At 40.4% G+C, this 57,671-nt stretch carries 37 protein-coding genes, 1 pseudogene and 2 riboswitches; of the genes and pseudogenes, 29 read left to right on the top strand and 9 right to left on the bottom strand.

All coding sequences use genetic code 11. The annotated features are described in order from the left end of the window. Positions 1–228: 228 nt before the first annotated feature. Complete coding sequence (locus tag ACSR9O_RS24345) at positions 229–1,560, top strand: peptide MFS transporter (RefSeq protein ID WP_101225624.1); 1,332 nt, start codon at positions 229–231, stop codon at positions 1,558–1,560. Positions 1,561–1,898: 338 nt separating this feature from the next. Then, the gene (locus tag ACSR9O_RS24340; protein ID WP_101225625.1) at positions 1,899–2,606 is read left to right on the top strand and encodes an SH3 domain-containing protein; all 708 of its coding nucleotides are present in this window, start codon (positions 1,899–1,901) and stop codon (positions 2,604–2,606) included. Positions 2,607–4,459: 1,853 nt separating this feature from the next. On the opposite strand, the pseudogene ACSR9O_RS24335 reads toward ACSR9O_RS24340, so the two are convergent. Further along, positions 4,460–4,660: pseudogene (locus tag ACSR9O_RS24335) on the bottom strand (hypothetical protein); the annotation flags it as partial. Between the two features lie 548 nt (positions 4,661–5,208). On the opposite strand from ACSR9O_RS24335, the gene ACSR9O_RS24330 reads away from it, so the two are divergent. From ACSR9O_RS24330 to gnd, 4 genes are all read left to right on the top strand, one after another. Further along, a complete protein-coding gene (locus ACSR9O_RS24330) occupies positions 5,209–5,940 on the top strand; it encodes a GntR family transcriptional regulator (RefSeq protein ID WP_491725245.1) in 732 nt (243 codons plus the stop codon). After that, positions 5,933–7,477 (top strand): gluconokinase, encoded by a 1,545-nt coding sequence (gntK, locus tag ACSR9O_RS24325; protein WP_101225628.1) that lies wholly within the window; start codon positions 5,933–5,935, stop codon positions 7,475–7,477. The genes ACSR9O_RS24330 and gntK overlap by 8 nt, the downstream gene beginning before the upstream one ends. Positions 7,478–7,495: 18 nt before the next feature. Continuing rightward, positions 7,496–8,842 carry a GntP family permease gene (locus tag ACSR9O_RS24320; RefSeq protein ID WP_101225629.1) on the top strand — a complete coding sequence of 449 codons (1,347 nt, stop codon included), beginning with the start codon at positions 7,496–7,498 and terminating at the stop codon, positions 8,840–8,842. A 79-nt stretch (positions 8,843–8,921) separates the two neighbouring features. Then, positions 8,922–10,325 carry a decarboxylating NADP(+)-dependent phosphogluconate dehydrogenase gene (gene gnd, locus ACSR9O_RS24315; protein WP_427575342.1) on the top strand — a complete coding sequence of 468 codons (1,404 nt, stop codon included), beginning with the start codon at positions 8,922–8,924 and terminating at the stop codon, positions 10,323–10,325. A gap of 241 nt (positions 10,326–10,566) precedes the next feature. On the opposite strand, the gene ACSR9O_RS24310 is transcribed toward gnd, so the two are convergent. Next, positions 10,567–10,917 carry a hypothetical protein gene (locus tag ACSR9O_RS24310; protein ID WP_402945184.1) on the bottom strand — a complete coding sequence of 117 codons (351 nt, stop codon included), beginning with the start codon at positions 10,915–10,917 and terminating at the stop codon, positions 10,567–10,569. Between the two features lie 1,275 nt (positions 10,918–12,192). On the opposite strand from ACSR9O_RS24310, the gene ACSR9O_RS24305 reads away from it, so the two are divergent. Both ACSR9O_RS24305 and ACSR9O_RS24300 read left to right on the top strand, forming a co-directional pair. Beyond that, complete coding sequence (locus ACSR9O_RS24305) at positions 12,193–12,885, top strand: hypothetical protein (protein WP_491725244.1); 693 nt, start codon at positions 12,193–12,195, stop codon at positions 12,883–12,885. A gap of 37 nt (positions 12,886–12,922) precedes the next feature. Continuing rightward, positions 12,923–16,108, top strand: a complete 3,186-nt coding sequence (locus tag ACSR9O_RS24300; protein WP_491725243.1) for a biotin/lipoyl-containing protein — start codon at positions 12,923–12,925, stop codon at positions 16,106–16,108. 118 nt (positions 16,109–16,226) lie between these two features. On the opposite strand, the gene ACSR9O_RS24295 is transcribed toward ACSR9O_RS24300, so the two are convergent. From ACSR9O_RS24295 to ACSR9O_RS24285, 3 genes are read right to left on the bottom strand one after another with little or no spacing between them, the layout of a single operon-like run. Further along, a complete protein-coding gene (locus ACSR9O_RS24295; protein ID WP_491725242.1) occupies positions 16,227–17,441 on the bottom strand; it encodes a Ger(x)C family spore germination protein in 1,215 nt (404 codons plus the stop codon). Beyond that, a complete protein-coding gene (locus tag ACSR9O_RS24290; protein ID WP_101225635.1) occupies positions 17,425–18,531 on the bottom strand; it encodes a spore germination protein in 1,107 nt (368 codons plus the stop codon). The genes ACSR9O_RS24295 and ACSR9O_RS24290 overlap by 17 nt, the downstream gene beginning before the upstream one ends. Before the next feature lie 26 nt (positions 18,532–18,557). Then, a complete protein-coding gene (locus ACSR9O_RS24285; RefSeq protein WP_101225636.1) occupies positions 18,558–20,132 on the bottom strand; it encodes a spore germination protein in 1,575 nt (524 codons plus the stop codon). Between the two features lie 653 nt (positions 20,133–20,785). Here ACSR9O_RS24285 and pbp4b point away from each other — a divergent pair. The 5 genes from pbp4b (at position 20,786) to ACSR9O_RS24260 (ending at position 26,515) form a co-directional block, all read left to right on the top strand. Then, on the top strand, positions 20,786–22,159 hold the full coding sequence (gene pbp4b / locus ACSR9O_RS24280) for a penicillin binding protein PBP4B (RefSeq protein ID WP_260359250.1): 1,374 nt from the start codon (positions 20,786–20,788) through the stop codon (positions 22,157–22,159). Positions 22,160–22,385: 226 nt separating this feature from the next. Next, positions 22,386–22,463 (top strand): iron chelate uptake ABC transporter family permease subunit, encoded by a 78-nt coding sequence (locus tag ACSR9O_RS24275; protein ID WP_397316008.1) that lies wholly within the window; start codon positions 22,386–22,388, stop codon positions 22,461–22,463. Positions 22,464–22,712: 249 nt separating this feature from the next. Beyond that, entirely contained in the window at positions 22,713–23,162 is a 450-nt protein-coding gene (gene hutP, locus ACSR9O_RS24270) for a histidine utilization transcription antiterminator HutP (protein ID WP_101225638.1), read from the top strand. Positions 23,163–23,276: 114 nt separating this feature from the next. After that, positions 23,277–24,794, top strand: coding sequence for a histidine ammonia-lyase (gene hutH, locus ACSR9O_RS24265; protein ID WP_101225639.1), 1,518 nt, complete (start codon positions 23,277–23,279; stop codon positions 24,792–24,794). Between the two features lie 323 nt (positions 24,795–25,117). Beyond that, on the top strand, positions 25,118–26,515 hold the full coding sequence (locus ACSR9O_RS24260) for an amino acid permease (RefSeq protein WP_491725506.1): 1,398 nt from the start codon (positions 25,118–25,120) through the stop codon (positions 26,513–26,515). A gap of 675 nt (positions 26,516–27,190) precedes the next feature. Here ACSR9O_RS24260 and ACSR9O_RS24255 read toward each other — a convergent pair. Next, positions 27,191–28,144: an acetyl-CoA carboxylase carboxyltransferase subunit alpha gene (locus ACSR9O_RS24255; protein ID WP_491725241.1), complete on the bottom strand. Its 954-nt coding sequence runs from the start codon at positions 28,142–28,144 to the stop codon at positions 27,191–27,193. Beyond that, positions 28,141–28,998, bottom strand: coding sequence for an acetyl-CoA carboxylase, carboxyltransferase subunit beta (accD, locus tag ACSR9O_RS24250; protein WP_377400965.1), 858 nt, complete (start codon positions 28,996–28,998; stop codon positions 28,141–28,143). The genes ACSR9O_RS24255 and accD overlap by 4 nt, the downstream gene beginning before the upstream one ends. Positions 28,999–30,738: 1,740 nt before the next feature. Between accD and ACSR9O_RS24245 the strand changes: the two genes are divergently transcribed. Continuing rightward, the gene (locus ACSR9O_RS24245) at positions 30,739–31,944 is read left to right on the top strand and encodes a quaternary amine ABC transporter ATP-binding protein (RefSeq protein WP_491725240.1); all 1,206 of its coding nucleotides are present in this window, start codon (positions 30,739–30,741) and stop codon (positions 31,942–31,944) included. Between the two features lie 4 nt (positions 31,945–31,948). After that, positions 31,949–33,676: a glycine betaine ABC transporter substrate-binding protein gene (locus ACSR9O_RS24240; RefSeq protein ID WP_101225644.1), complete on the top strand. Its 1,728-nt coding sequence runs from the start codon at positions 31,949–31,951 to the stop codon at positions 33,674–33,676. A gap of 59 nt (positions 33,677–33,735) precedes the next feature. Here ACSR9O_RS24240 and ACSR9O_RS24235 read toward each other — a convergent pair whose 3' ends face one another. Continuing rightward, on the bottom strand, positions 33,736–33,918 hold the full coding sequence (locus tag ACSR9O_RS24235) for a hypothetical protein (protein WP_101225656.1): 183 nt from the start codon (positions 33,916–33,918) through the stop codon (positions 33,736–33,738). A gap of 334 nt (positions 33,919–34,252) precedes the next feature. On the opposite strand from ACSR9O_RS24235, the gene ACSR9O_RS24230 reads away from it, so the two are divergent. The 7 genes from ACSR9O_RS24230 to essA all read left to right on the top strand — a co-directional run bounded on the left by ACSR9O_RS24230 (position 34,253) and on the right by essA (position 45,554). Then, positions 34,253–35,167, top strand: a complete 915-nt coding sequence (locus tag ACSR9O_RS24230) for a nucleoside hydrolase (RefSeq protein WP_101225657.1) — start codon at positions 34,253–34,255, stop codon at positions 35,165–35,167. Positions 35,168–35,607: 440 nt separating this feature from the next. Then, the gene (locus ACSR9O_RS24225) at positions 35,608–35,898 is read left to right on the top strand and encodes a WXG100 family type VII secretion target (protein WP_034306171.1); all 291 of its coding nucleotides are present in this window, start codon (positions 35,608–35,610) and stop codon (positions 35,896–35,898) included. 95 nt (positions 35,899–35,993) lie between these two features. Continuing rightward, positions 35,994–36,233, top strand: a complete 240-nt coding sequence (gene yukD / locus ACSR9O_RS24220; RefSeq protein WP_053537134.1) for an ESX secretion system protein YukD — start codon at positions 35,994–35,996, stop codon at positions 36,231–36,233. 70 nt (positions 36,234–36,303) lie between these two features. Continuing rightward, positions 36,304–37,653: a type VII secretion protein EssB gene (gene essB, locus ACSR9O_RS24215; protein ID WP_491725239.1), complete on the top strand. Its 1,350-nt coding sequence runs from the start codon at positions 36,304–36,306 to the stop codon at positions 37,651–37,653. A gap of 30 nt (positions 37,654–37,683) precedes the next feature. Then, entirely contained in the window at positions 37,684–42,165 is a 4,482-nt protein-coding gene (gene essC / locus ACSR9O_RS24210) for a type VII secretion protein EssC (RefSeq protein ID WP_491725238.1), read from the top strand. Then, complete coding sequence (gene esaA, locus ACSR9O_RS24205; RefSeq protein WP_491725237.1) at positions 42,158–45,085, top strand: type VII secretion protein EsaA; 2,928 nt, start codon at positions 42,158–42,160, stop codon at positions 45,083–45,085. The genes essC and esaA overlap by 8 nt, the downstream gene beginning before the upstream one ends. Continuing rightward, on the top strand, positions 45,072–45,554 hold the full coding sequence (essA, locus tag ACSR9O_RS24200) for a type VII secretion protein EssA (RefSeq protein ID WP_491725236.1): 483 nt from the start codon (positions 45,072–45,074) through the stop codon (positions 45,552–45,554). Before esaA ends, essA begins: the two co-directional genes overlap by 14 nt. Positions 45,555–45,830: 276 nt before the next feature. On the opposite strand, the gene ACSR9O_RS24195 is transcribed toward essA, so the two are convergent. Next, positions 45,831–45,980 (bottom strand): hypothetical protein, encoded by a 150-nt coding sequence (locus ACSR9O_RS24195; RefSeq protein ID WP_491725235.1) that lies wholly within the window; start codon positions 45,978–45,980, stop codon positions 45,831–45,833. A gap of 177 nt (positions 45,981–46,157) precedes the next feature. Here ACSR9O_RS24195 and ACSR9O_RS24190 point away from each other — a divergent pair, with 177 nt between their 5' ends. The 7 genes from ACSR9O_RS24190 (at position 46,158) to ptsG (ending at position 57,383) form a co-directional block, all read left to right on the top strand. Beyond that, entirely contained in the window at positions 46,158–47,114 is a 957-nt protein-coding gene (locus tag ACSR9O_RS24190; RefSeq protein ID WP_101225649.1) for an AAA family ATPase, read from the top strand. Continuing rightward, a complete protein-coding gene (locus ACSR9O_RS24185) occupies positions 47,114–48,307 on the top strand; it encodes a DUF58 domain-containing protein (RefSeq protein WP_491725234.1) in 1,194 nt (397 codons plus the stop codon). The genes ACSR9O_RS24190 and ACSR9O_RS24185 overlap by 1 nt, the downstream gene beginning before the upstream one ends. After that, positions 48,304–50,508, top strand: a complete 2,205-nt coding sequence (locus tag ACSR9O_RS24180) for a DUF4129 domain-containing transglutaminase family protein (protein WP_491725233.1) — start codon at positions 48,304–48,306, stop codon at positions 50,506–50,508. The genes ACSR9O_RS24185 and ACSR9O_RS24180 overlap by 4 nt, the downstream gene beginning before the upstream one ends. Before the next feature lie 36 nt (positions 50,509–50,544). After that, positions 50,545–50,646: riboswitch (purine riboswitch) on the top strand. Positions 50,647–50,788: 142 nt separating this feature from the next. After that, positions 50,789–52,345, top strand: coding sequence for a glutamine-hydrolyzing GMP synthase (gene guaA / locus ACSR9O_RS24175; RefSeq protein ID WP_034306157.1), 1,557 nt, complete (start codon positions 50,789–50,791; stop codon positions 52,343–52,345). 226 nt (positions 52,346–52,571) lie between these two features. Next, positions 52,572–52,673, top strand: a riboswitch (purine riboswitch). Between the two features lie 100 nt (positions 52,674–52,773). Next, entirely contained in the window at positions 52,774–54,105 is a 1,332-nt protein-coding gene (locus ACSR9O_RS24170; protein WP_063235528.1) for an NCS2 family permease, read from the top strand. Positions 54,106–54,257: 152 nt separating this feature from the next. After that, the gene (gene glcT / locus ACSR9O_RS24165) at positions 54,258–55,100 is read left to right on the top strand and encodes a glucose PTS transporter transcription antiterminator GlcT (RefSeq protein ID WP_101225652.1); all 843 of its coding nucleotides are present in this window, start codon (positions 54,258–54,260) and stop codon (positions 55,098–55,100) included. Between the two features lie 213 nt (positions 55,101–55,313). After that, entirely contained in the window at positions 55,314–57,383 is a 2,070-nt protein-coding gene (gene ptsG / locus ACSR9O_RS24160) for a glucose-specific PTS transporter subunit IIBC (protein WP_491725232.1), read from the top strand. The last annotated feature ends 288 nt before the right edge of the window (positions 57,384–57,671 follow it).

The raw sequence follows: 57,671 nt of genomic DNA, 5'->3' as shown, positions 1-57,671 counted from the left end.
ATTTATAAGTAGATTTTGCTATCTGATTTCTTTTGCACCAGAGTCAAGATTAGAAATGTAAACGCTTACTGATGGTGGGTTGGATGGCATGCGTCGGCATCATCGTATTAGGCGTAGGTGGAACGAAATCAATAATTTATATATTAAAATAAAAACCATGCAATAATTTTGTGAAAGTAACGATTGGTGGATGGTTTAATATTTAACCATATTTAGGGGGACTTTATTATGCAAGCACTTTTAAAAGATGATGTTCAGCAGCCAAACCAGTCCAGGAAAAAGCATCCTCCAGGACTGTATATGCTGTTCGCGACTGAGGCATGGGAGCGCTTCAGCTATTACGGAATGAGAGCAATTCTTGTTCTTTACTTAACAGCAACTGTTGTAAATGGCGGGCTTGGAGTCGACAAATCTACGGCTATGGGCATATACGGATTCTTTACTGGTGCCGTTTATATTACGCCAATGATTGGCGGATACTTGACTGACCGTTTCATAGGCAGAAGATTGGCAATCACAATTGGCGGTATTTTAATGGCGCTTGGTAACTTTTCGCTATTCTCAAGTCAGAGTTTGACAGCGCTTTACATTGGTCTTGGTTTATTGATTATCGGTAATGGTTTCTTCAAGCCAAACATCTCGACAATTGTTGGTGATCTTTATGAAGACAACGATCCGCGTCGTGATGGAGCTTTCACCATCTTCTATATGGGTATTAATGTTGGGGCTTTCTTCGCACCATTAGTAGTTGGCCTGATGAGCTATAAATATGGGTTCTTGACAGCAGCAATTGGCATGATTGTAGGGCAGTTAGTTTTCAACTTATTAGGAAATCGCTATTTAGGCGATATCGGTAAAGAACCTACTGGCAAACCGGAAGTTACAGCTGGTCAAAAGTCAGCTGCACCGTTAACGAAAAGAGAACAAAAACGTACAGCGGCTATCGTTATTTTGGCAGTATTCGTTATTGCGTTCTGGGCCGCTTTCGAGCAGGCAGGAAGTTCATTGACATTGTATGCTAATGACCAAATTGATCGGAATGTATTTGGTTTTGAGGTTCCAACTGCCTGGTTCCAATCATTGAACCCATTATTCATCGTGATTTTAGCGCCAATTATGTCTGCATTATGGTACAAGCTTGGCAGCTCAAAACGAGGTGACTTAAAAACCCCAACGAAGATGGCTCTTGGTTTAGTCACTGTTGGTTTAGGTTTCTTAGTACTGCTTCCTGCTGTTATGTATACAGGAAATGATACAGCGCTGAAAGTAAACATCCTGTTTATGATTGTAACGTATTTCCTTCATACATTAGCCGAATTAATGATTTCACCAGTTGGTTTATCAATGGTAAGTAAAATTGCTCCAATCAAGCTTGCCTCTCTTCTAATGGGAGTATGGCTGGCAAGCTCCGCGGTAGCTAATATGGTAGCCGGACAATTAGCTGCATATACGCAGTCTTTAGGTTACCTGGAAATCTTCAGTGTAATTGGTTTTGTAACAATTGGCTTAGGTATTGTTTTATTGCTTCTTTCGAAGCCAGTAGCAAAGCTGATGAAATAATGAAAAAATGAGCTGACCCAAAAGGCATATAATGTGCCATTTGGGTCGAGCTTTTTTTAGTGTGAAAAAATAATAGAATCGGTCCAAACTGGTGTAAAGGAACGATTCTCTGAAGTTTTATTTCTTTTTGCTTAATCTTATTGTGTTTCAGCATTTTCACGAGTCTTTCATCAATTTGAATGGTATGGAATGCTAATGTAAGTAAACAAATCAGAAGAAAGGAAAAGGAAATCTTATCGCTATCCCTAACGACTTCTGGATAGGCTATACTTATCTAGACAGAAAATTTAAGGTCAGGTAGACTACAGATACAACTAGTTATAGAAAAGAGGTCCGATATGCGACGCGATATACAACTGAATGAACGAGCTTTCTCTTCCAAGGAAGTGGCAGAAGAAGTGGGGATTGCAACTCCCACTGTTCGAAAATATGGTCAAATCTTAGAGCGGAATGGATATGAGTTTTTGAAAGATGGAGATCGACGTATCTTTGTTAAATCTGACATCGGAGCGCTTATAGCGCTACGCGATACGGACAAGCCCCTAGACGATACAGCTAAAGACCTTGTATATCAACAAAAAGAAAGATTAGAAGGATCCAATGAAACACAGATAGCGATACCCGATACATATGAAAATTCACCCCACGACCCCAATCAATTAAACGAGGTCTTAATGTTTTTAGTCAATGAACTGGCAGCCACACGTGAAATGAATGTCCAACTGACAAACGATATGTCACAGCTTAAAACAAAGGTTTCCCGGCTCCAGCAAGATCATCATGTTATAAGTTCTAGTATTGGAAATTCAGCGCAAAGAACTAATTCTAAAATTGAACAATTAACAGAACAACAAAATACCCATTACGAAACATTGCTGGAACAAGAAAAACAAAAAAGTGAACTCTTACAAAAAGAAATACAAAATATGCGGGACGAACAGAAAAAGGAATGGAGTTCACAAAATGAATTTAATAAACGTTTAGAAGAGACTATACAAAAACGTTCCGAAAAATGGCGGGCGCTTTTCTCCATATTCAGAAAATAAGGTGACTGTTAAGGTTTTTTGCCTAGCTGTGTATTGATTTGTTATTGATGATGAAACATTTAATAAATATTTTTTAAATAAATAATGATGGATAAAAGCATAGAGATGCGAATCCTAAAAATTCATAGTGTCATATATGATTCGCGTAGCTGAAAAATAGAATTAAGAAAGAATCTTTCAACTTTACAGGATTTGGCACCTGTTATGTAAATGCTCGGCGATACCAATGTAGCGGACGTTCTACCAAAGGCTCAATTGAAATTCATTGGGGATTTGTTTAAGCGATATGCATCTAAAACAAAATACACCTTGCATTCAAAAATAGGAGTCATCCTTACTAGAGGTGCTCCAGACAGGGATTGATCGGCTCTTTTTTTGTGTGTTTCGTATCGCTGGGCGATATAACTTGCAAATAAATTCGAACCTTTAGGTTTAATAGAAAAGCGGCGTTTGATATGCAAACATGATATACCTCCGAATGAACGAGTATTCTTTTCTAAGGAAGTGGAAGAAGAAGAGGGGATGCACACCCACTGTTCAAAAGTATGGTCAAAACTTAGAACGAAACGGATATGAGGTTTTAAGATGGTGGTTGCCTATCTTTATTCAATCTGACATTGAAGCGCACATAGCGTTACGCGATACGGACAAGTCCCTAGAGGGTACAGCTAAAGGCCTGTGTATCTACAAAAAGATAGATTAGAAGGAACCAATGAAACAGAGATAGCGTTACCCGATATATGACAACTTAACCCATAATTCCAAACAAATAAATGAGATTTACCAATGAACTCGCAGCTACGCTTGAAATGAACGTCCACTGACAAACGATATGTCACAGCTTAAACCAACGGTTTCCCAGCTCCAGCAAGATCTATGTCCTCAATAGTGTTCCTCAAGAAAGGGGCCTATCTGTTCTTTTGTGTGTTTCGTATCGCTGGGCGATATAACATGAAAATAAATCCAAGGAACCTTCATCTTTAATAGAAAGGAAGGTCCGATATGCGACAGTATATACATCCGAATGAATGAGGATCCTCTTTCAAGGAAGTGGCAAAGAAGTGGAGATGCAAAATCAATGTTCGTAAGTATGTTTAAAACTTAGAGCGAAATGGATATCAATTGTTAAAATATGTAAATTCACATTCCTTCGTTCAATCCGACATCGAAACGCTTAAGTGTTACGCGATACGGGCAGCCCCCTAAACGATATAGCTAAAGACCCTTGTATCAAGAAAAAGTAAGATGAGAAGGAACCAATAAAACAGAGATAGCGATACCCGATACATATGACAATTTAACCCATGCTCTCATTCAATTAAAAGAGAGCTTAATCTTTTAACCAATGAACTCACAGCTACACGTGAAATGAACATCTAACTGACAAACGACATGTCACAGCTTAAAACTGAACAACAAAAAAACCATTACGAAGCATTACTTCAATAAGAAAAGGATTCATTACCTTTATTTTAGTCTCCTTTACGATATTCAGGTGTTAATTTCCGTTAATAACTATTTAAACCTAAGGCAAACAAATCAAAAGTAGAAATTCCTTTGTTCCAACTATTCGCAATCACTATTTTCAAATTTCAACAATTTCCCGAGAAATATCTACAAATTCTGAGTAGATATCGACAAAATAATACTCCTTATCGGCCTTTTGCAAAAAGCTTGTTTAAGCAATAATTACTGCATTTAGCTTCTATATTATTTAGCCTTACCAAGAGACAGGTCTCTAGAGTATAAGAAGTTTTCTTTCCTGCTCCTTTGAATTACAAACAACAAAGCAGTGATCCCAAATTTTCGGGATGCACTGCTTTGTTGTTTGTAGATATTCTACGCATTCATAATTAGCTCGATAACTTCTTACCATGCCGTAAATCAACATCAGCAAAATCCTGCCCCCTTTCGATTTTACCAACCAAGAAAATGTAGGACAGTGCTCCTGCGAAGGTTATACAAGCAATAGGGGTAAGTGCAGGAGCAAAATTACCGCCCTGGGCCAGGAAGCCAATCACAATCGGAATAATAATTGATGCAGTACCACCTACATTTCAGTACTAAAGAAATATACAGGGGTGAATGAGGGACAACCTACGATAGTACTGAAGGCAGCTAAATCGCCGCGAGTAGCGACCTGTGCTCGCTCGAACATCACAACAAGACCTAGAAGCAAGTCAAAGAGAACAAGGCAAGGCCGAAGACAAACGCAAGCAGGTTTATCAGTGATAGCTTTTTTTATAGGTGAATGAGGGCTATCTGGAAGGCAGCTAGATCCCCCGCAAGTAGCAACCTATACTAGCCGGACCAGTAACGTGCAATCTCTAATAGGGTACTAACCTCATCAACGGGCAAAGTCTGCCCAAAATGACGTTGGATTCATTCATAAGTTGTTCAGAGTAGCTGCTTAATCCCTTGATTAACAGATATTACCACCCTGTGGTTCGTCATTATTTTTGCCCCAGAACCTTCTAAACTCCCAATAAACTTGACTATATTAACGAGAATCCAATTGAATTTAAAAAACTTGCATTACTAATTATTTTAAGATTATAATACTTGTATACAAGTGTACTTGAACTCTAATAGAGGTGAATATATGGCTGAATCAAAGGAATTTCTTTATCCTGTAAAATGGCTTTCAAAAGCTTCAGCTGGTGATCGTGTTACATCCGAGCTTAGAATGCGTATTATTTCGGGGATGATTGAAAGCGGTGCCATCCTATCTGAAAATAAATTAGCTGCTGATTTTGGTGTAAGCCGCTCACCAGTTCGTGAAGCGTTAAAAATACTGGCCTCTGAAAATATCATCCGATTAGAAAGAATGGGTGCGGTCGTCATTGGTTTAACAGAAAAAAAGTATTCAGAAATTTATGATGTACGTATACTCATCGAAACGTTTGTATTTGAACGTTTAGTAAGGTTGAACACGAATGAATTGGTAATGGAACTTAGTAAAATATTGGAAATGATGAAAGTGTCCATAAAATACCTTGATGCGGATGAGTTTTCCTATCAGGATGTTCTGTTCCACGAAACGATCATTCGATCCATCGATCATTCCTACATCCTGATGATCTGGGATAATTTAAAACCTGTGATGGAAAGTTTGATTCTTCTATCCATGCGCAGTCGTTTTAAAGAAAAGTATGAAGACTTTACACGGATCATAAATAATCATCAACTTTATATTGATGCGATCAAAACAAAAGATCGAGACATCATGATTAAGTCGTTACATGAAAACTTTGATGATGTTCAAGAGAAAGTTGAAGACTTATGGATGGCCCAACAGATGCTTTCAAAAGGAGTCGAACAAGAAAATGACTAGCTATATGTTAGGTGTAGACATCGGTACAACAAGTACAAAAGCTGTACTATTCACGAAAAAAGGCGATGTCATCCAGCAAGAGAATATTGGCTATCCTCTTTACACACCGGATATGACAACGGCGGAACAAGACCCTGAGGAGATTTTCCAGGCTGTTCTGAAAGCCTTTTCAAATATAACGAAGCAGCATCCAGATAAAAAACCAACATTCATTTCATTTAGCAGTGCGATGCATAGTGTTATAGCTATGGATGAAAATGACCAGCCGCTAACCGCATGCATCACTTGGGCAGATAATCGCAGTGAAGCTTGGGCCCATAAAATAAAGGATGAATTAGATGGGCATGAAGTTTACAAACGAACCGGAACACCGATTCACCCGATGTCGCCATTATCCAAGATCACCTGGATCGTGAATGATCGCCCGGAGATCGCAACCAATGTTAAAAAATATATCGGGATTAAAGAATATATCTTTAAAAAGTTCTTTGATCAATATGTGGTCGATTATTCCCTTGCTTCATCGATGGGCATGTTGAATCTCAAAAATTTGGATTGGGATGAGGAAGCCCTAAGAATTGCTGGAATAACGCGTGATCAATTATCTGAACTCGTACCAACAACAAAAATCTTTAACAACTGTGACCCGGATTTAGCCAAACAGATCGGGATTGATCCAGAAACCTCTTTTGTCATTGGGGCAAGTGATGGTGTCCTTTCAAATCTAGGTGTAAACGCTATCCGTAAAGGTGAAATCGCTGTCACGATTGGGACGAGCGGTGCGATTCGGACGATTATTGACGAGCCGAAAACAGACGAAAAAGGAAGAATCTTTTGCTATGCCTTAACGGAAAAGCATTGGGTGATTGGCGGGCCGGTAAACAATGGCGGGATGGTCCTTCGCTGGATTCGCGATGAATTTGCTTCTTCTGAGGTGGAAACGGCTAAAAGACTCGGAATCGACGCTTATGAAGTTTTGACCAAGATTGCCGAACGCGTAAGACCAGGCGCTGATGGATTGTTATTCCATCCATATCTTGCAGGTGAACGTGCACCATTATGGAATCCGGACGTACGGGGTTCATTTTTCGGATTAACACTGTCGCATAAGAAAGAACATATGATTCGAGCGGCTCTAGAGGGAGTCATTTACAATTTATACACAGTATTTTTAGCCTTAACCGAATGCATGGACGGTCCCGTGACCCGAATTCAAGCTACGGGAGGCTTCGCAAGGTCGGCGGTTTGGCGGCAAATGATGTCCGATATCTTCGAATCGGAAGTCGTAGTTCCAGAAAGCTACGAAAGTTCATGCCTTGGTGCTTGTATATTAGGGTTATATGCCGCTGGGGAAATTGATTCCTTCGAAGTAGTTTCTGAAATGATAGGCAATACCCACAAGCACACACCGATAGCTGATTCTGTAAAAGAATATAGGCAGCTGCTGCCGATTTTCATTAACCTATCAAGGGTATTGGAAAACGAGTATACACAGATTGCGGATTATCAAAGAAACTTAATAAATGCTGCAAAGTAAAGACATGGGGGGATTACAATGCCATTAGTTATTGTCGCTTTAGGAATTGTCGCCTTATTAATTTTAATAATGGGCTTAAAATTAAACACCTTTATTTCCTTGATCATTGTTTCGTTTGGAGTGGCTTTAGCACTTGGGATGCCACTTGACGGAATTGTCAAAACCATTGAAGCTGGATTAGGCGGAACACTTGGCCACTTAGCGTTAATCTTTGGACTTGGAGCGATGTTGGGTAAGTTGATCGCAGATTCAGGCGGAGCGCAACGCATTGCCATGACCCTTGTTAAAAAATTCGGGGAAAAGAATATTCAATGGGCTGTCGTGGCAGCGTCATTTATTATCGGTGTCGCCTTATTTTTTGAAGTGGGCTTAGTATTATTGATTCCAATCGTTTTTGCGATTTCAAGGGAATTAAAAGTTTCGATATTGTATCTTGGTATTCCAATGGTAGCGGCATTATCCGTAACACACGGTTTCTTACCGCCGCACCCAGGACCAACCGTTATTGCTGGTGAATATGGTGCAGACATTGGCCAGGTTTTACTTTATGGCTTCATCATTGCGGTTCCAACCGTTATTTTGGCTGGACCAGTATTTACGAAAATAGCAAAAAGATTAGTACCTGAATCATTTACGAAAACAGGCAGCATTGCCTCTTTAGGAGAACAAAAATCATTTAAACTTGAAGATACACCTGGATTTGGAATCAGTGTATTTACCGCTTTACTTCCGGTTATATTAATGTCAATTGCTACGATTATCACTTTGATGCAAAAAACAATCGGATTTGAAGATAATGGTTTACTGGCAGCTATCCGTTTCATTGGTGAAGCAGGTACTTCCATGTTACTTTCCTTATTATTTGCGGTCTATTCAATGGGGTTAGCAAGAAAGATTCCTATGAAAGATATTATGGAATCCTGTACATCAGCGATTCTGCATATCGGAATGATGCTCTTGATCATTGGGGGCGGCGGAGCCTTCAAACAAGTATTGATCGACGGCGGTGTAGGTGACTATGTAGCTGAATTATTCAAAGGAACATCATTATCACCAATCTTGCTTGCCTGGATCATCGCGGCAATCCTGCGTATTTCATTGGGATCTGCTACCGTTGCAGCCTTAACGACAGCTGGTTTAGTTATTCCGATGTTAGGTCAGACGGACGTTAACCTTGCTCTAGTTGTACTTGCGACAGGAGCGGGAAGTTTAATCGCTTCACACGTTAACGATGCTGGTTTCTGGATGTTTAAAGAGTATTTTGGTTTAAGCATGAAAGAAACATTTGCAACGTGGACTTTGCTTGAGACAATTATTTCAGTAGCTGGATTAGGATTTATTCTATTACTAAGCTTATTTGTATAAGCCTTTCCCGGCAGTAAATCCCCCACTTATGGCAGGGATTTACTGCCTATTATTCTTACATAGAAGGAGCAGAAATAAAATGTACAATACAATTGGTGTCATTGGTTTAGGGGTAATGGGCAGTAATATCGCTTTAAATATGGCTAGTAAAGGGGAACAAGTGGCTGTCTATAACTACACAAGAGATTTAACGGATCAGCTTGTTGCTGAATTGGACGGTCAGTCGATTCATCCATATTACGAGATCCAAGACTTTGTTCAGTCACTGGAAACACCGAGAAAGATTTTTCTTATGGTGACTGCGGGTAAACCGATCGACTCGGTGATCACTTCATTACTTCCTCATCTTGAATCAGGCGATATTATCATGGACGGCGGTAACTCCCATTACGAAGATACTGAACGCAGATATGATGAATTGAAATCTAAAGGATTCAGTTATGTAGGAATTGGTATTTCCGGTGGGGAAGTCGGTGCGTTAAAAGGACCTTCAATCATGCCAGGCGGAGATAAGGACGCCTATGAAAAAGTAGCTCCAATCCTGACAAAAATCGCAGCCAAAGTAAATGATGCTCCTTGCTGTACCTATATCGGTCCAAAAGGGGCAGGTCATTTTGTAAAAATGGTACATAACGGGATTGAGTATGCAGATATGCAATTAATCGCCGAAGCTTATACGTTTTTAAGAGAAAAATTGCATTTAGAGGTTAATGAAATTGCTGACATCTTTGAAACATGGAATGAAGGCGAACTGAAAAGTTATTTAATCGAAATCACAGCGGAAATTTTAAGGAAGAAAGATGAAGTAACGGGCTTACCCTTGATCGATGTGATTCTTGATAAGGCAGGACAAAAAGGCACAGGGAAATGGACCAGTATGCAAGCAATTGATAACGGAATACCAGCATCCATTATTACCGAGTCTTTGTTTGCTCGCTACATTTCCGCTTTAAAAGAAGAACGGGTTCATGCAGAAAACATTCTAACAGGGCCTGAGAACGTTCAGCAACAATTAGATAAAAATGAGTGGATTGACTATATTAGGCAAGCATTATATATGGGCAAGGTTTGTGCATACGCGCAGGGTTTCACTCAATATAAAATGAGTTCTGAACTTAACGGCTGGGACTTGCCTTTAAAGGATATTGCGCTTATTTTCCGCGGCGGCTGCATCATTCGGGCAGAATTTTTAAATGTCATTAGCGAAGCCTATCAAGAGCAGCCGAATCTGGCCAATTTATTGATTTCACCATATTTCGCTGAAAAGGTTGCAAATTACCAGGCAGGATTGCGAAAGGTTGTCTGTGAGGGAATAAATTCTGGCATCTCGTTTCCATGTTTAGGCTCTTCACTTACTTATTACGATAGTTATCGTACAGGCATTTCAAATGCTAACCTACTGCAAGCACAACGTGATTATTTTGGGGCACATACCTATGAGCGACGTGATTTAGCAGGGGTCTTTCACACAAACTGGCAGTGATGGAAAGAGACAAAAGAGACAAGCATTTATCAATGACCGTTCATGAATTGGAGAAGGTACCTTGCTTCAAAAAGAGAGCTGCTTTGGCAGCTCTTTTTTTATGTAACAAAAGGGGTCCATTTAAATGTTAAAACAAAGTTGATTGGAACTGGTGTGAGACTCCTGCGAGGAAAGTGAGTTTCTTGAGAGGTAAAACAATGTTCAAATTGTACAAGTCTTTAAATAACTTAGACTCGAAATTTTAGATGGGAAATTTAAATGGTGTATTTAATTGATAATAATCCCTATATGATCGATAAGATACCATTTTTTTATTCTTATAATACCCATCCAACTGCAAAATTTTGGATTTGTTGGTTTCTAAATAATAATGATACCCTTCTGTTTCTAAACTATAGAAGGCATAGGAAATTCCAAGCATTTGTTTCTTGGTGACTTTTGTATCAGGGTGATGTTGTATAAAATCAGCCAATTGCTGTACAGATGTTGCTCGAATGTCTGAGATATCAAATAATGTTTCCTTAATATTAGTCTTTATTTTATTCAAAGTAGTTTTTGCTTTATGTTTGATTTTTTTGGAATGCCTTTTCAAAAATATCACTCCTACTCTGTTTATAGTTAAAAGATTTATTATGTTATTTCCAATCAGGAAACGGAGTAAACGCAAATTTTAATCCTGGGTGAAATTCCACCAAAAGAGAAAGAATCTTGGTGAAAAGATCGACGGCAACGAATAATGTTTTTGGGGTGGTTTAATATTCAGGTAAAGTGGTATATAAATGATAGCGGTTTATTTCTATGCTGTGCCTATTAATGGTCTGGGTTACTTACGAAGAAAGAGTAGCGTTTCATGAATGATGTCGACAGGTAGCACATATTCTTCTTTTGATTATTACCAATTATTTCTGCATGAAAAAGGAGTGATATATCATGAGGCAAATGTGTATTTACTGTTTTAAATGGGCTGACATAGATACGATGACACCACTTTTTGAACAAGGTAGAGAGTTCGTCAATTATTATTGCGAGGATTGTGTTACTGCTGTTATGGATAATTTGTTTAAGCTCCCATACAAACATGTATGCGAACAATCAAGAATCCACTAGCATCAAGCAATGCGATTTAAAAGTTAAATGATTGCGCTGAAACAGCATAACTAGAGGCCATCTCAAACGAGAAGGGCTTTTTTTGTTCGCGTTTGTATAGGATGGGGAGCATGTGTAATCATCGGTGCTCATCTAACATGTGAATGTCTTTAAAGTTGAAGTCCTCCCACAGTTTATTGATGGGAGGCCTTTTCTTATCCAGTAAGCAGGCTGTTTAACCCTAGTTATTTCAACCCACTTAAACAATATGATCATAACGAATATTATTAAGTAGTACTATGGAGACAGTATATCGGATTGAGGAAAAATCACATGATTTAATACTGTTGATTATTGAATTTGGATTAGATATTAACAATAAAAACAGATAAAGAAACTAAAGCATTTAAGGGGAAGATTAACCTGTTAAAGGAATTCAATGTTTGTTATACTCTTGACGCTGATGTTAAGTGGGAGAAAATAAAAAAAGGATTGAGCAGTAAAAAAGAGGATGTTTTACAAGAAGTCTTGAAAAGGATGGAGCACTGTGAGTATTTTATTGTGAAAAGTGATAGTAAGCATCATATTATCAATACTTCATTAATACGGTATATACGCATTTTTGAAAATAAGTAATCTCACTACTGCTTTCTTGGAATATAAGTTATGGTTGTATTCTCCTAACAGTCTATCTGGGAGGGGTTTTTTCTATGGCAAAAAAACCTTTTCATACATATACAGAGCGAATAGGTTTGGTTAACACTTTGAAAGGAGTGAAGAGATGAATAAAGAGTTAGATGATGGTTTTATTGAGTCATTAATGGTTTCCCTTCAAGACGAAAGGGTCATTGAAAAGATAAAAGCAATAGCTGAAGCGGCCTCGTTTAGTCAAATGGGGGAATATAAGGAGCTGCTGAGAGGAAAAGAAAAAGAAATAGCAAGACTCCAACAAGAGATTGAGTCGAAGAAAGAGGAAATTAGTGAGTACCAAATAAAGATTACCCATCTAAATGAGAAAATGGAAGCCTATTTTACTGAATTGCAAAAGAGAAGAGCTGACTATCGGGAAGCGGAAGAACTTTACGAAGCTGTTCATCAATTATCCGAAACCACTAAAAGTTCGTTAAAAGGAATTTTCAAGGGCGGGTCGGTGCAGGAATTCATTGTTTGTGGTGTGCAATATGAAAACATTTCATCTTTGTGGGATTTTATTAAAAACGAGATTATGGAAGGAAGAGAGCAGGAAAGAGAGATTTTGCTCGCCCTTTTTATGTATTTCTTTCAAGAATACGGTAAAACATACGATACCCCTTTATATAAAATACAGCAAGTGAAAATGAATGAGGTCTTCAGGGAAGACTTGTACATAAGGGCCCTCAATAGCAAAATATCAGGGAACATTACGGACATCCTGCTGCCGGGTTATATAAGCATTAATGGTAAAACCATAAAAAAATCGGTTGTGAGAATCTAGCAGGCGAAAAAGAGAATGATATTAAAGGAGAAATACAATGACATCGATTATTATCCCAGAGATTGAAGAAGGCATTGAAAAAATCCTTCTTATGCAATGGTATAAACAGCCAGGCGATTATATTACGGTTGGCGAAAGCTTAGCCAAATTCAGCTGTGAGGGCATCGAATTTGACCTCTTTTCAGAAAAGGAAGGAACCCTTAAAGAATTGAATGTAGCGGAGGACACTATAGTCAAGATTGGTGATCTGATATGTTATTTGGATTCTGGTGATGCAATTTCAGAAGAATTATTAAAAGAAGTTGAAAAACAAGAAACGATAGAAGATAAAGAGCCGCATGAGAACGTAACAAGCTTAGCTGAAAAAAACAACATAGACAGTTCCATATACTTAATGAATAAGAACGAAGAGCAGGTTCTATTCTCACCTGATTCCCAAACCGTTCCGGTCTCTACCATTTCAATGACTTATAAAGAAGTGAGATCTTTAATCAGCCATTTATATCAGAGTGCAGAAGAAACCTTCTTCAAGGATGAAGCGAGCTTCTTTCAAGACATTAAAAAGATGCTCCGTTCCAGATGGGTTTACATGAATAATGGGAATATTATATATGATCACAACATCGCAGCTTTATTTCCTTATAGAAAATACTATGAATTAGTGGACGAGGATTTTGACTACAAAAAGCATCTGGACGTTTCCGGTTTTAAGGGTGATGCCATGACACGGGAAGAAGCTGCGAAAAGTTTCAATACAACCGATCACCCTGTATATAAGAGAATACTAGCTTTAGATGATTACTCCGTGAGTAAAAATCCTTCCATTTCTAGGATATTTGCCAATCAAACGGCTAACTCTTCTAAATCGATAGCGTTTAAATCCAACGGGTACGACATTCAAAGCTTCGATGTAGTAAATCAAAAAACAAATTTGCTGGGAAAAGGATTTTTCGTTCCCGTTTTCCGTTTAAATGGGGAAAATGCCTTTGAAATCAATGACCGAACGGCTCTCCATCTCTGGCTGGAAAACCGATTGGTACCAAGCGGATTAAGCGCAGAACGCCAGAAGGAGTATGAGTATTTGCTGGCATTATATCAATTAAAGGGTTTAGATCAGGAAAGTTTTCTAAAAGAATTGCCATCGATCGCTATCGATTCCAAGACGTTTTATGAGAAGCTTTTAAAATCTGAAAAAGTAAGAGCTGATATTGATACATATGACGAAAAGATGTTAACAGATCCAAACCGGGGACATTGGGATTTATGGCCTGTCCACTCTGCTGAAAAACCTTTAACGATAAAACTGAACGAAGAAATAATGGCCAGAAACCCTAAAATGGATATCAGGGAGGACGGCATAGTTGGTATTGACTTTGGAACGAAAAGTACAGTGGTCGTCCATCAAGAAGAAAGTGATTTTACTCTTCCCATGCGTATAGGGATTGGCTACCTTAACACGGAAGTACAAGACTGGCATTATGAAAATCCAACCGTGATCGAATTTATCGATTTAGAACATTTCCTGGAGCTTTATCAAGAAAAAGAAGGAAGACCGGATACAAGGTGGCAGGATGTGACGGTTTCCCACAATGCCCTTAACAACTTGATGAATGGAAAGAGTGACCATTATTATTCTATATTGAATAATTTAAAGCAGTGGGCTGGAGAAAAGAATAACGAACTCCGATTAAAGGACAAGAGGGGGTATGCCGTTGTACTGCGTTCCTTTTTGGACTTAACCGATCAGGAAATCAATCCAATTGAATTATATGCCTACTACCTCGGTTTGTATATCAATAACCAGAACAATGGAATTTACCTGGACTACACCTTATCTTTCCCGGTGACGTATGAAAAAGAGGTAAGGGAAAAAATTCTAAAGTGCTTTGAGCGTGGGTTAAAAAAGACGCTTCCTATGCCGATTCAGCAGGATGAAGAATTAATGAAAAAGTTTCGTGTCACCGCTGGGGCGAGTGAACCTGCTGCCTATGCCGTGTGTGCGTTACAGGAATACGGGTTTGAACCTGAAGAGGATGAAAAAACGTACTATGGCGTGTTTGATTTTGGTGGAGGAACGACAGATTTTGATTTTGGGATTTGGCGTGAAGCGGGCTTGAAAGAAAGCAGGTATGATTATGTCATCGAGCATTTTGCAGCGGGAGGGGACCGTTATTTAGGTGGGGAGAACATGCTAGAGCTTTTGGCGTTCCAAGTGTTTAAAAACAACCAAAGAACAATGCGTGAGCTAAACATTCCTTTTACTCTCCCAGCAGAATGTGTGAAATTTCCCGGAAGTGAAACGCTGATAAATGAGTCACAAGAATCCTATTTAAATACGAAACAATTGGTAGAAAAATTAAGGCCGCTTTGGGAAAGGCATGAACGGTATGAAGAACAGTTTGGAAAAGGCATGATCCGGGCTGACTTGTTTGACAAAGCGGGTCACGCAAAACTCAATGTGGAACTTTTGATCGATCAAGATGAAATGGAACAACTGATTGAGGAAAGAATTGAAAAAGGCATTAAAAATTTCTTTGAGTCATTAAGGCGCGCTTTTGCCCGGTCAGAACACAGTAGAATTAATAAAGTGAATATCCTCCTTGCAGGTAATTCAAGTAAATCCCCGGTCGTCATGAATCTATTTAATAAATGGATTGAAAGGGAAGTGCAGAGCACTCAAAACTGGGGAGAAGTATCTAATGATCTTTTTGAGATTCTCCCGCCACTGGGGACAGAAGGCGCTTATTTAAAGCAAGAAGAGAGAAACAGAGTGATTAACCGAGATATATTAACCGCTCCTACAGGAAAAACGGGCGTTGCCTTTGGACTTGTACAAAGCAGAAAAGGCGGAAGTATAAAAGTTATTGACCGCGATATGGTGAATGGTGAATCAAAGTTCAAGTATTTTCTTGGCATCGGGAGAAAAGGTAAATTAAAAACAATGATTGATCAAGAAGAAGAGTATAACAAATGGCATCTTTTCATTGATGCGTCAGAAGAAGATTTTGAAATTTATTACACAAGCCTGCCGGAAGCTAGTACCAACCAGCTTGATATTAAGCAGGCACAGAGGAAAAAGCTTCGAATTGAGCATGTGGATGATTCGGCCTTTGTTTATATTCGAACCATAAGCCCGACTGTCATCGAATATGTTGTTGCAGACGAAGGCTCGATTTTAAGTGGGGATTATTTATCTGAAATTACTAAAGTGGGATTAAGCTGATTTTTCGTTGGGAAAATCAAAAGGCTTCCCGCAGTTTACTGTGGGAGGCCTTTTCATGCTCATCGTATATGTATAAATAGTTTCATTTCCAACACTTAATGCTAGAAGCTCAGAGGATTCACTTCTTTGATCCTCCTGTTGTTCCATAATCATTAAGAGTTAATTTTACATCGTAGTTGATCGGAGCTTCACTAAATGTTTGGTCCCAATCCTTTTTGACCTTATTCCATACTTTGGGGTGCTCAATTCTCAATCGATTTCCGAAGCCGGCAACGTCCGTTTTGTATTCTTTTTGCATTTTTTCTAAAACATTCCCCACCAAGCGTTTCACTTCTTTTTCTGATGATTTTTCTGCTTTTTTTAGAAATTCATTTTTAAAAGTATCTCCTGAAACTACCCAGTTTTCAGATAGTCTCCCCACTGATTCAATGTTTACATCAAAAGAGATGCTGTCTCCTTTAACACGTGGTATGATACTGCTTTTCATGGTCTCTATTTCATATACAATCGGCTCACCGGTTTCTTTATCAAAGCTTTTCACTACACCGCCTTTTCCCTTACCTGTTATCCATGTTACGCCCTCCAGTTCCTCTTCATTTAAAGTACCAGTCATTTTGTGCGTCTTTCCATTGATTACGGCAGCTCCGGCAAATTTGACTTGCCCATCTGCTGATAGAACTTTTTGCATCAGAAAACTAGACCCTGATTTGATCTTGCTTTCTACTTTAATATGTGACATGGGGGGCAAAATCCTCGTTGTTCGATATGCATTTTCTACAATGCCAGCCAGACGGAACGCTGGAATTTCTCCTGCCTTCTTTGTTTCCAGTGTTTTGCTTGCTCTTCCTTTGCTGATGAGCACAAGGCAGCTTGGCCTAAGCTCACTTTCCCGTAGATTTTGATCAAGTATTTGTTCCAACTTATACGATCTTGCAAGGTTTTCACCGATAACAACCACTTTCATATGGTGCGCGGTTACGGGTTGTTCACTTCTCAGTGATAATTCACGAACCATTTGATGCATGGAGTCTCCAGTTTCAGAAACATTAACATAAGATTTTTGTTGTGGTCCGGATTGTTTCGTTGTCGAACTCGCTACCTGTGGAGTGATGAATTGATAGGTTGCAGTAATCAGGTTCCTTTTTGAATACCCCCCCCCTTGTTCGTTTAACTTTTTCTCGATGGTGGACTGCTTGGCCTTATCGAATGCCAAACCTATACCTAAACTTTGCTCTTCAATTTCATGACTGCTCCAACATCCTGTAAGGGATAAGAACAAAAGAACAGAGAGGGAAATGTAGAGGGGGCGCGTATTGCTATGTGATTGTTTCATATTTTTTCCCTCCCTTTATTCTTGAGATGATAAGCAGTAGAAGGGGGAGTAAACCAAATAAAAACATGGCGATATTGCCGACGAAATCTCCTTGCTTAAATAGGTCATTGATATTTTTCGGAATCATGGCAAAGATGTAGAGAATCGGAAGCAAACCAAACATGAATGGGTGAATGCTTTTTTTCGTAATTTGAGCCAGCCCTAAAGCGGCTGCAAAAAATGTAATCGTAAATGTGGCGAATATTTGCATGATCCAGACAACGAGCAATAAAGATTCAAACCGTTCAAAGATCAACCCGGCGACTTCAAAACTTCGGATAAGATCAAGTGTCGGCCATGTTCTCATGACCACTCCATCAATAGATAATGCCCCGATAACCATTACGACCGTTATCACGTAAAAAATCAATGGAATGGATACTCCAACAAGCAGGGCTTTTACTGCTTTTTTTGGTGAATTCATAAATGGAATAAGCAGTAGCATGATTTCAGGCCCTGAAAAAGCGAGAGCCGTTGTTTTTACTCCTTTCAGTACAGGGACGATTCCTTCTCCTAATACCGGACGCAGATTATCGATCTCGAATATTTTAAAGCTCATGAAGGTAACAACCAAAAAAAGGATAACTGTCAAAGGTAAAATAATTTCAAAAAGACGGGCCATCGGGTTAATGCCGCCGATGATGAGATAAAGACCTACCCACATGAAAATCATGATGATTGCCCAAGTAGGCGTACCCTCCAGAAGTAAATACCTTATTACTTCCGCCATTGCACGGAGCTGAAAACTGGAAGTTGTAAGAAAGTAACATATTACAACTAAACTTAGTAACCCACCCAGCCATTTTCCTACAATTGCATTGATGTATTGATAGAAGGTCTTTTCGGGAAACTGTTGGCTTAATTTGACCATGATCAGCCCCGCGGTTATTGTGATGACTCCGCCTAAAATAACGCTTATCCATACATCTGGTGTTTGTACCTTTTCCGTAGATGATCTGGGTAGGGTGAGTAATCCTGTGCCGAGTATGAAGTTGATGACAATGACAGCTGCTTGTGGAGTTGTAATTTTGTCTTTCGGGCTGAGAATCATTCTTTAACCACCCTTTCACCGATAGGTTATCCTTTACGTATGGGGTTTTTTGTATGCAACATCTTTGGACGGCGTTTCATCATCATAAGTGGCATTCGCACTATCAGGTCTTTCCACTCACTTAAGCGATAAGGAACGGCTGGACTCAAGTAAGGCACACCAAAGCTTTTTAATTTCACTAAATGACTGACCATTAAAAGAAAAAAGAGAATGACCCCGTATAATCCAAATGTAGCAGCACAAATCATAGCTGGAAAACGCAGAATCCGTAATGTAATCCCAATACTATAGTGCGGAATGGAAAATGATGAAATGGCGGTTAAGGCTACTACAATGACCAAAACAGGGCTAACGATCCCTGCCTGTACAGCAGCTTCCCCAATGATTAAACCGCCGACAATTCCCATTGCGGGACCGATTGGCTTAGGCAATCGCAGTCCTGCTTCCCTCAAAATTTCTATGGCCATTTCCATGAATAATGCTTCGATAAGTGCCGGAAACGGAACCCCGGACCTGGTTCCGATAATGGAGATGGCCAGTTTGGTCGGAATCAACCCTGAATGAAATGAGATGAAAGCTATATACAAAGAGGGTGTAAAAAGAGCCAGAATAGCTGCGAGGTAACGAAGCATACGAATGAATGTGCCAGGAATCCACCTTTCATAATAATCTTCCGGTGATTGCAACATCATGCTCAATGTAACCGGAACGATCAAAGCGAATGGCGTCCCATCTAACAAGATGGCCACTCGACCTTCCATCAAAGCAGCGATCACCCGATCAGGACGCTCTGTATTCTGTACCTGCGGAAAAGGACTAAGGTAATTATCTTCGATAAGTTGCTCTACATAACCTGATTCCGGCACACTATCAATATCAATTTTCTTAATTCGATTTTCCACCTCTTGCACCAATTCGGGATCAACAATATCTTTTATGTAAGCGACAACCAAATCTTTTTTTGAACGCTTTCCTACTTGGAATTTTACTAACGATAAATTCTCAATTTCACCACTGCACCTTAAAAAAGATGTATTATCACTCAATGATTCAGTGAAACCGACCCGTGGACCTCTGACTAATGCCTCTGATACCGGTTCCTCGATCGCCCTTGTTTTATGTTTTGCAGTTCCTAGGATCAGCGCATCCAATGATCCATCAATTAAAAGGGCGGTAGAACCTGTTAGTACTTTAGACGCTAACTCTTTAATGGAACGGACAGCTTCTATTTCACTAATGGATAACACTTCATTTTTTATGAATTCTTTTGAAATGCTTCCCTTGAGGTAGGGAGTGTTCTGTTTATATTCTGCTGAAAAATCAACCATCAATGATGGCATGATATGCTGATCAATGAGATCTTTATCCGATAGTCCATCCACAAAAATGATAACTGACCGTATACCGGTTCGCCCTAGATTAAATTCCCGAAAATGCACATCCCAATTATGGCCAATTTCTTGCTTAACACATTCAAGATTAAAATTAAGATTATCTGTAAACTGATGTGTTGAATCTTGGGAGGTATATGCTTCTTGTTTGTCTTTTTCGTTACCCTTTCCTTTTTTACCAATCTTTGATATCCACTCTTTCATCATCATCACTCATCCTTTGAGGTGCGAAGCAAATTAAACAATTTGCTGATTAGATACGGAATAACAAACACAATGAAAGCCTGTATAAAAACCTGCCATTCTGGAAGGTAGGAAACAATCGTTTTCCACATTTTCATCACCCTAAACTTGTCTCAGATAGCAGCTGGAATTCCTTTATTTCTCAAATAGTATTAATATCTTCTATGTTTCTTATGCAATGAAGTTAAAAAGCCATTAGCCGTATTTGCCATTAATTTATACTTCGCAAAGTAGAGGCGAAATGGATATCAGCGATTTATCCAAATGACTCATTGATAATAGTGAGCTTTAATAAACATTGGTTTTTCTTCTTTGAACTGTGGATGACTTATGCTCACGATTTGAAATATAATTTTAAAAATATCAATATCAAATTGAAATGATGCTCGAAATAACATATACTGAAAATTGAGAATTATTTGTAAATATTAACTGATTTTGGGAAATGTCGCATTTATCAACTTGAGAATAAGATACCCCAATCGCAACCCGGAACATACACGATTAACACTTTATCGGATTGTGAATCCTGGTGAAAAAAGAACGGAATGGATGAGATTATTATCTTTCGCTAAAGTTGCTCTTTATTTTCTAAAGTGATTTCAAAGGGGTGGAAAATGATGAATATATGGACAAGCTGCACAATTAGTTCAATTCTGGCACTTTCCTTACTAGCACCATCCGTGTCTTTTGCTAATGAAAATCCAAATCATGAAGCCGCTGTGAGTAAGGAGACTGCAAGCCAGTATCCAATATTAGAGAAAGCAAAAAAACCGGAAGAAGCGGGCTTTTCGTCTGAAAAGCTGGAAAAAGTGGATCAGCTTATTGAAATGGAAGTGGCAGCCGGTTTCCCCGGTGCTGCCCTGATTGTCATAAAGGACGGAAAAATCGTTAAAAATGAAAGCTACGGGTACAAACAGAAGTTTAATGAACATACGCCTCTTAAGAAGTTTCAGAAGATGGAAAATGACACGTTGTTTGACCTTGCTTCAAACACGAAGATGTATGCAACCAATTTTGCCATTCAAAAATTAGTCAGCGAAGGCAAGCTAAATATCCAGGCAAGAGTCCAGCAGTACATTCCTGAATTCAAAGACACGGAGAAGGATGTAATCAAAGGAAAGGACAATCTGAGGATTATTGATGTTCTTCATCATACAGCAGGGTTCAGACCCGATCCGCAATACCATAATCCAAAGGTTTCTAAAGAACTTTATTCCCAGGAGCGGGATAAAACCATCGAGTTCATCTCAAAAACACCGCTCACATATGTACCTGGAACACAGAATGTCTACAGTGATGTCGATTATATGCTGCTTGGTGCCATTGTTGAAGAAATAACGGGTAAGCAGCTTGATGCGTATGTTGAACATGAATTGTACAAGCCGCTTGGGTTGAAAAATACTAAGTTCAATCCTCTTCAAAAGGGCTTTAAGCCAAAGGATTTTGCCGCAACTGAATTGCTTGGCAACACCCGTGATGGCGTGATAGACTTCCCTAACATTCGCACATACACACTTCAAGGGGAAGTACATGATGAAAAAGCATTTTATTCAATGGGAGGCGTTTCAGGGCATGCCGGTCTTTTCTCCAATACGGAAGATATGGCAGTCCTTCTGCAGGTGATGCTGAATGGCGGGGGATACGGTAAACATATGTTGTTTGATCAAGAAACCATCGATGAATTCGTCGCACCTTCCGAGATGAATCCTACATATGGGCTTGGGTGGAGACGAAATGGCGATGCTAGCATGGAATGGATGTTCAGCCCTTATGCGAGCGACAGTGCCTACGGTCATACTGGATGGACTGGGACGGTCACGATCATTGATCCGGAAATGGATTTAGGGATTGTGTTACTAACAAATAAAAAGCACTCTCCGCTCGTTAACCCTGTAGCCAATTCCAATCAGTTTTTTGGCGACCTCTTCACAACAGGAAGCTATGGAAGTGTTGTAACTGCAATTTATGAAGCATTGAAAACGAATGAATGAAAGTAAATTTCCCATAAAGTTTAAGGCCTCCCAATAATGTTGGGAGGCCTTTTTTCTCGTTTATGGATTTCTTTTAGCCAAGCTCTATTCTATACAGTTTGGGCAAGGATCAGATTTTTATATGCTCCGTCTTGATGGAGCAAATTATCATGGGCACCTTGTTCGATGATTTCCCCATTTTGTACAACGATGATGCGATCGGCATGTTTAATAGTCGCTGGCCCCGATGGAATTGCCTGTGGGGATTATCGTTTCAATTTTAGGAGCGCCGTATTTTATCTATTTACTCGTGAAAAACATTTAATAAATATGAAGAAGTACAGAAAATTTGCAGAAAAAAAAGCCCGTTTTCAGGACGTTTATGAGGATGGGTTTTTTTGCAGTTTTCAAAGAATTTTGATGAGAACTGTACGAACAGAAAGCGGCTCTCGGGAGTGATGAATCATCCCCTAAAAGAACTATTTTAAAAAATATATTGACCGAACGGCTTGTATCCGCTTACAATGATATTTAGTTATTAGTGTATTTAGAAAATTGTAAAAGAGGTACCTGCATGACAAATGAATTCGACAGAAGAATCGGGCGCCATGCAATCATGTACGCGTTTGCGAACGAAGAAGAAGAAGTCATATTGACGAATGACCTTAAGCGGATGGATTGGCTTTATGGAAAAGGTAAAGTCGGTTCAATGGAGCTGCAGAAAATAGTTGCGGCCATTGAGACATCAGCGAAAAGACTTGGGTTAGTCAATCCCGATATGTATCGTGAAATGCATGCACTGTATCATGCGATCATCGAAGCACTCCAAGGAGTGACACGCGGCCAAGTCGAGCTTGGCGGTCTTTTGAGGACTGCGGGCCTTCGGTTTGCCATCGTTCGGGGCAGGCCGTTTAAAAACGGGGACGAAGGTGAATGGATTGCTGTCGCCGTGTATGGAACGATTGGAGCACCGGTTCGGGGATTTGAACATGAAGCCGTTGGCTTGGGAATTAACCACATTTAAATAATTAAAAGCCTATAGTTATTTAGTGAAATAGGGGGCTGTATTGAAAGACTGGATAAGTCTGTCAATACGGCCTCCTTTTGTTTGTTTAAAAAAAGAATAGGGGTGCATGAAATGATTATGTTAACGGGCCAAACTTTAACGATTGAAGAAGCGAAAAAAGTGTTGTATGGGGAGGCATTTGTCACGGCTTCTGCCGAGAGTGTCAAGAAAGTTGAAAAGAGCCGGGAAGCGGTTGAAAATATCGTGAAGCAAAAGAAAGTCATCTATGGCATCACAACAGGTTTTGGAAAATTCAGCGATGTATTGATTGATGCAGAGGACGCAGAGCAGTTACAGTGGAATTTGATTCATTCCCATGCTTGCGGAGTCGGGGAGCCGTTTCCTGAGGTCGTTTCGAGAGCTATGGTCCTTCTCCGTGCCAATGCGCTATTAAAAGGGTTTTCCGGCGTGCGTCCTGTCGTCATTGAACGTTTGATCGATCTTTTGAATGCCCATATCCATCCGGTCATCCCTCAGCAAGGTTCTCTTGGAGCAAGCGGGGACTTGGCGCCGCTTTCACATTTGGCGCTAGTATTGATGGGAGAAGGGGAAGTGTTTTATAAAGGAGAGCGAATGGAGGCCATCATAGCATTATCTAAAGAAGGCATTCTTCCTCTGACACTTAAAGCAAAAGAAGGTCTTGCATTAATTAACGGAACACAGGCCATGACTGGGATGGGCCTCGTCAATTACATTGAAGCCGAACAGTTGGCCCATCAAACTGAAGCGATCGCTTCACTGACGTTAGAAGGTTTACGCGGCATAGAAGATGCCTTTGATGCCGATGTTCATCTAGCACGAGGCTACCGCCAGCAAACAGAGGTCGCGGAACGGATTCGTCGCATGATCAGCGGCAGCCAGCTCATCACGAAGCAAGGAGAACTGCGGGTACAGGATGCTTATTCGCTCCGCTGCATTCCGCAAGTGCACGGGGCATCATGGCAAACACTTGATTATGTAAAAGAAAAACTGGAAATCGAAATGAATGCTGCGACGGATAACCCGCTTATTTTTGACGATGGGGAAAAGGTTATTTCAGGGGGGAACTTCCATGGCCAGCCGATTGCATTTGCGATGGACTTCATGAAAATCGCTGTTGCCGAGCTTGCGAACATTTCAGAGCGCCGCATTGAGCGACTCGTCAATCCTCAGCTGAATGATTTACCGCCTTTCTTAAGTCCGTCACCTGGCTTGCAGTCGGGAGCGATGATCATGCAATATTGTGCCGCTTCACTAGTTTCTGAGAATAAAACACTCGCACATCCTGCAAGTGTTGATTCCATTCCATCTTCAGCGAACCAGGAAGATCATGTAAGCATGGGAACGATTGGGTCCCGACACGCACATCAAATCATTCAGAACGTACGCCGCGTTTTGGCGATTGAGCTCATTTGTGCCTTACAGGCGGTGGAATACCGCGGAACAGAAAAGATGGCTCCGTTTACAAAAGAGTTTTATACGGAAGCAAGAAAGCTCATTCCAAGCATTACACAAGATCGTATCTTTTCTAAAGATATTGAAGCAACGGCAAGCTGGTTACATCAAATCGATTGGAATTCATTTATTCATAGAAGTTTACCTACAACATAATATGAAGTGCGGAATATCCGAATGAACGTTAGGCTTATAGCCCTTTGACCTGGGTTTTAAGCCTAACATCGTTATGTAAATGCTACATAGATCCCAAAAATCCAAAAAGGTCTCAGCATTAGAGAAATGACCTTGAAATAGTAATAAATGCAGGAAATGACTATTGATGGAATGATCGGCTTTACCTATTCGTGCTAGATTAAAAATGCATTTTTGGAGGGGAATCTAATTTGGAAAATCGGCAATTGCAACCACCTGTCATAAATGAAAAAAACCAGCCGTCAAATACTTTGCAAAGGAAGCTGAAAGCGCGCCACCTTACGATGATATCGCTAGGCGGTGCAATTGGTACAGGGCTGTTTCTCGGAAGCGGGCCGGCCATTCACTCTGCAGGACCTGGCGGTGCTTTGGTCGCTTACGCCGTAATTGGTATAATGGTTTATTTTATTATGACAAGCCTCGGGGAACTGGCATCATTTATGCCAGTCAGCGGAGCTTTCAGTACCTATGCTACGCGTTTCATCGACCCGGCATTAGGGTTTGCGCTTGGTTGGAACTATTGGTTCACTTGGGCGATGACACTTGCCGCGGAGCTATCTGCCGCAACGATGGTAATGAAGTTTTGGTTTCCTGACAGCTCGTCTTTTTTATGGAGTTCTTTGTTTTTAGTTTTGATATTCTTATTGAATTACGTATCCGTTAAAGGGTATGGCGAAGGGGAATATTGGTTTTCCCTCATTAAAGTGGCAACCATCATCATTTTTATCGTTGTCGGAATATTGATGATATTCGGGATCATGAACGGAGAGGCGATTGGTTTTAAAAACTTCACAGTTGGTGACGCTCCGTTTGCCGGTGGTTTTTTGGCTACATTGGGTATTTTCATTGCTGCTGGATTTTCTTTTCAAGGTACAGAAATAGTCGGTGTTGCAGCCGGTGAAAGTGAAGACCCGGCAAAAAATGTACCTCGTGCAGTTCGCAGCATTTTTTGGAGAATCTTCCTCTTTTACATCTTGGCCATAGTTGTTATTGGATTGATCGTTCCTTATACGAATGGCAGTCTGCAAGGACACACGATCATGGTTAGCCCATTTACGATGGTGTTTGAAAAAGTGGGACTGGCATTCGCTGCTTCCGTGATGAATGCCATCATTTTGACAGCCGTATTATCCGCTGGAAATTCAAGTCTTTACGTGACGAGCCGAATGTTGTACTCAATGGCAAAAGAAGGGCTGGCACCGCGTATTTTTGGGAAGCTTAACAAGCGCGGCGTTCCCATTTGGGGACTGGTAGTCACTTCACTTGTAGGGATGCTGGCCTTTTTTGCTTCCGTTTTCGGTGATGGAGTTATTTATATTTGGCTTATGAATGCGGTTGGAGTCACTGGATTTATATTTTGGCTGGGTATAGCCGCGAGCCATTACCGGTTTAGAAAAGCTTATATTGCTCAAGGGCATTCACTGGACGAACTTCCCTATAAGTCAAAATGGTTTCCTTTCGGACCGATATTTTCCTTTGCTCTTTGTTTTTTCGTTTTATCGGCGCAAAACTATCAGGCCTTCATTGGCGATGAAATTAACTGGGCCAGTGTGTTCGCTGCCTATCTTGGCATTCCATTCTTTCTGGTAATGTGGCTTGGATATAAGTTCATTAAGAAAACAAAAGTAGTTCCGCTAAAGGATTGCAAAATTGATTTTGATGAACATAGGAATGCAAAATAGACATGAGACTTCTTTTAATAATTTATTTGGATTAATTATTAAAAAATACAACTTTCTTTGTTAGGATCGTTAGCAGCCTTTAAATGACAAGGTTTCTTACCGCCAAGAAACAAAACAAACAATAATTTGAAGTGATGAAAAAATGATCATCGGTTCCAGTTGATTAAGCCGAAGTAACAGTTGGAGATGATTGAATCAATACGCACTATATCAATTTCATTTTAGGGATATTCCTTTTTTAAGAAGTATTATCCCATTATCCCCCTACAAGTAGAGTGACAAGATGTCCTTAATAATCTACCTGGAGGGGATTTTTTTATGGAGGAAAAGGGACAAACATTTAAAACATATACAGAAGAATTAAAACGTGAAGTCGTTCGATAAAGTTGGAGAAGTTCATTGAATTTATGCTTTGTTTAATAGGAAAGGAACTTACCTTGATATAGATTAATTAACAGTTTAGTAAAACAGAGATAAGCCCTTCCAAAAGGGTTTGGAGGGTTACTTGGCATGGCCATGAATATTGTAACAATAGGATATATAATAATTCAGGTTAATTGGGGAGGAAAGACATTGATAATATATTTTGTCTTTTAAGATATATGAAGGTATTGTTAAGTCTATCGACTATATGAAATGGTCTATGAACATGTTGGAAAATAATTGTTCATCTACTTAATTAAATTTCCTTTCTTCCATATACTCACCAATTTTGCGAAACTTATCAAAACGCTGTTGGCGTAGAATGCCTTTATCTAATTGACCAAGTTCTTGTAATGCCTTTCGTAATGTTTCTTTGATAAATTGCGATTGAAGTGGGGTGTCAATATGTGCTCCTCCAACAGGTTCTTGGATGACCCCATCAATCACCCCTAGTTCCATCAAGTCCTTAGCCGTAATTTTCAATACTTCAGCTGCTCGTTTTGCTTGTGTGGCATCCTTCCATAACACTGCTGCTGCTCCTTCAGGTGAAATAACCGAATAAAATGTGTTTTCTAGCATGTAGATTCGATTGCCAATCCCTAGAGCCAACGCACCACCACTCCCACCTTCACCAACTACAAAGCAGATGATTGGTACTCCAAAACTAGCCATTTCACGAAGATTGTGGGCGATAGCTTGAGATTGTCCACGTTCTTCAGCTTCACGTCCTGGGAAGGCTCCTGGCGTGTTAATAAATGTTACGATGGGGCGATTGAACTTATTGGCTTGTTGCATAATTCTTATGGCTTTTCTGTAGCCTTCAGGTTGCGACATGCCAAAACGACGATAGATATTGTCTTTTGTATTTTGACCTTTTTGATTTCCTAAAACAGTTATAGGCATTCCTTCGAAGGTAGCTATTCCTGAAACTAATGCAGGGTCTTCCCCATAAAGTCTGTCACCATGAAGTTCAATAAAGTCTTCAAAAATATGGTGGATATAATCTAAAGTAGTTGGGCGTTGTTGAATTCTAGATAGTTGAATTTTATCCCAAACTTCCATATTTTCATTAAGATGAATTTTGATTTCATTGACTTTTTGCTCAAGATTTTTTAATACCTCGTTTAGGTCAAGATTATGCTTTGTAGACACCTCTTTCAGTTCAGCAATTTGATTTTCCAGTTGTTTTAATTCTTGCAAATTCATCGTTTAAAACACTCCCTGAAATTGAGATGATGGATTTTTAAAATGGTTGTTAATGATTGTTTTAATTCATTCCTATTTACAACCATATCCAGTTGCCCATGTTCCAATAAAAATTCAGAGGTTTGAAAATTCTCTGGAAGTTCTTCTCTTATAGTCTGTTCAATTATGCGTCTTCCTGCAAAGCCAATTAAAGCTTGTGGTTCGGCAATATTGATATCACCTAATGAAGCGAAACTAGCAGAAACTCCACCCGTAGTAGGATTGGTTAATACGGATACGAAAAGAATTTTTTCGTAGTTTAGTTGTTCTAAAGCAACACTTGTTTTTGCCATCTGCATGAGACTAAGAATTCCTTCTTGCATGCGAGCTCCGCCGCTTGCTGAAAACAATATAAATGGTTTTCGTGTTTTTAATGATTCCTCAATGGCTCTTGTGATTTTTTCACCGACTGCTGATCCCATGCTTCCCATACGGAAACGAGAATCCATGACACCAATCACAACCGGATAGCCACCTATGGAAGCTTCCCCAGTAATAACCGCATCATTTAATGCAGTCTTATTCTTATCAGAAATTAATTTATCTTTATATTCAGGGAAGTTCAACGGGTCAACGGAAATTAAACTTTTATTGAATTCCGAAAAAGAACTACTATCTGTAAGCATTGAAATGCGGTCATAAGCTGTAACGGGGTAGTGATATTGGCATTTCGGACATACATTCAATTCTATTTTCATAAGAGATTCATCATAGGTTTCCCCACATGATTTACAAGTAAAAGGGATGGGAGTAAAGCTTTTGTCTATTTCAAAAAAAGAGTTCGATTCTATTTTTTCTCTTTTTAATGGATACATCTTCATCAATCCTCCTGTGGTAAGACCGCTGTATTACAAGTTACGCTCACCATTCTTTAAAATATGGAGCGTGATTTTCAGCTTTTCTTAAAAAGTTTTATACAATCAGAAATCATTCTAGAGAATAAAAATTTTATGAAATTATCTATTCCTGTATGAATGCATTTTTACTTGGAAAATCAGAAACTTACGATTTTATTGACGGGAATTACAAAGGCTTGTATACAATCCGAGTATACAAACATTAAGACTTCTTATTATCTTTCTATAAAGGGGATAAAGGTTACTTAGCTTAACAGAACGGTTGTTTGAAGTGTATGAGTGTAATCATTATTTATCGATCACCATTATTCCGATTATTGGAAAGGGCGATTTACCAAATAGCAAAGTGTCATCTAATAAAGCTAATACTCCCCTTAGTTGGTGTAAGCTCATAATATGCAATTACTAATATAATTGAATGGGCTCATTCTTCCGTGGATAATATTTTATTGGTTTATAGATTGTAAAAAGATAAAGATTAATAGTTTTTTTTATCTAAAGGGGCAGATTAGGATTTTGTTTAACAAGAAATCTAGTGATGTTAGGATACTCATTGGGGGAAGGTTGTTATCTGCCGGACAACCTCATAAAAAGTATTTTAAAATAACAAAAAATGATTGGAAATCAAATCTTGATAATGAACAGTAAGGCAATATAGGTGTAGCGATTGGTCACACCGGTTTAGTAAAAATACATGTTAGTGATGGACTGTATTTTTTTATTATTGAATATCTTTTGCAGCATTGAAAACTTGTACAGCCAAAGAAGCTCTATGAATGGATTAATTGAAAGAAGGCAATCCACTAACTAAAGTAGCCATATATCGTTTTTTTGTACTTCTGGTTTTGTCCTGGAAGAGTATTCGACTGTAAGATTATTTCCCATTTTAAAAAAAATGATAAATCGTGTGTCCGAAAAAATGTTTCGATGTCCCGTTTTTTGCTTTAACCGTTGATAAATCAATGTTTATAGAGGGATGGTGCCACTTTCATATGGTGCACCATCTTTACGTATATACACAACAATTCCGCCCCACATCATTTGAATTTATATTCATTCTTTGTTAAGGTAATTAAGTACTTTAGGGATAGCGGTTCATTCCGTGTGCTGGGACAGAACAAAACCCTAAAATAAAAAGCCATTATATTTCAGTTGGTATATGCTGTGCCTGTTAGTTTCCTCAGTTGTATTGCACTTCTTTTCCCTGCAAAGCTCAAATTAGACACATTGGGAATCCCATAATCATATTTCTATGCGTTTTGGTGTTATACTGCACTGCAAGTATCATTCCACCTGGTTAAGGAAATGAAATACATTAGAGGGTAGTCGTAAGTCCATCTGGACAAAACTCTAAGTGGAAATCGTTTATATTACAGTTGGTATATGTTGTGCCTGCTTGTTTCCTCAGTTGTGATTGCACCTCTTTTTTTCCTACTTGAAATGCTCAATTTATCACACATAATAAAATCCAAGTAAAGAAGTACTTCTTGGGAATAATAAATATAGATTATTTTTTTATGCACGTTATGCCCTGTGCACTTAATAAGTGTCACTTCCGCTTTTTTTGAAGAAAAAGCATTAGGGTAGAATTTCGGTTATTTCAAGGTACTTGTGCATTAATAATCATCACTCGCATAAAACGGGGGAATTCAGCAAAACTGAATATCATATGGGCAACTATTAGAATGAGGTGACTTGATGAAGCCGAATGTAGAAGTCAGAAATGTCTCGAAAATTTTTGGCAAATCTCCAAAAGCAGCAACAGACTTATTGAAGCAAGGCAAAACGAAAAAAGAAATCTTGAAAGAAACGGGACAAACGGTCGGAGTGAATAATGTTAATTTCGAGATTTATCCCGGCGAGATTTTTGTCATCATGGGCCTATCAGGAAGCGGGAAATCCACTTTGATCCGCATGTTCAATCGTTTGATCGATCCCACTTTGGGTGAAATCCTAATTGACGATGAAGATATCGTGAAGATGAACGCGGCCCGGTTAAGGGAAGTTAGACAAAAGAAAATAAGCATGGTCTTTCAGAACTTTGCTTTATTTCCGCATAAAACGATATTGGAAAACGCTGAATTCGGGCTCGAAATTCAAAAAGTGGATCCGGCAAAACGTCAGGAAAATGCGATGAAGGCTCTTGAGGCCGTTGGATTGAAAGGCTACGAAAATCAGATGCCATCACAGCTTAGCGGCGGTATGCAGCAAAGGGTTGGGTTAGCCCGGGCACTCGCCAGTGATACGGATATCCTACTGATGGATGAAGCCTTCAGTGCCCTTGATCCATTGATTCGTAAGGATATGCAGGATGAACTGATTCAAATACAAGATCAGTACAAAAAAACGATCATTTTCATTACCCATGATCTTGATGAAGCATTGAGGATCGGGGATAGAATTGCCCTTATGAAAGATGGAAGTGTAATTCAATTGGGTACCCCTGAACAAATCATGATGAATCCAGCCAATGAATTCGTCGAGAAGTTTGTGGAAGATGTTGATCTATCAAAAGTATTGACAGCCTCTCATGTGATGATACGCCCAGAGAAGATTGCGGTGGACAGAGGCCCGAGGGTTGCCTTGGAAATCATGCGCAAACAAGGGTATTCCAGCATTTTCGTTGTGGATAGGAAGCAGAAGTTATTGGGGGCCGTGACTGCTGAACAGGCACGTCAGGCAATGAGTAATAACCAATCGATCTCTGAAGTGATGACAACTGATATCCCAACTGTAAAAGAGGATGAATTACTTGGAAACCTCATGGATGTGATGGCGACTTCAAGCTTGCCAATCTCAGTCATCGATGATCAGAACAGAATTAAAGGAATTCTTCTTCGCGGTGCCGTTATCGGTGCTTTGGCCGGAAATAAAGATTCCTTGAATGAAATGGAGAGTGAATAATTCAATGAATATGCCGAAAATCCCACTAGGAGCATGGGTCGATTCTTTAGTGGATTGGATAACTATTGTATTTGCTGGATTATTTACACTTATTACGAATGTGATTGAGGGACTACTGGATATCCTGGTCGATGTAATGAGTGCTGGACCTTCCATCGTGTTAATCATAGTCCTGACCCTTCTGGTTACCTATACAAGCAGATGGCCATTGGGATTATTTACATTAATCAGCTTACTATTGATTGATAATCTTGGTTATTGGGAATCAAGCATCCAAACACTGGCAATCGTTATATTGTCAGGAGTCTTAACGATAGTGATCGGGATACCGATCGGAATATGGTGTGCCCAAAATAACACGGTACGTAAGATCGTAACCCCAATCTTGGATTTCATGCAAACGATGCCTGCCTTCGTTTATTTGATTCCTTCAATTTTATTCTTTGGAATAGGGGTGGTGCCTGGAATCATCGCGTCATTCATTTTCGCGATTGCACCGACAATCCGAATGACCAATCTTGGGATTCAGGAAGTGCCTAATGATTTGATAGAAGCATCTGATGCTTTTGGTTCAACCAGCAGCCAAAAGTTATTCAAAGTACAAATTCCATTGGCTACTCCTACGATTATGGCAGGAGTTAACCAAAGCATCATGCTGGCACTATCCATGGTAGTTACAGCTTCATTGGTTGGAGCACCCGGACTTGGGGCGGATGTCTACCGGGCTGTCAGCCAAATAAATGTTGGTCAAGGATTTGAAGCAGGTTTATCCATCGTAATCATTGCAATCATTCTCGATCGTATCACGCAAAACCTTCGTAAACCAGCTTACGAGCATATCGTAAGCAGGAAAATCATTTTTGCGATTTTGGCTTTACTTGTTGTGGGTACTGCACTATTCAGTGCTTTTACAAAGGATACGGCTGTGAACGGGGATAAAAATAGTTTTGCTGCCAAAGCCGATTATGAAATCATCGGAATTGAACCTGGAGCAGGATTGATGAAGTTGACTAAAACGGCTATAGATGATTATAAGCTGGATGATTGGAAGTTGGTTGAAGGGTCATCGGCGGCAATGGTTGCTGAATTGAAAAAAGCGATTGATAAAGAAGAACCAATCGTCGTTACAGGATGGTCACCGCATTGGATGTTCTCGAAATATGACTTAAAATATCTCAAAGATCCGAATGAATCCTTTGGCGGGGCTGAAAACATCAATTCCATTGCCAGAAAAGGCCTTGAACAGGATGCCCCTGGCGCTTATAAAATCCTTGATCAATTCTTCTGGGATACTAAAGATATGGAAAATGTAATGGTCAAGGTTGCTGATGGGATGTCTCCTTCAGAAGCAGCAGAAGATTGGATAAAGGAAAATCAGGACAAAGTATCCAAATGGACTCAAGGTGCACAATCAGGAAATGGCGAAAAAATCAAACTGGTTTATGTTGCTTGGGACACTGAAATTGCCAGTACCAATGTGATTGGCAAGGTTCTTGAGCAGAATGGCTATGATGTAACATTAAGTCAGGTTGAAGTGGGACCAATGTTTGCCGGCGTAGCAAACGGAAGTGCGGACGCCATGGTGGCCGCATGGCTCCCGGGAACACATCTTGAATACTATAATAAGTACAAAGCTGAAATGGTTGACCTTGGACCAAACTTAAAAGGAACAAAGAATGGTCTGGTCGTACCTGATTACGTCGATATTGATTCGATTGAAGACTTAAAATAAGAAAGAAGAGGGAATTTCAGAAATGGAATTCCCTCTTTTTTAAGTTTAGCCGCTTGGGATCAATGGATGGAAACGAATTTATTCCTCAATTCCTCTTCCGTTACTTCGATCTTTCCTTTCAAGTCTTCAGCCAATAATACATAACTTTTCACGCCAATGAATTCTGAATGTGATATTAAAAAGAATTTTGTTCCTTTTTTATACGCAGAAGGATCATCTTCAATCAATTTAAACATTTTCATCCTTTTTCCACCTTGGATATCATATTCGTAACGCATGTATTCATAACTACCTTTGGAGTAGAAGTAATTGCATCGAACAAGTTGAAAAGGAGTTAGGTCACTACTAAGGTACAACTTCTCTTTTCACTTTTTATATCATTGATATTTATGGGTGGTCAACTATTTTTACTGGTAGATACAAGGACCAGCTGGCATTGTCATTTGTTTGCAAATTATGATTATTCCTAACTTTCTGTGGAAGTGTCTATCGTTGAATGTTAAAATTCAGTTGGAAAACAGTGATTCTTTATACATATGAAAGAGATTAAAAAGTGTTTTGGAAGGTGTGGAAATATTGAAACCCATCATATTTGATGTAGATACTGGGATTGATGATGCCCTGGCGATGGCATATGCTTTAAATTCCCCTGAATTGGAAGTGCTCGGATTTACCACTTGCTTTGGTAACGTGCCCGTTGTTGAATCGACCCGCAATACGCTTGCCGTTTTGGAGAAATTAAATAGGCGCATTCCGGTTTTTGAAGGTGCTGACCAAACTTTGGTACGCGGAAGGAAGAAGAGGTATCCCAAGCATGTACATGGGGAAGACGGGTTAGGAAATACCCTTCGGTTTGAACCAACCATCAAAGCATCACAAGGAAATGCAGTGGATTTCATTATCGATCAGGTGCAAAGCCGACCGCATGAAATCACGATTATTGCAGTTGGACCACTGACTAACATCGCATTGGCGATTAAAAAGGCCCCACTGACCATGTCCTTAGTAAAAGAGGTCGTTATTATGGGCGGTGCCGTAAACGTACCAGGAAATGTAACCCCTTATGCTGAAGCGAACATAATATCAGATCCTGAAGCAGCACATCAGGTATTTGCTTCAGGACTGCCAATCACCCTAGTGGGGCTTGATGTGACGCTGCAAACATATCTTTTGAAATCGAAGCTTGATGATTGGCGTGCTACTGGTAAGGAAAGCGCCGAATTTTTAGCGGAAATGACCGATTATTATATGAAAGCATATGAAAACTCCCATCCAGGTTTGGGCGGTTGCGCCCTTCATGATCCGCTTGCAGTCGGGGCTGCGATTGATTCAAGTTTTGTGAGTGCAGAATGGATGAACGTCAAGGTGGTGACCGAGGGTGAAGAAACAGGCAGGACAATCGGTCAAAAGGATGGCGAATCAAGAATCCGCGTCTGTACGAATGTGGAAAGTGCTCGGTTTGTGAAACATTTCTTGGAACGGGTTATATGACATTGAATCATGTATTAATTATAAAGGCTGTTTCTTTTCCCAGAACCATTGGGAATAGATATGCCCTGTTTCTGTTGAATAAATAGATCGGAGTCAGGCCGAATTATTATAGTGGCCTTCAAACTTTAATCAAACGTTTGATTAAAAAGAAAGTCTAAAGTCACTATTATTATGATGAAAACCATATTATTGGGTTATGGCTCGGAAATATTGGGTATAAGGAACTTTTTTTACCATAAAAAAGTAAAATGTTTAAAATTATTTAAAAAATGGGTTTGGAAATATGGAAAAACAGGTACATAGACTTTCGTAATGCCATATTTAGGTTTTTTTACATAATCATAATTTACCATTTTTCGACTTTGCGGTTATTTATATGGCAGAAAATGTATGGTTCTATTAAAATGTACTATATAAGATAAAAGGAGGAGTTTTTTTCTATGTCACAAATTCGCGTAACACCTTCAGAACTGAAAGATGTAGCCAGACAATATGATAATGAGAGCCAACAAGTAACGGATATGATTGGTCGTTTAGATAGAATGAGAGATCATTTAACTGGTATTTGGGAAGGTTCTTCCAGTGAGGCTTTCGTAGGCCAGTACGAAGAATTAAAGCCTTCATTCATGGATATGGCTCGCTTGTTGAATGAAGTTTCTCAACAATTGAATAAATCAGCTCAAATCCTTGAAGACACAGATAATCAGATTGCTAGTCAAATTCGCGGATAATCATTAGGTCAATGAAATAAAGAAATTTCTAGGAAAAAGCGCCGCGACTCTTTATGAAGATCGTGGTGCTTTTTTGCATTAAAGAGGTGGTTTCCATATATATTCAACTAACGATCGATTTAAACAGGTATACAGGGGAAGTATTTGATTTGCAAGTGTCGAATTACCGCTCCATCAAAAAGGTTGTGGAAATCATATGGCAGGTAAAGGATATTGCCAGTGCACCTAAAGAAGGCTATTGGGTGCGGGTCCAGAATAAGGAGTTCGTATGTTCAGGTTATGAAACCCTGCTTGATAGCGGAATTACGACGGGGGACCGCCTAGAGATCCTCTAATGGATCAGTGTGGACTCTTTATAGGAAAAAAGTCTAAAGCCCTTTAGCAGGGGTAAAGGAGTTACATAAAATGGATGAGAAAAAATCCTCATATCTGGAGAAAAAAACAGAAGCTGCGATGATGAAGGATGATAATGGGCATTTGTTCGTTTTCCAACGGGCAAAATTATCGATGCAAGACCCACTGGAATTACAGCTTATTCATGAAGCGGATGATGCTCTCCAGAAACATATAGAAGTGACAGAGGACGAGGTGCAGATCATAGTAAATCCACCAGCCTCTTTTTTTGTTTTTTCAAAAGCTAAAGATAAAAATCCATTGAGTAGATGGTTATCGTCTTATCAAATCTTGAAGAAAATCAGGAATCATGAATTGAGTCGCCTGCAACTTGTCGTTTGTCCGGAAAATATCGTTTTTGATTCAAGCTTGGCCCCATATTTCCTGCATTATGGCGTAAAAGACAGTTTGCCTCCTTATGAGCATAATCAGGATGAGCTATTTAAAGAAACGAAGGCAACGATTTCAGCGCTTGTGGATGGGCAGTATACATTCGAAGAGTATCTGCTTTACCATAAAACCCTGAAACTATCGAGCGAATCACAAAGCATATTGGGGACGGGGACTTGGGATGAACTTTCCACGGTCATTCAAAATCGGATAGAAGATTTAGAGAAGGAAGAAAAAGCATTTGTGCATATCCCCGAAAAGAAATGGAAAACGGGCCGTTATACACTTTGGGGTACGGTGATCGTTCTAGTGCCGCTGCTGTTGTTTACGATTTACACATTATTCTTCTCCCAACCTAAGCAGGAGGCATATGTGGAAAGCGGTGAAAGCTTTTTAAAACAAAAATACAGTGAAGTCATTGACCGGTTGGAGAACTACGATCCGAAAAAAATGCCTTATGTCGTTCAATATGAACTGGCGAAGTCTTACGTCGCTTATGAACCGTTGGATGATGTCAGAAAGAAGAATGTAGAAAATGCAATCACTTTGCAGACTGATAGCCAGTATCTTTTATATTGGATTTATATAGGCAGGGGCATGAGTGAGGACGCGATCGATTTGGCGAGGATCATGGAGGATCGTGAATTGATTATGTATGGACTCGTAAATCTGAAAGAACAGATTAAGTTGGATGATAACATTTCCGGGGAAGAAAAGGAAACGCAAATTAAAGAAGTCGATACGGAGTTATCCCAATATGAAAAGGAACTAAAGGAATTGAAAGAGCAATTGGAGGAACAGCAAGATGAGAACCAGCCTTCAACAGAGTCGACTTTAGAGGACAAAGGCGAAACGGAAGTAAAGCCTGCTGTAAAAGAAGAAGCGGAAAAAGAACCTGCTTCTGGTGAGAAAGAGGAAAGTAAGGATTCCTCCAATAAATCATCTGAAGAAAAAGAGAAAAGCAAAGAGTGAGCAATGGGCCTTTTGCGGAGGTGAGATTTAATGAGTTTATTATGGATTTATTCTAAGGGAAACTACCAATCCTATACGATCAAGGGAAATCATAACGGTCCAATTACGATTGGGCCATCAAAGCAGGATACGATCACCATATATTCCATTCCCTTTGAACATGGTCCTATCAAGCTGAATAAACCTGAAGGACTTGATGGATATGAGGTGTTTAGAGAGGACATGAAGCTTGGTGATGTAAAGCCATTCCAGAGCTTCACCTTTCACGAAGGAGAAGAAAAGGTCGAGATTTTTTATACGGCAGGAGAATTGGAAGAGAGCCTCTATTATATAGGCAACTTGAAAGAAATCACTTTATCGGCCCAGGCAGGAGCCACTATCCGTAAAGAAGGACCTGTTTCCGGCAATGGGGCTTCCTTTGTGCTTCATAAAGGGCAGTGGCTACTCATGCCAAAGGAAAATAGCGGGATATTCCTGAATGGTGAAAGAGTAACGAAAGCTGTTCCCATTCAAAATGGTGATCTCATTTGCTGGCCGAATATGGTGCTAAGGTTGATTGAAGGCGACTTATTGATGATTCATAGTGCCGAGAGCTATGAAACATCTTTAGCTAAAATGAAGAAGCCAATCTCTGAAATGAAAAAAAACTATCCACAATATCGCCGGACACCAAGGATGATCTACGAATTGCCGGACGAGAAAGTGACGATATCTTTTCCGAGCCAAGAATCGGAAGATAATAATAGAGGGTTATGGCTGATCCTTATGCCGCCTTTAATGATGCTAATCGTCATGGGGGTCATCACGGTCATTCAGCCTCGGGGCATTTTCATCATCATATCGATTGTTATGTTCACAACGACTTTAGTTACCTCGACGGTACAATACTTTAAAGACAAAAAGAAGCAAAAACTCAGAGAAGAAAAACGTCAACGTGTATATACAAGGTATTTAGAGCAGAAGAGGGAAGAACTGCAAGAGCTGTCTGAAAAACAAAAGAATGTGCTGTTCTATCATTACCCTTCATTTGAAAGGATGAAGCTGCTGACTGACAGTATTAGCGACCGTATATGGGAGCGAACTTTGGAAAGTGAAGATGCTCTGCACTTTAAGATCGGAACGGCGACCATACCATCAAGTTATCAGGTGTCGGTAAATAGCAGTGATATGTCCAATCGGGATATAGATGATTTACTTGAGCAGTCGCAGGAACTTGTGGATGTATACAAAAACCTGGATGATCTTCCGTTATCGATCGATTTATCAAGCGGATCGATGGGCCTGGTCGGAAAGGAATCGATTGTTAAACGGGAGCTGCAGCAACTGATTGGGCAACTGGCCTTTTTTCATAGTTATCATGATGTTCGTTTTGTGGCCATTTTTCCGGAGAAGGATTACCAGGAATGGGAATGGATGAAATGGCTGCCTCATTTTCAATTGCCGCATGCCTATGCAAAAGGCTTTATATATAATGAGCAGTCACGTGACCAGCTTCTGACCTCGATTTATCAGCTTTTGAGGGAAAGAGATTTGGATGAAAATAAAGGGAAAGTGAGATTCACTCCCCACTTTGTCTTTATTGTCACGGATCGTAATTTAATTGCGGAGCATGTCATATTGGAATATTTAGAAGGTAAAACAGACGATTTAGGTATCTCGACGATTTTTGCAGCGGATGCAAAAGAGAGTTTGACGGAAAATGTCCATACGCTAGTGAAGTATATCAATGATTTTGAGGGTGAGATTCTCATCCAGCAAACGAAGGCCGTTCATACTCCATTTACACTTGATGCACATTCAAAAGAAGGGAATGAGCGTTTTGCACGTACGCTGCGTTCACTTGATCATCAAAAAGGCATGAATAATTCCATACCAGAAACGGTATCATTTTTGGAATTATTGAAAGCTCGAGAAGTGGAAGATCTGCCTATCAGCCAAAACTGGCGGACCAATCAGTCTTCTAAATCCTTGGCTGTTCCGATTGGATTGAAAGGGAAAACGGATAGGGTTGAATTGAATTTGCATGAAAAGGCGCATGGCCCCCATGGTTTGGTTGCTGGAACGACAGGATCGGGGAAAAGTGAATTACTGCAAACCTACATCCTTTCATTAGCCGTTCATTATCATCCGCATGAAGTTGCCTTTTTGCTCATTGATTATAAAGGCGGGGGAATGGCACAGCCATTCAGGCAGATTCCGCATCTGCTGGGAGTCATTACGAATATTGAGGGGAGCAAGAACTTCAGTGCCAGGGCACTAGCCTCCATCAATAGCGAATTGAAGAAACGCCAGCGCATGTTTGATCGATACGAAGTCAATCATATCAACGATTACACGGATTTATACAAAGAAGGCAAGGCGGATGAACCGTTACCGCATTTATTTTTGATATCAGATGAGTTTGCGGAACTTAAAAACGAAGAACCCGATTTCATCCGCGAATTAGTGAGTACGGCGCGAATTGGACGGAGCTTGGGAGTTCATTTAATTCTTGCTACACAAAAGCCGGGCGGTGTTATTGATAACCAGATTTGGAGCAATGCCCGCTTTAAAATTTCCTTGAAAGTGCAAGATGCCAATGATAGTAAGGAAATTCTTAAAAATAGCGATGCGGCAAATATCACTGTCACCGGACGGGGATATTTGCAGGTAGGTAATAACGAGGTTTATGAATTGTTCCAGTCTGCGTGGAGCGGTGCACCATACTTAGAGGATACGGTTGGATCTGAGGATGAAGTGGCACTTGTCACAGACCTTGGTCTTGTTCAAATCTCAAACGTAACGGAACAAACAACTAATAAGAGGAAAGAAAAGATCAGTGAAATTGAAGCCGTGGCGGATCAAATTGTGGCGACACAGGAAGAAATGGAGATTAAGAAGTTGGCAAGCCCATGGCTGCCTCCTCTTTCAGATCGGTTATCGAGAAATGCTGAAAGAAGCCTGACGAGGAATCAAATCCACCTGGGAATGAAGGATGAGCCCGAATTGCAGAGCCAGACAAATTATGTCTATAACTGGATTGAAGATGGGAATGTTGGGGTTTTTGGTTCTTCCGGGTACGGCAAGTCAACCACCGTATTGACACTTCTCTTTAGTTTTGCAGATCAATTCAGTCCTGAGGAATTGCATTATTATATTTTCGATTTCGGGAATAGCGCTTTACTGCCAATTCGCCAGCTGCCTCATACTGGGGAATACTTTAGGTTCGATGAACTAAGGAAAATCGAAAAATTCATGTTATTCATGAAGGCGGAGATGGAAAGGCGTAAGCAGCTTTTTTCAGAAAAGGAGCTTAGTAACATAAAGCTTTATAATGCATTAGTGGAAGATAAATTGCCGATTATTTATATTGTGGTCGACAATTTTGACTTAGTGAAGGATGAGATGCAGGACCAGGAAGCGCAATTCGTTCAGTTTGCGCGTGATGGACAATCACTTGGAATATTCATGATTTTAACGGCAACGAGAATCAATGCGATTCGCCAGCCGTTAATGAATAGTCTTAAGACGAAGGTCGTCCATTACTTAATGGACAGTTCGGAACAATATTCGGTTTTGGGAAGAACCCCTTATGAAAATGAACCTGTACCGGGAAGGGCGTTAGTGAAGAAGGACCAAACCTATCTCATGCAGGTTTATCTTCCAGCCGATGGAGCGGATGATATAGCCGTTTTGGAAGAAATGAAACAGGCCGTGGCAGAGCATAAGGTTAAATATAAGGAAATGGCCAAACCGCCGGCGATTCGGATGTTACCGGCACGTCTTGATTCCAGCAGCTTCAAGAGTTACTGCTCACAAGCCATTAAGAAGGATTCCATTCCAATCGGACTTTCAGAGGAAAGCGTTACACCTGTGTTCTTGGAGTTGAATTCCAATCCATTCCTGCTTGTTGTAGGGCAGTCACGTAAAGGGAAAACGAATGTTCTTAAAGTGCTCTTGGAATCATTGCTTTCACAGACAATTGGGGAAATTGGTTTGTTTGACGGAGTTGATCGTGGCCTATCTTCTTATGCCATAGAGGAGAAGGTGCGCTATGTAGAAACAAAAGATCAGATAACCGAATGGCTCGATCATATCACTGGAATATTTGAAGAACGTGAACGAAGTTATCTAGCGGCATTGGAAATGAAACCGATGAAGCAACTGGAATTCCCAAGGATCATGTTTATCATAGATAGCATTTCAAGGATCCAACAAACGATCGACGGCAGGATTCAGGATAGGATCAGCGGTTTGATGAAACAATACAGCCATCTTGGGTTTAGTATGATTGTCGCTGGAAATGCCAACGACTTCACCAAGGGATATGATTCGTTAACAACCGAACTGAAACAAGTCAGACAGGCTGTTTTGCTTCTTAAAAAATCGGACCAAAGCTTGTATACCCTCTCTTATTCAAGAAAAGAAGAAGAAATACAGCCGGGTTACGGATACTTTGTGCTCAATGGTCAGGAGAGTAAAATCCAAATTCCACTAAGTGAAGAAAGAAGGAGAGTGCAAGAGAGTGTCTGAAAAAATAAAACCGATGCTGTTAATCGGTAAAATACTGGTGATCTTAGCGCTGCCAATCTTGTTTTTTTCTTATATTGGCCAAAATCCAATGAAAAAGACAGAAACGGCTTCTCGTGAAATCGCCATTGTAAACGAAGATAATGGCACTGAATTTAACAATAATCCCATTTATATGGGCTCAGAGCTTGTTACTACACTGGACAAGGATTCTGAATATGAGTGGTTTGTGGTAAATAGGAGTACGGCGGAAAGTGGACTTGCAAATGAAAAGTATGATGCAGTCATATATTTTCCATCCGATTTTTCAGAGAATATTTATACATTCGATGATGAACAGCCTATCAAGGCAGGGATAAAGTACAAGGTACAACCTAGTTTGAATGCAGAGAACATGGAAAAGGTACAAAAGGAATTAGAGAAGACAAAGAGCAAAATGAATAAGCATATTTCAACACAGTATTGGAGCTATGTTTCCCAATCAGTCGAGGACATCCGTAAGAAGTTCGATAATGTCCTTGCTAAAGAAATCGCTTTTCAAAACACGATGTATGAGTTTTATACTCCAAGCTCGGAAAGCCTTGCCGGGGAAATCAAGCAGCATAAGGACATGCTTGAAGGAGTCTTTGCCGAGACGAAGGATGCTGGCAAAACAAGTAATGAAACAATGGATGAAATAGGGAGCACGAAGACTCAAATGGCTTCCTTTGTGAAAGATGTTGTTTCTTTTGAGGAATATCAAAAAGCTCAAAGTATCCTTTTTGATAAAACCTCTGCCCAAAATCAGCAGCTTGTCAAGGAGAGTGTGCAATCATATGACAAGGTGCTGAATGAGGGTGACCAAACAATACCTGAGATTCAGCAAGGGATGAATACGAAATACAGTCTTAATGATCAAGGCATTAGTGAGAATGTTGGGATCATGCAGCAGAAACTCGATTCCAGCAGTAATGAATTGGAACAATTTTCAACAAGCATGAAGGATAAACAAGTAGAACAGATTACGAAAATCACTCAAGATCAACAAAGCTCGATTGAACAATTGAAACAATCGGAAGAGGCGGGTCTTGATAACCTTCAGTCTACGTTGCTTGCGCAAAGAGGGAATCTTGCAAGCAGCTCTGGTGATGGGGAGGTTATTGGTGAAGGTACGAAGCCTATAGAAGATATTGAAACGGAAACGGAAAATGGTGAATCGGTTGCCGCACCTGAAAAGAAGGATCCGATTGATGAACTGTCACTGCAGGTACTGCTGGATCAAATCACTGGGATTAACACGGCACTTGAAAGTTTGGTGCCGGCAGAAGGAAGTGAAGGAACTGCTGAACAAATCAACATCCTTGCAGCGGAACTCCAAGCTGAAATCAATAATCTCAGCGGAACGGTAAACGGCAGAACGGGAAATTATAATCAAGTGATCACGGAGTTTAATACACTGGTAGATTCATATAATGAACTGCTGGCGCAGTTTACGCAATTACAAGCTGATTATAATGAACTCGGCACGAATTACAAGGATTTAGGTGACCAATGGAAAAAGTCACAGGAAGATATTCAAAAATTACAGGACATCCAAAGCATGACAATCGACGAGGCCATCGCAGAAATCAAGGCTCTCGAACAGTCACTTCTTCAAAAGGTGGGGGGAGAAAGGCGAGCGGTGCTGGTGAAGGCCTTTGAAAACCCTATCACGAATCGGGATTCAACTACCCTCCTTGCCTATTACGGTTCACTCTCATCTTACGGTGAATTGGCTGAAAGAGTCACGGAAGCAAATGTAGAAAAGGTATTTGCAGCCAATATAAAAGAATTGGAAAACTTGAAAAATGGGGTTTCCGGAAACGTAGATGAAGAAGCGAAGCTCGTTAAAGCCAGTTTAGCAGGAGTCAATGAGAACTTCGGGATGTTCTCAGATTCCATTATGGGTTATATGAAAGAATATGATGCTAACGTTGAAACGGGGCAGAAAGCTACTTTAGCTGAATTAGCGGCAATTACCGGCAAGGCTCAAGAAGTGTCTGCCAATTTGTCAGATCAAATGGAAGTTCCTGAAATGGAGGCCGAACCGCCAGTTAACCTTGACGGAGAAATGTTTGTATCACTTCAAGACAATACGGCAACAACTGTCGGCTTCATTTCCGAGCTTGTCAATTCTGTAGCGGAACGGCAGGACACGGTCACGAAGGATACAGCAGACCTGCAAGAGAAAGTTGGATCCGTACAGGAAAGGGCCGATCAGCTTAATGATAATTGGTCCCAAAATGTAGACTCGACCGTAAAAATAAAGACGGACGTCTATAGTGTCTTGAATAACACTCTAGTCGATGATCAGGAGAACGGGTATGTGTACGAATATTTAGCAAATCCTGTACAAATCAGCGGGGAAGTCCTGCATCAGGAAAAGGTTAATATCCCACCGATCGTCATGTTGGTGGTCATACTTATTTCTGGGTTATTGATCGGTTTCTTCCTGCATCACTATGAAACCATTCCAATGATGGTGCATGCAGCCTTGTTTGCCTTATTGAATCTGATCGTAGGTTTAATCATCAGCATGTATGGTTTGAAGATCTATCCACTGGGAGATATGCAGGAGATTAAATGGACCGTTTTCACCGTCCTGCTTTTATTCTTCTGTTCAGCGTTTACCAGGCTTGCCTTCTCGATTGGGCCGTTCGTAGGTGCTATCCTGGTGATTGGCTTGATCAGTTTCTTTACCATTCCATTATTGGATTTAATCATGCCTAATTTCAATGTAGACCATCCGGTTGCAGATGTATATATGTCCATACAATTCGGAAATCAGTCGGCATTCATTCCGGCTAGTATCATCTTGATTGTGCTGACGCTTATTGCAACGATCATTCCATATATAGTGAAGCGTCTTACAGAAAGAAGAGCAATGGCCCATGAAGTGGAATAAATATGTAATGCCTGTCTTGCTCATCCTGTTTTTTAGCCATGCACCTCATGGCGGGGCGGAAGATGAACCCATGGTGGAGCCCAATGAATATCAAGAAAACGATATTGATATTCAAACGGAGTATTTCCATGAAGAAGGATTGTTGGAGCAGAAGCGGAAACTGCCTGAAGAACAAAAGGACCTCACTTTTGAAAGAGGGAAATATGATGTCATTGACTCGGTGGAGGACTCATTGTTTCTGTCTCCGGTAGCGGGGAATCAAAATAATACCATCGCTTCAAAAGCAGATCAGCTTGGATTATTCTCGGAGGTCGGCGTTCGAACGAGAAGCGAAGAAAAAACAGAGCCTTCCCTTAATTTTGACCTGACGGTATTGCTTGGCATCGTTTTGGCACTTTTGGTCGTTTGTTTGTTTTTTGTCCTTATCCCGAAAATGGGGAAACTGAATGGAGAGGTTAAACGAAAATGAAAAAAGCCCGATTCCTGGATAAGTCAGGAATCGGGCTTTTTTGCTACATATCCATAACGGTCTTAATAAGCCCTAAAAGAAGGGCGGCTGCGAAGATCAAAATGAAGAATTTTTTATACATGATCAGTACCTCTTATATCTTATGAGTGGATTGCATTCATTTTAGCATAAACAGAAAAAGAATATACAAATCAGAGAGGCGTGGCTTCATTGCCCTAGGGGTTCGAAATTTTTTAATTCCGGTTCCCTTTTGTCTACAAACTGCGATGCGCCGATTTATTGGCGCATCCTATCGGTATTTGACCAAGTCAGGATAAACAGTCTTTGCTGCAAGTTCAAAAGCTTCCCCGATCCTTGGTCCAGTTCGTGACGTGAAATTTTCATTAAACGAATGGACGTCATCGTTGGTTCATGTTCACTTATCAACAGTTTAACATTCCTTTTTCATTAAGCAGCATTAATATTTTTAGTACAAATTCGTTTATGGTTTAGCGATTATCTAGTAAACTTACAATGTAAGGTTTAATTGGAGCTTAATGTAAAATTCGTGATATAGAGAAGGTATGATGCAATAGTGATATTGTGAATCCCGGGAGGTAGAGAATGATTTATAAGCAGGTCAATCAAAAACTGGAAATGGTTATGGGTAATATTGAAAAGGTGATTATCGGAAAACGGGATATAGCCGAACTAAGCATCGTGGCACTCCTTTCCGGCGGACATGTCTTATTGGAGGATGTTCCGGGCGTCGGAAAGACAGTCATGGTAAGGGCACTGGCAAAATCAATAGGTGCAAGCTTTAAACGAATTCAATTCACTCCTGATTTACTTCCTTCTGATGTTACTGGTGTTTCTATCTTCAATCCTAAGGAACAAGAATTCATTTTTAGGCCAGGTCCGATAATGGGACATATTATTTTAGCCGATGAAATTAACCGGACCTCGCCGAAAACTCAGTCTGCATTGCTTGAAGCCATGGAAGAGGCAAGTGTGACGATTGATGGTGTCACAAGAGGATTGGAGAAGCCGTTCTTCGTAATGGCGACACAAAATCCAATCGATTATGAGGGAACATATCCGCTTCCGGAGGCTCAATTGGATAGATTCCTATTAAAAATGAAAATGGGCTATCCCGGTGTGGAAGAAGAGATAGAGGTTCTTCATAGAGCTCAATACACGGCACCGCTTGAGGAGCTGGAATCCGTCATCACCTTGGATGAATTGATAGAATTACAGGCTGAGGTAAAAGCGGTGATAGTGGATGACACAATAAAACGATACATTGTTGAATTGGCGAATCAAACACGTTCGCATGGAGGGGTCTATTTAGGGGTGAGCCCGCGTGGATCGATAGCGTTGATGAAGGCAGCACAGGCCTACGCGCTGATCCAGGGAAGGGACTATGTCCTGCCGGACGATGTTCAATATTTAGTTCCATTCGTATTTTCCCACCGGCTTATTTTGAAACCTGAAGCGAATTATGATGGCTACGATGCTGGAATGGTGATACATGAAATTGTCGCGACAACACAAGTGCCAGTGAAGCGGGCTGTGACCTAATGCGCAAATTCATCAACATTTTAAGAGGAAATATAAGTGTGATAGGACTTGTATTACTCATGAGCGTTTCCTTTTGCTATGCCATGTTTCAAGGCGGTTTTGTCAGTTGGTTCATTTTTTATTCATTTTTGCCGTTTTCTGTGTACGCTTTGATTCTGCTGTTTTATCCGCTGCATGATCTTACCGTTGAGAGAAAGGTCAATAAAAGGGAATGCCAGGCCGGCGAATCTGTTGAAATAGCATTGACTTTTACCCGTAAAAATCGGCTGCCCCTATTATTCATGGTGGTAGAGGAGGAATTGCCTCAGAAGATGGAAGATAGGGGATTCCAAAGGAAAATAATTATCTTTCCGGGATTCAAGCGTACCTTCAGCATGTCATATACCTTGGAAAACTTGCAGCGCGGAGAGCATTCGTTTCAATCGATCCGCTTTTGGATTGGGGATTTTTTCGGGCTAGTCGAAAAGGAAGCGATATATAGTTCACCTATGAAAATAACTGTTTTTCCTCGTTATCATGAGCTTGCTTACAGTGATCTTGATCGAGTGTTCAAGCAGGGGGCAGTGGTTTCAGCAAAGAAGACACAACGGGAACATTCAGTTGTCTCCGGGGTAAGGGAATATCAGCCAGGCGATCAGTTGTCATGGATTAACTGGAAGGCGACGGCTAGAACGAGTGAAATCATGACGAAGGAATTCGAAGTGCAGAAAAACCGGGATGTATTCATCATGCTTGATGAAAAGCCGTCGGATTTATTCGAAGAATCCATTGAAATGGCTGCTTCCATTGCACACTCCCTGTTAAAGAAAGGCATGGAAATTGGGTATGTGAGCAGGAGATCGAGGTTAATCATACCGGCAGCAGCGGGCAATAGCCAGAAACGAAAGATTTTTCACCGACTTGTTAAAGAAGAGCCGAGAGTGGAAAACGATTTGAACGAAAAAATCAGGAAGGGAATTCTTCCGGCAAATGCTGTTATGATATTCATCGTATCAGACTTAACCTTAGAAAAGGTGGACCTATTGAGTGCTTTACGGCCTAATCAGGGATTAATGTTATGTATGAAGAAACAAGCGGATCTTACTGATGAGGAAAGGCTGTCAAGCTCTGCAGCTGTTTCGAGGGGGATAAAGGTTAGCTTTTTTGAACATGGCCAACTAAAGTCTGGCAGATCAGAGGTGATGGCGAAATGAATGTCACCACCGCAAAGTTGGAAAGCTTCATGCACGTCCTCATGTATGTATTTGGTCTGTTGTTGATTACTGAATGGTTGAGGCCTGTCGATAAACTCACAGATACAGGTAATATCATCATTTTTATCGTATTTTTGCTCTATTCCCTGCTACTGCATTATTTCCGCATACATTGGTCAATCCGGTTTATTCTCATTAGTGCTTATATAATGATTTCATTGCAGTTCCTCCATTCAAAAGGCGCTTTATTGCAATTATCATGGCTGAAGGAAGGATTCCTAGCGGATTTTACGGCCAATCTTGGTTTTATATATGATGGTAATTGGGAGCTGATCACAAATCCATTTCGAACGTTTCTATTTTTTGTCCTTCTGTGGCTTGTAACGTATTTGATCCATTACTGGGTGATGGTAAGGCAAAGCATTTTTTTCTTTTTTATGTTAACGGTGATTTTTATATCTGTACTTGATACATTCACTCCCTATGTGGGCGATAAGGCAATGATCAGAATCATCATCATCGGGTTCTTGATGCTAGGCCTGCTGTCCCTGCTGCGACTTACGATACAGGAGCGGATCAAGTTTACGATGGCTTTCATCAATAAGTGGATCTTAATGCTGACCGGCATGATATTGGTGAGTGTCCTTGTAGGTTTCGCTGCCCCAAAGCTCTCTCCGCAGTGGCCGGACCCGGTGCCTTATATTACCTCTTATTCTGATAAAGCAGGGAAAGAAGAAGGTGGTTCGAAGCGTAAAAGTGTCGGATATGATGAAGATGATTCGGATCTTGGCGGTTCGATAGAGCCGGATGGTTCCATCGTTTTTTATAATAATGCTCCTGAAGGACATTACTGGAAAGTCGAGAACAAGGATATTTATACCGGTAAAGGGTGGGTTTCCATCCTGGAAACGGACTTTCACACTTTTTCCAACGGGCAGGATATGGCATCTTTAGATATTTACGACGTTCCTGAAGTGGTGAGGACAGAAGAAATGACGGCAAAAGTGTCCATGACGGAATCATATTCCCATATCCTTCATCCGCAGTCCGGGTATTTAAAAAAGATTGAGGGCAAAAACGGAACGGATTTCAAATATTATGAGAGTATGGACAAAGTTATTTCTGAAAAGGATAATGGCGAGCGACTGTCCATGAAAGAGTATGAGCTGGTCTATGATATGCCGAGTTTTGATATAGCTGAGTTAAGGAAAGTGACGGAACCTGACGAATCAATGGATTTATTAATGGAAAAGAACACGCAGCTTCCAGAGGGAATGCCAAACCGGATATATGAATTGGCATCCGGGCTTACGAGGAATGAAGCGAATTGGTACGATAAAGCAAAAGCCATTGAGGATTATTTTGACGGACCTGAATTCATTTATTCTAAGGATGATATTCCGTATCCGGAGAGTAATCAAGATTATGTCGATCAATTTTTATTCGAGACACAGATAGGGTATTGCGATAATTTTTCAAGTGCAATGGTTGTTTTGCTAAGAGCCGCCAATATACCTGCAAGGTGGGTAAAGGGCTATACGGAAGGGGAAAAATCAATCCTTGATGGCGAATCCGTTTATAAGGTGACCAATAATAATGCACATTCCTGGGTCGAGGTTTATTTTTCAGGGATAGGCTGGGTTCCCTTCGAGCCGACAAAGGGTTTCAATGGGGAAGTTGAATTTTACGATTCGGAATTGAAACAGGAAGCGATCAAGAAGCCTGAAGAAACTCCAAATAATTCAGAGCAAAATAAGATAGAGACCAGGGAACGCCAGGATACACCCGATAGGGAAACTCAATCATCCGTGAAAACGGGTATCGGGAACATGGGTGGGTTCTTAAAATGGACTGCCATCTCACTATCAGGTGCATTGATTTTCGCTTCTATTGGTTATTTCTTTAGAAGGAAGTGGATTCCTCATCTGCAGATTCTTCGTTATAGAAAGAAAACCGGTGCTCATTTCTCGACAGCCTATTTAATTTTATTGAAACAATTAAAACGAGCTGGTTTAGTTCGTCCGGAGGGGCAAACATTAAGGGAGTACGCCGCCTATGTGGATGCAGTGTATGATACGGATGAGATGGGTGAATTGACGGCTGGATACGAGTTAATGATATATCGTGGAGACGTGGAAGATGGCGAATGGAAGCACTTTCAAAAGGGTTGGGAAAGCTTGATGAGAAAAACTAGCTCTTGACCAGGTTTTTATTATATTGATACAATAACAAAAACTAACTTTAACTAATATATCCTTCATATATCCTCGATAATATGGATCGAAAGTTTCTACCGAATCACCGTAAATGATTTGACTATGAAGGCGGATTTTAACAGGAAAGCTGAAAATCTGCCTTCGTCTATACTTTTTCTGTATTTTTGAGGGTGGATTTTTAGTTTTTCTTTTTTTATGATAATATTTTTTATAAGAAATTATCACTCGATTTCATGAGTGAATTACATTGATAGAGGTGACGTTTGTGCCGGGGAAAACAGAATTGCAAAAAAACCAGGAAATGATCGTAGTACTTGATTTCGGAAGCCAATATAATCAATTGATCACTCGTCGTATCCGCGAATTTGGTGTGTACAGTGAGCTTCATCCTCATACAATTACTGTAGAAGAAATCGAGAAAATGAATCCAACGGGAATCATTTTCTCAGGGGGTCCGAATAGTGTTTATGATGCAAATGCATTTGGTTGTGATGAACGCATATTCGAAATGGGCCTTCCGATTTTCGGTATTTGTTATGGCATGCAGCTTATGACTAAACATTTTGGCGGTAAGGTGGAACCAGCGAAAAACCGTGAATACGGAAAAGCGACACTTGCCATCCAAAATGAATCTAAGTTATTCAGTGACCTGCCGAAAGAACAGATCGTCTGGATGAGCCATGGTGATCTAGTGGTGGAAACGCCTGAAGGTTTCCAAATTGATGGGACGAACCCGTCTTGCCCAATTTCGGCTATGAGTGACGAATCACGTAAATTATATGCCGTGCAATTCCATCCTGAAGTCCGTCATTCCGTATACGGTAATGACATTTTGAAAAATTTCGTATTCGGCGTTTGTGGCTGTAAAGGTGACTGGTCAATGGAGAACTTCATTGAAATAGAAATGGAGAAAATCCGCCAAACGGTCGGAGATAAAAAAGTGTTATGCGCATTGAGCGGCGGTGTGGATTCATCCGTTGTTGCTGTATTGATCCATAAAGCGATTGGCGATCAGCTGACATGTATTTTCGTCGATCATGGATTACTTCGTAAAGGGGAAGCCGAAGGTGTAATGGAAACATTCAGGGAAGGTTTCAATATGAATGTAATCAAGGTCGATGCAAAAGAACGTTTCCTATCGAAACTTGCTGGCGTTTCAGATCCGGAACAAAAACGGAAAATCATTGGTAACGAGTTCATCTACGTATTCGATGATGAAGCAACGAAGCTTGAAGGAATTGATTTCCTTGCACAGGGTACACTTTACACAGACATTATTGAAAGTGGTACGGCCACTGCACAAACAATTAAATCGCATCACAACGTTGGCGGTCTGCCGGAAGATATGCAATTTAAATTGATTGAGCCTTTGAACACTCTATTCAAGGATGAAGTGCGTGCGCTTGGTAGTGAAATGGGCATTCCGGATGAAATCGTTTGGCGTCAACCTTTCCCGGGTCCAGGTTTAGGTATTCGTGTATTAGGTGAAATTTCAGATGAAAAACTTGAAATCGTTCGAGAATCTGACCATATCTTACGTGAAGAAATTAGAAAGAATGGTTTGGAACGCGAAATTTGGCAGTACTTTACGGTCCTTCCTAACATTCGAAGTGTAGGGGTAATGGGCGACGCGCGTACGTATGATTATACAATCGGGATCCGTGCGGTTACATCCATTGACGGAATGACTTCAGATTGGGCAAGAATCCCTTGGGATGTACTTGAAATCATCTCAACGAGAATCGTTAATGAAGTAAACCATGTAAACCGCGTAGTTTATGACATTACGTCTAAGCCACCTGCAACGATTGAGTGGGAATAGAAGATTAAAATCATCCAATCAGTGAAGGAAATATCCTTCACTGATTTTTTTTGGTTAAAATAGTATTTGAATATGTAGATTACTTACATTTTACGTATGTTGGCGAAGATATAGCCATAATAAGTAAGGAATATATAGCGAAAAGCGAACATTGCCTAAAATTACATAAAAAATATTCGTTAGATATATTGACGATTATTTTAGTGACTGATACACTATACCTATAATAATAAAAAAACATAATTGTCGTATAATATTGGGGATATGGCCCAAAAGTTTCTACCAAGCTGCCGTGAACGGCTTGACTACGATGTGGAAGGATTGGCGCGGATAAACCGCCACTTCTTTACATGACCGCAGTCAAGCCCCGTTCGTAAGCGAATGGGGCATTTTCTGTTGGCACGATTTTATGATAGGGGAGACTCATAATGAAAAATTATTTTCGGTTTAATGAGCTGGGAACTAATTATCGCCGTGAAATACTTGGTGGACTGACTACGTTCCTTTCAATGGCATATATCCTGGTTGTTAACCCTGTGATGCTGACTTTACAAAGCATCGAGGACTATCCGGATGAATTGAGAATGGACTACGGAGCGGTTTTTGCAGCGACCGCCTTGGCAGCCGCAATCGGTTCGATATTGATGGGACTCATAGCCAGGTATCCAATCTCGCTTGCACCAGGGATGGGATTGAATGCTTTCTTTGCTTTTACCGTTGTGCTTGGTTTTGGAATTCCTTGGCAGACGGCTTTGTCGGGAGTATTGATTTCAGGTATTATCTTCGTTTTGCTTTCCCTATCGGGAATACGTGAGAAAATCATTAATGCAATTCCAGTCGAGTTGAAATACGCAGTTGGTGCCGGTATCGGTTTATTCATTACGTTTGTAGGGTTTCAGAATGCTGGAATCATCACGAATGATGACAGCGTTCTTGTAGGACTGGGCGACTTGACATCAGGAAATACTTTATTGGCTGTGTTTGGAATTGTCGTAACCGTCATTTTGATGACGAGAGGCGTCAAAAGCGGCGTGTTCATAGGGATGGTCATTACAGCCATAGCAGGAATGATTTTTGGACAAGTTCCGGTGCCGGAGAAAATAATCGGTGCCGTTCCTAGCATAGCGCCTACATTCGGGGTTGCGTTCGATGCCTTCGGAAATCCCGGTGATCTCTTCACTGGTCAAATGTTAATCGTGATACTGACCTTCTTGTTTGTAGCGTTCTTTGATACAGCAGGTACGTTGGTGGCTGTAGCGCAACAAGCTGGTTTAATGAAGGATAATGTTCTTCCTAGAGTGGGAAAAGGATTACTTGCTGATTCATTATCCATCGTTTCAGGTGCAATTCTTGGTACATCCACCACGACATCTTATGTAGAGTCTACATCGGGTGTTGCCGCTGGTGCTCGAAGCGGTTTTGCGGCTGTAGTGACAGGATTGCTGTTTGTCCTATCCCTATTCTTCTTCCCGCTTCTATCAGTAGTTACATCTGCGGTGACTGCGCCGGCATTGGTTATAGTCGGAGTGTTAATGGCATCATCACTTAAAAATATTGACTGGCAGAAGTTTGAAATTGCGGTTCCGGCCTTCTTTACGGTTATCATGATGCCTATGACATATTCGATTGCGACAGGTATAGCTTGCGGATTCATCTTCTATCCGATCACCATGTCGATGAAAGGGAGAGCTAAAGAGGTTCACCCAATCATGTGGGGGCTTGGAGTCGTTTTCCTACTATATTTCATTTTCTTGAAGTAATAAGGCAATAAGTAAGGAGAGTCCTGATTTCAGGGCTCTTCTTTCATGTTGTAAGAGAAAGCTCATATCGTGTATAGTAAAAGGACTAAGTACTAAGTACTTTATCCTGTATGGGGCATAGGGATGACTTTGAGAAAAAAAGAGGGAGAAAAATGAATGGTTTTATCGTTGAAAAGGTTTTGAACAATAATGTGGTGATTGCCACGCATCCGTCGTATGGAGAAGTCGTTTCTATTGGAAAGGGCTTAGGCTTCAACCGAAAGAAAGGCGAAGAGTTAAGTCCGGAACTTGCGGAGAAGACGTTTGTCCTGAAAAATGTCAAGGAACAGGAAAGTTACAAAAAACTTTTGCCGCAGATCGATCAAAATCTTCAAGCTGCCATTATAGAATCCATTCATCTCATTAACGACCGAGTAACTGGAAAACTCAATGAACATATACATGTCGGTTTAACTGATCATTTATTGTTCGCCCTTCAGCGTGTTTCACAAGGAATGACTATCAAAAACCCATTCTTGAAAGAAACGATAACCCTTTATCCTTTTGAACATGATATTGCTGTTGATGTAGTAGAATTAATTCAAGATAAGACAGGCATAGGCCTGCCCCAAGGGGAAATCGGTTTTATTACGCTTCATATACATAGCGCAATATCAAATAAAGACTTATCGGAAGTCAATCAGCATTCGCAGTTAATCTATCAACTTATCCAAGTTGTTGAAGAACAGCTCAACGTGCAAATTAATAAGGATAGCATTGATTATTCACGTTTGGTCCGTCATTTAAGATTCATGATAGACAGGGTGTTGGCTGGCGAAAAAGTAGAGGAACCCGAAAAAATAGCAATGCTATTGAAAGAAGAATATCCTTTGTGTTACAATATCTCTTGGAAGCTAATAAAGATTATGCAGCAGAAATTAGGCAGACCGGTTTGTGATGCGGAAGCTGTCTATCTAACGATGCATATCCAACGATTACAAAAGAAAATTAAATAAACATACATTAACTTACGTGTTACTGATTCGATCAGGCATAAGTGAGGAGAATGATTGTTATGAAAGAGGGTATTATATACCTGAATTTTCATTTCAATCCTATCTTTGCTTATGCCTTTTTTGTATTTGAATTCTGATGCGTGGGAAGATGAATACCATCGTAAATGTAACCGTTTTATTAGCATGGAATAACAGTAAAGAGGAGGAAAACCTATGTTTAAGAAGTTGTTTGGTGTTTTGCAAAAAATCGGAAAAGCTTTGATGCTTCCTGTAGCCATTTTACCAGCTGCCGGAATTTTGCTTGCGTTTGGTAATGCATTGCAAAACGAAACTTTGTTGGATATCGCCCCGTTTCTTGCGAGTGGCGGAGTGGAAATGGTCGCATCGGTAATGGAGAATGCCGGGAATATTATTTTTGGGAATCTTCCCTTGTTGTTTGCTGTGGGGGTCGCAATTGGGTTAGCTGGCGGAGATGGTGTTGCCGGACTGGCTGCGATTATCGGGTTCTTGATTATGAATGTAACGATGGGAACCGTTCTTGGCATTGACGCTGCCGACATTGCGAACAATGGTGCGGTGTATAGCAATGTTCTGGGAATCCCGACGTTGGGAACTGGTGTGTTCGGCGGTATAATTGTCGGTGTCATGGCTGCTGTTATGTATAATAAGTTTTATGAAATTGAACTGCCTTCTTATTTAGGATTCTTTGCAGGTAAACGTTTTGTACCAATTGCAACAGCCGCAAGCGCAGTTATTCTTGGATTGCTGATGATCTTGGTTTGGCCGACGATTCAATCGGGGTTAAATTCATTTTCCGAAAATATGTTGGGTGCTAACCTGACTCTGGGAGCTTTCGTGTTTGGGGTTGTAGAACGTGCGCTGATTCCTTTTGGATTGCATCATATCTTCTACTCCCCATTCTGGTTCGAATTTGGCAGCTATATCCCTCAAGGCGGGGGAACGCCAGTCAGAGGAGACCAAGCTATCTTCATGGCTCAAATTAAAGATGGCGTACAGAATTTAACGGCAGGTACCTTCATGACTGGTAAATATCCATTCATGATGTTCGGGTTACCAGCTGCGGCTTTGGCCATTTATCATGAAGCAAGACCGGAAAGAAAGAAAATTGTAGGGGGCTTGATGGCTTCTGCGGCACTTACATCTTTCCTTACTGGGATTACTGAGCCACTTGAATTTGCCTTCTTATTTGTTGCACCGGTACTTTTCGGGATTCACTGTCTGTTTGCAGGTCTATCATTCATGACCATGCATTTACTGGATGTGAAAATCGGGATGACGTTCTCGGGCGGTTTGATCGATTACGTACTGTTTGGTTTAATTAATCCGCAAACCAATGCATGGATCGTTATTCCGGTTGGCTTGGTCTTTGCGCTTATCTATTACTTCGGATTCCGATTTGCGATAAGGACGTTTAACCTTAAAACTCCTGGCCGTGAAGTGGAAGAGGATGAGGAAGCGGAAGGATCTGCAAGTACAGCTGGAAGTCTTCCTGGGGATATCTTGGATGCTATGGGCGGAAAAGAAAATATTTCTCACTTGGATGCTTGCATTACCCGTCTTCGTGTATCGGTCAATGACATCGGTAACGTTGATAAAAATAGGCTGAAGAAACTTGGAGCCGCTGGAGTTCTGGAAGTGGGCAATAATATCCAGGCAATCTTCGGACCTCGTTCAGAAACGATCAAGGGGCAAATGAAAGATATCATCGATGGAAAAAGGCCTCGTAAAGTAGAAGCATCTCCTGAAGTGGGTGTGGAAAAGCAAATCGAGGATGTCATCCCGAAACCTTTACGGACTGATGAAGTTTCCGAGCGCTTTGTTTCTCCTATTAAAGGGGAATTAAAACCGATCACGGAAGTGCCTGATGCTGTTTTTGCTGAAAAAATGATGGGTGATGGATTTGCCATCGTACCTGAGGAAGGGTTGGTTGTTTCTCCTGTAGACGGTACAATCGTTAACCTATTCCCGACTAAACATGCAATCGGTATCGTTTCCGAAGCTGGTCGTGAAATCTTGATACATGTCGGGATCGATACAGTTAAGTTAGAAGGCAAAGGATTCGAAGCGCTAGTCTCTCAAGGAGATAAAGTGACAAGCGGACAGCCGTTGCTCAAAGTTGATATAGAGTATGTCAAAAACAATGCCAGCTCTATCATTACGCCAATCGTCTTCACTAACCTTTCTGAAGGTGAAAGTGTGAAGATCGAAAAGGCCGGAAATGTAGATAGAGAAGAAGCGGACGTAATTACCATTAATAAATAATCATTAATAACAGGAGGGTGGCTATAATCAGCTGCCCTCCTTTTTTGGTGATCAATGACAGGGTCCGGCTTCTATAGAAAGCAAGTGGTGTATATATAGAAGAAGTTGGCTCATAAAAAAGTGAAGTAACTTTTTAAAAGATTGCATTGACTTATCTAAATGCAAGTGCTAATATATTAAATACACCGCTTGAGACAAAAAAAGATAAACAAGTAAATAATAACTTGTTGTTGACTTTGTGTTTGAAAGGTGTTAAACTAATAAAGTCGCTAAAAAGCGATGGAAAAT

The sequence above is a fragment of the Peribacillus sp. B65 genome (assembly GCF_058513295.1).
This window is presented reverse-complemented; position numbering and strand designations above follow the sequence as displayed.

Excerpts from the sequence above, each read along its gene's own strand:
- ACSR9O_RS24285 (WP_101225636.1), bottom strand. The coding sequence starts at position 20,132 with ATGATGATGAAAGAGTGGATATCAAAGATTGGTAAAAAAGGAAAGGGT.
- ACSR9O_RS24235 (WP_101225656.1), bottom strand. The coding sequence starts at position 33,918 with ATGAAAATGTTTAAATTGATTGAAGATGATCCTTCTGCGTATAAAAAA.
- essB (WP_491725239.1), top strand. The coding sequence starts at position 36,304 with ATGGATGAGAAAAAATCCTCATATCTGGAGAAAAAAACAGAAGCTGCG.
- ACSR9O_RS24290 (WP_101225635.1), bottom strand. The coding sequence starts at position 18,531 with ATGATTCTCAGCCCGAAAGACAAAATTACAACTCCACAAGCAGCTGTC.
- ACSR9O_RS24275 (WP_397316008.1), top strand. The coding sequence starts at position 22,386 with ATGGAATTGCCTGTGGGGATTATCGTTTCAATTTTAGGAGCGCCGTAT.
- ACSR9O_RS24330 (WP_491725245.1), top strand. The coding sequence starts at position 5,209 with ATGGCTGAATCAAAGGAATTTCTTTATCCTGTAAAATGGCTTTCAAAA.
- ACSR9O_RS24345 (WP_101225624.1), top strand. The coding sequence starts at position 229 with ATGCAAGCACTTTTAAAAGATGATGTTCAGCAGCCAAACCAGTCCAGG.
- ACSR9O_RS24190 (WP_101225649.1), top strand. The coding sequence starts at position 46,158 with ATGATTTATAAGCAGGTCAATCAAAAACTGGAAATGGTTATGGGTAAT.
- ACSR9O_RS24170 (WP_063235528.1), top strand. The coding sequence starts at position 52,774 with ATGAAAAATTATTTTCGGTTTAATGAGCTGGGAACTAATTATCGCCGT.
- essC (WP_491725238.1), top strand. The coding sequence starts at position 37,684 with ATGAGTTTATTATGGATTTATTCTAAGGGAAACTACCAATCCTATACG.
- ACSR9O_RS24295 (WP_491725242.1), bottom strand. The coding sequence starts at position 17,441 with ATGAAACAATCACATAGCAATACGCGCCCCCTCTACATTTCCCTCTCT.
- ACSR9O_RS24300 (WP_491725243.1), top strand. The coding sequence starts at position 12,923 with ATGACATCGATTATTATCCCAGAGATTGAAGAAGGCATTGAAAAAATC.
- essA (WP_491725236.1), top strand. The coding sequence starts at position 45,072 with ATGAAGTGGAATAAATATGTAATGCCTGTCTTGCTCATCCTGTTTTTT.
- glcT (WP_101225652.1), top strand. The coding sequence starts at position 54,258 with ATGAATGGTTTTATCGTTGAAAAGGTTTTGAACAATAATGTGGTGATT.
- ptsG (WP_491725232.1), top strand. The coding sequence starts at position 55,314 with ATGTTTAAGAAGTTGTTTGGTGTTTTGCAAAAAATCGGAAAAGCTTTG.
- ACSR9O_RS24180 (WP_491725233.1), top strand. The coding sequence starts at position 48,304 with ATGAATGTCACCACCGCAAAGTTGGAAAGCTTCATGCACGTCCTCATG.
- gntK (WP_101225628.1), top strand. The coding sequence starts at position 5,933 with ATGACTAGCTATATGTTAGGTGTAGACATCGGTACAACAAGTACAAAA.
- ACSR9O_RS24225 (WP_034306171.1), top strand. The coding sequence starts at position 35,608 with ATGTCACAAATTCGCGTAACACCTTCAGAACTGAAAGATGTAGCCAGA.
- ACSR9O_RS24240 (WP_101225644.1), top strand. The coding sequence starts at position 31,949 with ATGAATATGCCGAAAATCCCACTAGGAGCATGGGTCGATTCTTTAGTG.
- ACSR9O_RS24340 (WP_101225625.1), top strand. The coding sequence starts at position 1,899 with ATGCGACGCGATATACAACTGAATGAACGAGCTTTCTCTTCCAAGGAA.
- ACSR9O_RS24255 (WP_491725241.1), bottom strand. The coding sequence starts at position 28,144 with ATGAATTTGCAAGAATTAAAACAACTGGAAAATCAAATTGCTGAACTG.
- hutH (WP_101225639.1), top strand. The coding sequence starts at position 23,277 with ATGATTATGTTAACGGGCCAAACTTTAACGATTGAAGAAGCGAAAAAA.
- gnd (WP_427575342.1), top strand. The coding sequence starts at position 8,922 with ATGTACAATACAATTGGTGTCATTGGTTTAGGGGTAATGGGCAGTAAT.
- ACSR9O_RS24320 (WP_101225629.1), top strand. The coding sequence starts at position 7,496 with ATGCCATTAGTTATTGTCGCTTTAGGAATTGTCGCCTTATTAATTTTA.
- pbp4b (WP_260359250.1), top strand. The coding sequence starts at position 20,786 with ATGAATATATGGACAAGCTGCACAATTAGTTCAATTCTGGCACTTTCC.
- accD (WP_377400965.1), bottom strand. The coding sequence starts at position 28,998 with ATGTATCCATTAAAAAGAGAAAAAATAGAATCGAACTCTTTTTTTGAA.
- ACSR9O_RS24260 (WP_491725506.1), top strand. The coding sequence starts at position 25,118 with ATGATATCGCTAGGCGGTGCAATTGGTACAGGGCTGTTTCTCGGAAGC.
- hutP (WP_101225638.1), top strand. The coding sequence starts at position 22,713 with ATGACAAATGAATTCGACAGAAGAATCGGGCGCCATGCAATCATGTAC.
- ACSR9O_RS24185 (WP_491725234.1), top strand. The coding sequence starts at position 47,114 with ATGCGCAAATTCATCAACATTTTAAGAGGAAATATAAGTGTGATAGGA.
- ACSR9O_RS24245 (WP_491725240.1), top strand. The coding sequence starts at position 30,739 with ATGAAGCCGAATGTAGAAGTCAGAAATGTCTCGAAAATTTTTGGCAAA.
- ACSR9O_RS24305 (WP_491725244.1), top strand. The coding sequence starts at position 12,193 with ATGAATAAAGAGTTAGATGATGGTTTTATTGAGTCATTAATGGTTTCC.